The 49,255-nt window shown below is 55.3% G+C and carries 48 protein-coding genes and 3 pseudogenes; 24 read left to right on the forward strand and 27 right to left on the reverse strand.

Annotated elements, in window-relative coordinates; translation table 11 throughout:
* The 4 genes from BFQ01_RS18120 to BFQ01_RS18135 all read right to left on the reverse strand — a co-directional run.
* Positions 1-719 (reverse strand): ATP-binding cassette domain-containing protein (locus tag BFQ01_RS18120; RefSeq protein ID WP_141691294.1); only part of this gene is annotated, 719 nt, incomplete at its 3' end.
* Complete coding sequence (locus tag BFQ01_RS18125; protein WP_065926341.1) at positions 716-1,702, reverse strand: substrate-binding domain-containing protein; 987 nt, start codon at positions 1,700-1,702, stop codon at positions 716-718. The genes BFQ01_RS18125 and BFQ01_RS18120, both read right to left, overlap by 4 nt.
* Before the next feature lie 37 nt (positions 1,703-1,739).
* Positions 1,740-2,561 carry an SDR family oxidoreductase gene (locus BFQ01_RS18130; protein ID WP_065926342.1) on the reverse strand — a complete coding sequence of 274 codons (822 nt, stop codon included), beginning with the start codon at positions 2,559-2,561 and terminating at the stop codon, positions 1,740-1,742.
* A 238-nt stretch (positions 2,562-2,799) separates the two neighbouring features.
* On the reverse strand, positions 2,800-3,279 hold the full coding sequence (locus tag BFQ01_RS18135) for a GNAT family N-acetyltransferase (RefSeq protein WP_027607824.1): 480 nt from the start codon (positions 3,277-3,279) through the stop codon (positions 2,800-2,802).
* Between the two features lie 198 nt (positions 3,280-3,477).
* Here BFQ01_RS18135 and BFQ01_RS18140 point away from each other — a divergent pair, with 198 nt between their 5' ends.
* Both BFQ01_RS18140 and BFQ01_RS18145 read left to right on the forward strand, forming a co-directional pair.
* On the forward strand, positions 3,478-3,810 hold the full coding sequence (locus BFQ01_RS18140; protein ID WP_027607823.1) for a hypothetical protein: 333 nt from the start codon (positions 3,478-3,480) through the stop codon (positions 3,808-3,810).
* 49 nt (positions 3,811-3,859) lie between these two features.
* Positions 3,860-4,126, forward strand: a complete 267-nt coding sequence (locus tag BFQ01_RS18145) for a hypothetical protein (protein ID WP_027607822.1) — start codon at positions 3,860-3,862, stop codon at positions 4,124-4,126.
* Between the two features lie 61 nt (positions 4,127-4,187).
* Here BFQ01_RS18145 and BFQ01_RS18150 read toward each other — a convergent pair whose 3' ends face one another.
* The 11 genes and pseudogenes from BFQ01_RS18150 to BFQ01_RS18200 form a co-directional block, all read right to left on the reverse strand.
* Positions 4,188-5,105 (reverse strand): PfkB family carbohydrate kinase, encoded by a 918-nt coding sequence (locus BFQ01_RS18150; protein WP_065926343.1) that lies wholly within the window; start codon positions 5,103-5,105, stop codon positions 4,188-4,190.
* Positions 5,098-6,564, reverse strand: coding sequence for a purine-cytosine permease family protein (locus BFQ01_RS18155; RefSeq protein WP_065926344.1), 1,467 nt, complete (start codon positions 6,562-6,564; stop codon positions 5,098-5,100). The genes BFQ01_RS18150 and BFQ01_RS18155 overlap by 8 nt, the downstream gene beginning before the upstream one ends.
* A gap of 59 nt (positions 6,565-6,623) precedes the next feature.
* Positions 6,624-7,625, reverse strand: a complete 1,002-nt coding sequence (locus tag BFQ01_RS18160; protein WP_065926345.1) for an ADP-ribosylglycohydrolase family protein — start codon at positions 7,623-7,625, stop codon at positions 6,624-6,626.
* The gene (locus tag BFQ01_RS18165) at positions 7,622-8,335 is read right to left on the reverse strand and encodes a GntR family transcriptional regulator (protein ID WP_051429403.1); all 714 of its coding nucleotides are present in this window, start codon (positions 8,333-8,335) and stop codon (positions 7,622-7,624) included. The genes BFQ01_RS18160 and BFQ01_RS18165 overlap by 4 nt, the downstream gene beginning before the upstream one ends.
* Before the next feature lie 70 nt (positions 8,336-8,405).
* A complete protein-coding gene (locus BFQ01_RS18170; protein ID WP_065926346.1) occupies positions 8,406-8,966 on the reverse strand; it encodes a DUF1285 domain-containing protein in 561 nt (186 codons plus the stop codon).
* A gap of 16 nt (positions 8,967-8,982) precedes the next feature.
* Complete coding sequence (locus tag BFQ01_RS18175; RefSeq protein WP_027607816.1) at positions 8,983-9,588, reverse strand: DUF4823 domain-containing protein; 606 nt, start codon at positions 9,586-9,588, stop codon at positions 8,983-8,985.
* Positions 9,589-9,732: 144 nt separating this feature from the next.
* Positions 9,733-10,701 (reverse strand): GTP 3',8-cyclase MoaA, encoded by a 969-nt coding sequence (locus BFQ01_RS18180; protein ID WP_065926347.1) that lies wholly within the window; start codon positions 10,699-10,701, stop codon positions 9,733-9,735.
* A 114-nt stretch (positions 10,702-10,815) separates the two neighbouring features.
* Positions 10,816-11,484 (reverse strand): TetR/AcrR family transcriptional regulator, encoded by a 669-nt coding sequence (locus tag BFQ01_RS18185; RefSeq protein WP_027607814.1) that lies wholly within the window; start codon positions 11,482-11,484, stop codon positions 10,816-10,818.
* Between the two features lie 445 nt (positions 11,485-11,929).
* Positions 11,930-12,715, reverse strand: a complete 786-nt coding sequence (locus BFQ01_RS18190) for a TatD family hydrolase (protein WP_065926348.1) — start codon at positions 12,713-12,715, stop codon at positions 11,930-11,932.
* Positions 12,716-12,778: 63 nt separating this feature from the next.
* A complete protein-coding gene (locus BFQ01_RS18195; protein WP_065926349.1) occupies positions 12,779-13,768 on the reverse strand; it encodes a DNA polymerase III subunit delta' in 990 nt (329 codons plus the stop codon).
* A pseudogene (locus BFQ01_RS18200) lies at positions 13,761-14,099 on the reverse strand (dTMP kinase); the annotation flags it as partial. The gene BFQ01_RS18195 and the pseudogene BFQ01_RS18200, both read right to left, overlap by 8 nt.
* 114 nt (positions 14,100-14,213) lie before the next feature.
* Between BFQ01_RS18200 and BFQ01_RS18205 the strand changes: the two are divergent.
* The 5 genes from BFQ01_RS18205 to BFQ01_RS18225 all read left to right on the forward strand — a co-directional run bounded on the left by BFQ01_RS18205 (position 14,214) and on the right by BFQ01_RS18225 (position 22,041).
* Complete coding sequence (locus BFQ01_RS18205; RefSeq protein ID WP_065926350.1) at positions 14,214-15,110, forward strand: deoxynucleotide monophosphate kinase family protein; 897 nt, start codon at positions 14,214-14,216, stop codon at positions 15,108-15,110.
* 4 nt (positions 15,111-15,114) lie between these two features.
* On the forward strand, positions 15,115-17,352 hold the full coding sequence (locus BFQ01_RS18210) for a hypothetical protein (protein WP_083244903.1): 2,238 nt from the start codon (positions 15,115-15,117) through the stop codon (positions 17,350-17,352).
* Between the two features lie 83 nt (positions 17,353-17,435).
* Positions 17,436-19,661, forward strand: a complete 2,226-nt coding sequence (locus tag BFQ01_RS18215; protein ID WP_065926351.1) for a tyrosine-type recombinase/integrase — start codon at positions 17,436-17,438, stop codon at positions 19,659-19,661.
* The gene (locus BFQ01_RS18220; RefSeq protein WP_065926352.1) at positions 19,654-20,712 is read left to right on the forward strand and encodes a hypothetical protein; all 1,059 of its coding nucleotides are present in this window, start codon (positions 19,654-19,656) and stop codon (positions 20,710-20,712) included. The genes BFQ01_RS18215 and BFQ01_RS18220 overlap by 8 nt, the downstream gene beginning before the upstream one ends.
* Before the next feature lie 12 nt (positions 20,713-20,724).
* Complete coding sequence (locus tag BFQ01_RS18225) at positions 20,725-22,041, forward strand: hypothetical protein (protein ID WP_065926353.1); 1,317 nt, start codon at positions 20,725-20,727, stop codon at positions 22,039-22,041.
* Between the two features lie 119 nt (positions 22,042-22,160).
* Here BFQ01_RS18225 and BFQ01_RS18230 read toward each other — a convergent pair whose 3' ends face one another.
* The gene (locus BFQ01_RS18230) at positions 22,161-23,207 is read right to left on the reverse strand and encodes a DUF4238 domain-containing protein (protein WP_065926354.1); all 1,047 of its coding nucleotides are present in this window, start codon (positions 23,205-23,207) and stop codon (positions 22,161-22,163) included.
* Between the two features lie 570 nt (positions 23,208-23,777).
* Positions 23,778-24,632, reverse strand: a complete 855-nt coding sequence (locus BFQ01_RS18235; protein ID WP_065926355.1) for a toll/interleukin-1 receptor domain-containing protein — start codon at positions 24,630-24,632, stop codon at positions 23,778-23,780.
* 456 nt (positions 24,633-25,088) lie between these two features.
* Here BFQ01_RS18235 and BFQ01_RS18240 point away from each other — a divergent pair, with 456 nt between their 5' ends.
* Positions 25,089-26,102: a hypothetical protein gene (locus BFQ01_RS18240; RefSeq protein WP_141691292.1), complete on the forward strand. Its 1,014-nt coding sequence runs from the start codon at positions 25,089-25,091 to the stop codon at positions 26,100-26,102.
* Positions 26,103-27,054: 952 nt separating this feature from the next.
* On the opposite strand, the gene BFQ01_RS18250 is transcribed toward BFQ01_RS18240, so the two are convergent.
* Positions 27,055-27,540 carry a hypothetical protein gene (locus BFQ01_RS18250; protein WP_065926357.1) on the reverse strand — a complete coding sequence of 162 codons (486 nt, stop codon included), beginning with the start codon at positions 27,538-27,540 and terminating at the stop codon, positions 27,055-27,057.
* 384 nt (positions 27,541-27,924) lie between these two features.
* Here BFQ01_RS18250 and BFQ01_RS18255 point away from each other — a divergent pair, with 384 nt between their 5' ends.
* Both BFQ01_RS18255 and BFQ01_RS18260 read left to right on the forward strand, forming a co-directional pair.
* Positions 27,925-28,386 (forward strand): hypothetical protein, encoded by a 462-nt coding sequence (locus BFQ01_RS18255; protein ID WP_065926358.1) that lies wholly within the window; start codon positions 27,925-27,927, stop codon positions 28,384-28,386.
* A 211-nt stretch (positions 28,387-28,597) separates the two neighbouring features.
* Positions 28,598-28,972, forward strand: a complete 375-nt coding sequence (locus tag BFQ01_RS18260) for a hypothetical protein (protein WP_141691293.1) — start codon at positions 28,598-28,600, stop codon at positions 28,970-28,972.
* Positions 28,973-29,537: 565 nt separating this feature from the next.
* Here the strand turns inward: BFQ01_RS18260 and BFQ01_RS18265 are convergent.
* The 3 genes from BFQ01_RS18265 to BFQ01_RS18275 form a co-directional block, all read right to left on the reverse strand.
* Entirely contained in the window at positions 29,538-31,721 is a 2,184-nt protein-coding gene (locus BFQ01_RS18265; RefSeq protein WP_065926360.1) for an AAA family ATPase, read from the reverse strand.
* Positions 31,722-32,056: 335 nt separating this feature from the next.
* Complete coding sequence (locus BFQ01_RS18270) at positions 32,057-32,323, reverse strand: MbcA/ParS/Xre antitoxin family protein (protein WP_256097759.1); 267 nt, start codon at positions 32,321-32,323, stop codon at positions 32,057-32,059.
* Between the two features lie 255 nt (positions 32,324-32,578).
* Entirely contained in the window at positions 32,579-33,154 is a 576-nt protein-coding gene (locus BFQ01_RS18275; RefSeq protein ID WP_065926361.1) for a DUF6037 family protein, read from the reverse strand.
* A 225-nt stretch (positions 33,155-33,379) separates the two neighbouring features.
* On the opposite strand from BFQ01_RS18275, the gene BFQ01_RS18280 reads away from it, so the two are divergent.
* The 7 genes and pseudogenes from BFQ01_RS18280 to BFQ01_RS33395 form a co-directional block, all read left to right on the forward strand.
* Positions 33,380-33,919 carry an AAA family ATPase gene (locus BFQ01_RS18280; protein ID WP_083244905.1) on the forward strand — a complete coding sequence of 180 codons (540 nt, stop codon included), beginning with the start codon at positions 33,380-33,382 and terminating at the stop codon, positions 33,917-33,919.
* 3 nt (positions 33,920-33,922) lie between these two features.
* The gene (locus BFQ01_RS18285) at positions 33,923-35,596 is read left to right on the forward strand and encodes an adenylosuccinate synthetase (protein ID WP_065926363.1); all 1,674 of its coding nucleotides are present in this window, start codon (positions 33,923-33,925) and stop codon (positions 35,594-35,596) included.
* A 3-nt stretch (positions 35,597-35,599) separates the two neighbouring features.
* The gene (locus BFQ01_RS18290) at positions 35,600-36,250 is read left to right on the forward strand and encodes a DUF7002 family protein (protein WP_065926364.1); all 651 of its coding nucleotides are present in this window, start codon (positions 35,600-35,602) and stop codon (positions 36,248-36,250) included.
* 122 nt (positions 36,251-36,372) lie between these two features.
* Complete coding sequence (locus BFQ01_RS33390; RefSeq protein WP_083244906.1) at positions 36,373-36,531, forward strand: NUDIX domain-containing protein; 159 nt, start codon at positions 36,373-36,375, stop codon at positions 36,529-36,531.
* A 3-nt stretch (positions 36,532-36,534) separates the two neighbouring features.
* Positions 36,535-37,332: an NYN domain-containing protein gene (locus BFQ01_RS18295; RefSeq protein WP_065926365.1), complete on the forward strand. Its 798-nt coding sequence runs from the start codon at positions 36,535-36,537 to the stop codon at positions 37,330-37,332.
* A 282-nt stretch (positions 37,333-37,614) separates the two neighbouring features.
* Positions 37,615-37,824, forward strand: coding sequence for a hypothetical protein (locus tag BFQ01_RS18300; RefSeq protein ID WP_065926366.1), 210 nt, complete (start codon positions 37,615-37,617; stop codon positions 37,822-37,824).
* Between the two features lie 50 nt (positions 37,825-37,874).
* Positions 37,875-38,067 (forward strand): annotated as a pseudogene (locus tag BFQ01_RS33395) (hypothetical protein); the annotation flags it as partial.
* Positions 38,068-38,228: 161 nt separating this feature from the next.
* On the opposite strand, the gene BFQ01_RS33400 reads toward BFQ01_RS33395, so the two are convergent.
* Both BFQ01_RS33400 and BFQ01_RS33405 read right to left on the reverse strand, forming a co-directional pair.
* Positions 38,229-38,666 carry a methyl-accepting chemotaxis protein gene (locus tag BFQ01_RS33400; protein ID WP_370671267.1) on the reverse strand — a complete coding sequence of 146 codons (438 nt, stop codon included), beginning with the start codon at positions 38,664-38,666 and terminating at the stop codon, positions 38,229-38,231.
* Positions 38,667-38,771: 105 nt separating this feature from the next.
* A pseudogene (locus tag BFQ01_RS33405) lies at positions 38,772-39,542 on the reverse strand (PAS domain-containing protein); the annotation flags it as partial.
* 271 nt (positions 39,543-39,813) lie between these two features.
* On the opposite strand from BFQ01_RS33405, the gene BFQ01_RS31695 reads away from it, so the two are divergent.
* From BFQ01_RS31695 to BFQ01_RS31700, 3 genes are read left to right on the forward strand one after another with little or no spacing between them, the layout of a single operon-like run.
* The gene (locus BFQ01_RS31695; protein ID WP_083244907.1) at positions 39,814-40,281 is read left to right on the forward strand and encodes a thiol-disulfide oxidoreductase DCC family protein; all 468 of its coding nucleotides are present in this window, start codon (positions 39,814-39,816) and stop codon (positions 40,279-40,281) included.
* Complete coding sequence (locus BFQ01_RS18310; RefSeq protein WP_065926373.1) at positions 40,274-41,812, forward strand: cryptochrome/photolyase family protein; 1,539 nt, start codon at positions 40,274-40,276, stop codon at positions 41,810-41,812. The genes BFQ01_RS31695 and BFQ01_RS18310 overlap by 8 nt, the downstream gene beginning before the upstream one ends.
* Positions 41,809-41,997, forward strand: coding sequence for a DUF2256 domain-containing protein (locus BFQ01_RS31700; protein WP_083244908.1), 189 nt, complete (start codon positions 41,809-41,811; stop codon positions 41,995-41,997). The genes BFQ01_RS18310 and BFQ01_RS31700 overlap by 4 nt, the downstream gene beginning before the upstream one ends.
* Here BFQ01_RS31700 and BFQ01_RS18315 read toward each other — a convergent pair.
* The 3 genes from BFQ01_RS18315 to BFQ01_RS18325 form a co-directional block, all read right to left on the reverse strand.
* On the reverse strand, positions 41,986-42,348 hold the full coding sequence (locus BFQ01_RS18315; RefSeq protein ID WP_065926368.1) for a histone-like nucleoid-structuring protein, MvaT/MvaU family: 363 nt from the start codon (positions 42,346-42,348) through the stop codon (positions 41,986-41,988). The two genes, BFQ01_RS31700 and BFQ01_RS18315, sit on opposite strands and share 12 nt — an antisense overlap.
* Before the next feature lie 451 nt (positions 42,349-42,799).
* Entirely contained in the window at positions 42,800-44,017 is a 1,218-nt protein-coding gene (locus BFQ01_RS18320; RefSeq protein ID WP_065926369.1) for a DUF1444 family protein, read from the reverse strand.
* Positions 44,018-44,279: 262 nt separating this feature from the next.
* On the reverse strand, positions 44,280-44,789 hold the full coding sequence (locus BFQ01_RS18325) for a DUF4253 domain-containing protein (protein ID WP_256097760.1): 510 nt from the start codon (positions 44,787-44,789) through the stop codon (positions 44,280-44,282).
* Positions 44,790-45,143: 354 nt separating this feature from the next.
* Between BFQ01_RS18325 and BFQ01_RS32375 the strand changes: the two genes are divergently transcribed.
* The 3 genes from BFQ01_RS32375 (at position 45,144) to BFQ01_RS18340 (ending at position 47,419) form a co-directional block, all read left to right on the forward strand.
* Positions 45,144-45,476 carry an IS66-like element accessory protein TnpA gene (locus tag BFQ01_RS32375; RefSeq protein WP_003173944.1) on the forward strand — a complete coding sequence of 111 codons (333 nt, stop codon included), beginning with the start codon at positions 45,144-45,146 and terminating at the stop codon, positions 45,474-45,476.
* Entirely contained in the window at positions 45,473-45,808 is a 336-nt protein-coding gene (tnpB, locus tag BFQ01_RS32975) for an IS66 family insertion sequence element accessory protein TnpB (protein ID WP_003177794.1), read from the forward strand. Before BFQ01_RS32375 ends, tnpB begins: the two co-directional genes overlap by 4 nt.
* An 81-nt stretch (positions 45,809-45,889) precedes the next feature.
* On the forward strand, positions 45,890-47,419 hold the full coding sequence (locus tag BFQ01_RS18340) for an IS66 family transposase (protein WP_042944682.1): 1,530 nt from the start codon (positions 45,890-45,892) through the stop codon (positions 47,417-47,419).
* Positions 47,420-47,436: 17 nt separating this feature from the next.
* Here BFQ01_RS18340 and BFQ01_RS18345 read toward each other — a convergent pair whose 3' ends face one another.
* Complete coding sequence (locus BFQ01_RS18345; RefSeq protein ID WP_003429427.1) at positions 47,437-47,895, reverse strand: winged helix-turn-helix transcriptional regulator; 459 nt, start codon at positions 47,893-47,895, stop codon at positions 47,437-47,439.
* A gap of 96 nt (positions 47,896-47,991) precedes the next feature.
* Here BFQ01_RS18345 and BFQ01_RS18350 point away from each other — a divergent pair, with 96 nt between their 5' ends.
* On the forward strand, positions 47,992-48,939 hold the full coding sequence (locus BFQ01_RS18350; RefSeq protein WP_003173940.1) for an aromatic alcohol reductase: 948 nt from the start codon (positions 47,992-47,994) through the stop codon (positions 48,937-48,939).
* Positions 48,940-49,255 lie beyond the last annotated feature (316 nt).

Raw genomic sequence — 49,255 nt, forward strand, 5'->3', positions numbered from 1 at the left:
CCGACCATGCAGGTCACCAACTGGTCGTGGGTCAACGCGCTCATGTCGTCGAAGGTGCGCACGTAACGGCCGTCCTTGAACACCGTGACCGCGTTGCAGATGCGGAACACCTCTTCCATGCGGTGCGACACGTAGAGCACCACTTTGCCCTCGTCCCGCAGGCGCGTAATGATCGCCATCAAGCGGTCGATCTCCCGCGCCGACAGGCTGCTGGTCGGTTCGTCGAAGGCAATCACATGGGCGCCACGGGACAGCGCCTTGGCAATTTCCACCAGTTGGCGCTGGCCCAGGGACAGGCGCCCGAGTTTTTCCTCGGGGTCGATTTCATCCGCCAGGCCCTTGAGGCAAGCCAGGGCCTGCTTGCGCAACAGGCCCCGGTTGACCACGCCGAAGCGCGAGGGCAAATGCCCGAGGAACAGGTTTTCGGCGACGGTCATTTCCGGCACCAGGTGCAGCTCCTGGTGGATCACCGCTACGCCGCTGGCGATGCTGTCGGCGGCGCATTTGAACGCCATGGTCTGCGCGCCGATCTGCACCGTGCCGCTGCTGGGAATATAGGCGCCGCCGAGGATCTTCAGCAGCGTCGACTTGCCCGCACCGTTCTCGCCCATCAGGGCGTGCACCTGCCCCGGGTGGGCGGTGAAGCTGATGCCGTCCAGCGCCTTGACCCCGGGAAAGGTTTTGCCGATAGCGTCGAAACGCAGGGCCGCCGCCGTCATTTCCACAGCCCGATCTTGGTCAGTTCTTCCTGGAAGTTGGCGCGGGTGATCAGGGTCACTTCATCCATGGCCGTGTATTTAGGCGGCTCAGTGCCTTTGGTGACCCACTCGTACATCATCAGCGCAGTGTTGTAGCCTTCGATGTGCGGGCTTGGCAGCATCGAGCCGAAGAAGCCGCTGTTGGCTTTCTTCAATTCGCCGATGGCGTCGGTGCCATTGATGCCGATACCGATCACGTTGGCGGCGGCGAAACCGGCGCTTTCAGTGGCGCGCACGCCGCCGAGCACGGTGTTGTCGTTCATGCCGCCGATGATCAGGTTTTTCGCGCCGCTGGGCAGCTTGACCAGGGCCGAGTTGGTGGCGTCCATGCTGCCGGGGACGTCGAGGGTTTTCAGCGCGGCGGTGAGGATGTGGTCCTTGGGAATGCCGGCTTCTTCCAGGGATTTGATCGAGCCATCGGTGCGTTTTTTGCCGGTGTCGAGTTCATTGAAGGTGTTGATCACCGCGTAGGTGTCCTTCCAGTCCCAACCGCGTTTTTTCGCTTCGGCGGCCATGGCGGCACCTTGTTTCTGGCCCACTTCAAACGCGGCCATGCCCAGGTACGGCACGTCCTCCATGAAGTTGCCCTTGGCGTCGACAAAGCGATCATCCACGGCAATCACTTTCAGGCCATTGGCCTTGGCCTTGGCGACGATGGCCGGGCCCAGGGACACATCCGGCGGGCAGATCACAAAGCCCTTGGCGCCGTTGGCGGCCAGGCTGTCGATGGCCGAGAGGGTTTTCTCGCCATCGGGCACGGCGATCTTGATCACGGTAAAGCCATGTTCCTTGCCGGCTTTTTCGGCAAAGGCCCATTCGGTCTGGAACCACGGCTCCTCGGCCTGCTTGACCAGGAAGCCGATTTTCACTTCCTCGGCAAATGCGAAAGTACTGAGGCCGCTGAGCACGGCGGCAGCTGCCAGTACGCGTATTGCTTTTTTCATGAACGGCACCTCTTGTTGTTATTGGGAGTGGCAAGTTCTAGTCGTGGTACATCACCGACCGCCCGCCATCGATCATCAGGCAGGTGGCATTGATAAAGGGCGCCTCGTCGGTCGCCAGGAACAGCGCCGTCATCGCCACCTCGATGGGCTGGCCGATGCGCTTGGGCGGGTGCAGGTCGAACGCACGCTGGCGTTCGGCGTGGGGGTCGGGGAAACCGTTCCAGTAGTCGACGTTGAGCTGGGTCTCGATATAGCCCGGGGCGATGGCATTCACGCGGATGCCCTTGGGCGCGTATTCGATGCCAAGGGCGCGGGTAAGGCCGAGCAGGCCGTGCTTGGCCACGGGGTAAGGGAAGCAGCCGGGAATGATGTGGCTGGAATGGGTGGAGGCGATATTGATGATGTTGCCGATGCCCTGCTCGATCATGTGTGGCAGCACCGTGCGGCAGCCGTACCAGGCGCCGTCGAGGTCGATGGCGAAGCAACGGCGCCAGTCTTCGTCGCTCATCTCCAGCGGGTCGCGGAACACGTTGACCCCGGCGCAATTGACCAGCACATCCACCCGGCCGAAGCGCTCAATGGCCACATTGACCAACGCCAGCCATTGCGCTTTGGAGGTGATATCGACGGGTTGGGCGTAGATCTCGGCGCCGCGTTCGCGCCAGTGGGCAGCGACTTTCTCGACCTTTTCGCCCTGGATATCGGCGATCACCAGGCGCGCCTGCTGGGCCTGGAAACACGCGACGATCGCCTCACCAATGCCCTGAGCGGCGCCGGTGATGATCACCACCTTGTTCTTCAGGCGCTCGCCGTAGGTTGGCTCGGGCACAGCGGGTAATGACAACGGTTGGGCCTGCATCGCGTCACCTGTTTTATTTTTGGCAGTGAGTGCTGATGCAGACGACTATAAACCCATCATTTGAAACATCTCAATATATAAATTTGCATCCCACATAGTGAGCAAAATCAAAAAATAATGTGGGAGGAGGCTTGCTCCCGATAGCGGCACGTCAGCTACAGAAAGGCTGACTGATTCACCGCTATCGGGAGCAAGCCCCCTCCCACATTTGATCTACAGTGTGTTCAAGAAGGTGGCTTCAGCCGAGAGCAAAATCCCGCAGCGCATCACCTTCCATGCGATAGCGCACCCACTCCTCCTGCGGCTGGGCGCCGATGGATTTATAAAAGGCAATCGCCGGCTCGTTCCAGTCCAGCACGCTCCACTCGAAGCGCGCGCAACCGTTATCAAAGGCAATCTTCGCCAAATGACGCAACAGCTTCTTGCCCGCCCCGCCGCCACGCTGTTCCGGGTTGATGTACAGGTCTTCCAGGTACAGGCAGTTGCTGCCCAGCCACGTGGAATAGCTGAAAAAGAACACCGCAAACCCAATCGGCAAACCATCCCGCGAGCAGATCAGGCCATGGGCCGTGGCGCCCTCGCTGAACAGGCTGCGCTGGATGTCCACCACGCTGGCGATCACTTCATGCCGGGCTTTCTCGTACTCGGCGAGTTCGGTGATGAAAGTCAGGATCTGCGCAGCATCGCTGGGCACGGCGGGGCGAATCTCGATGGTCATGGGCGAGCCTTGGCAATTTCAAAGCACACATACTAAGGCGCTTTGATGACTGATTGCAGTGCAATTTATGGGGAACCCGGCAGCCGACACACAAAATCTTACAGGTGCCACGGCACCGTTCGTCGCCACCCAGGCACGATCATCAAGGCACAACTGACCAATAGAGGGTAAGGACATCAATCATATGGAGACACCCTCATGAAGCATTCCAAGTTTGCCGCCCTCGCATTTGCCGGCCTGTTGTCTTCGGTTTCGCTGAGTGGTTTCGCTGCCACGTCGTCCACCGGTCCTACCAACCCGGACGCCACCACCGAATCGCAGAAATCCATGGGCACCGGCCTGGACACCAACGGCGGCGCGGTCATCGATAACACCAATGGTGCCGACCCGCATACCCAGGGCCACGATACCCAACGCCAGGCTCCCGCTGCCGTCGGCAACGGCAAAATGGGCCCTTCGGTGAATGAGCCGAAGATCAATAAAGGCGATGACTCGAACCTGCCGGGCGCGCCGAAACAGCCTGCGCCTTAACGCTTCACACAATCGCAACACCCGATCATTCCCCAATGAAGAGGTACGCATGAACGTCGATAAAGACCTTGAAAAAGAAGTCCTCACCCGCCTGCTGCACGCTCATCCCCAGGGGCTGGGCAAGGAGGTGCTGGATAACTACCGCGGAGAGAAAGTGGTCGCCAGTGCGTTGGCATTTCTGCAGGACCGCGGGTTGATCAAGGATGGGCATGTGACCACCGACGACGCCGGTGAATACTCGCTGAATCTGCCGATCAAGTTGACGGCGTCGGGTGTGGACGAGGCGCGCAAACTCGAAGGTGAGACGCGCCAGTAGTCCTCATGTAAAACCCAATGTGAGAGGGAGTAAGCCTTCCTCTCACATGCTTGGCCTATGTTCAGTCAGTAAGTAATGCGTCGACTTCAGCGGTGCCTGGGGAAGTTGCCGGGCCCCAACGCGTCACCGCCAGGGCCGCCGCTGCGTTCGCCCGCTGTGCTGCCGCAGCAGGTTTCAACCCAGCCGCCAACCCCGCAATAAACACGCCCGCATGCGCATCGCCCGCGCCATTGCTATCCACCGCCTGCACCTTGAAGCCCGGCACATGCTCGATCTGACCCGCACGCCCCACCCAGCAGCCATTCGGCCCGTCCCGCACCACCAGCAGCGTCTCGGCGGGCAGGTGCTGACTGAGCGCGGGCAACGCGGCGGCGATGCTCGCCGCACCGGTGAACGCCAAGGCTTCAGGACCATTGCTGGTCCAGATATCGATACGTGGCAACAGCGCACCCATCAAGGCCGAATCCGGCGCTTTGACCAGCGGCCCCGGATCGAACACCACCACGACTTCCCGGGGCAGTGCCAGCAGCCAGTCGATCAGCGCCTGGGCCTTGCCTTCCAGGAGCAGGCTGTAGCCACTGACATAGACGTAGTCGTCGACACGCGGTACGACGGTGGTCAAATCCTCCTGGCTGAGTTCACCTTCGACGCCGATATGGGAAATGAACGTGCGCTCGGTAGTGGCTTCGGTCAGGGACACGCACAAGCCAGTGTCCTTTGCGCTGCTGGCCGCCAGGGCCATGTCAATGCCCTCGGCCTGCATCGCTGCGCGGGCCAGGTCGCCGAAGCGGCCAGTGCCGTGACGGCCCAGATAGACCACCGGCAAGCCATTGCGCCGCGCCGCCGCCATCACATTGAAGCCCCCGCCGGCTTCGAAGCTGGCGGACTTGGCCAGCACGTCGCCGCCGGTCGCAGGCAAGGTGTCGAGGGCCATGACCAGGTCGACGATGACCTGGCCGGTGTGCAGCAATCTAGACATTAGGGCTCTCTACCAACGCCGGACGACGGTCAGCCGCGCCGCCCAGTACCGCATAAATCCCACCGGCGACCAGGAAAGTGACGATCCAGCCCAGGCCATTGTGGCCCAGCCAGGAGTCGGACAACGGCCCGGCGAACCAGATGTTCTCGGCAGTGGTGCCAATGGTGGTGAAGCTGAAACCCAGCACGATGGCCACGGCCCAGGCGCCGAAGGCACGCCATTCCACACCGCCGCGATACCAGTAGGCGCTGCTTGGGCTCACGTCCAGCAGGTCCTTGGGGCTGTAGTAGTGACGATGGATCAGGTCGACCACAAAGATCCCCACCCACGCGGTGATCGGCACCGCCAGCAACGAGATGAAGGTGATGAACGGGCCGTAGAAACTGTCGGCGATCAGCATGAAGTAGATGGAACCGGCGAAGATCGCCACGATGTCGACGATCACCGCATGCACGCGCTTGACCTTCAGGCCAAGGGTCAAGGTGGTCAGGCCGGCCGAATACACCGACAGGTTGTTCGACAGCAGCAGCCCGCCAAACGCGGTGATCAGGTACGGCACCGCCATCCAGGTGGGCAGCATGTCGCGGATCGCGATGATCGGGTCAGTGGCCGCGGCCAGGTCGTTGTTGCCAACCGACAGCAGGCCGCCGAGGGTAATCAGCAACACCAACGGAATGCCCGCACCAAATGCCGCCGACGCCACCAGGCGCACGGCCGTGACGCTGCGGTGCTGGTAGCGCGACATGTCGGCACCGGCGTTGGCCCAGCCGATACCGGTACCGGCGGCCATGGTGCCGATGCCGATGATCATCGCGCTCAGGGGAGCCGGGGTGGCGTTGAACACCGCACTCCAGTCGATGGTGGCGCAGAGGAAACCGCCCACCAGGATATTCAACGCGCCGAACACGTAGGTGGCCCACTTCTGGATCACCAGCAAGGTGGCGTGGCCCAGGCCCGATACGGCCAAGGTCAGCAACACGAACATGCCGATGAAGATCAGGGTGAGGACCGGTGCGCTTTTCGCCTCCACCGCAGAGCCGAACAGAATCGAACACAACGACAGCAACACGAAGGCCGCCGTGGTGGTGTTGACGGTTTCCCAGCCCAGGCGCGACATCAACGACACCAGCGTCGGGCCGATATTGCCGCGCACGCCGAAGATGGCGCGGGACAAGGTCAGGCTGGGGGCACGGCCGCGACGGCCGGCGATGGAGATGATGCCCACCACGGCGAACGAGCCCGCGGCGCCGAGGATCGCGACGATGATCGCCTGCCAGATGGCCAGGCCGCGAAACGCCACGAGGGTGGCGCCGAGGGGCAGGCCGAGGATGCTGATATTGGCGGCGAACCACACCCAGAACAGTTGCAGTGGATGGCCGTTGCACTCGCCTTCAGGGACCGGTTCGATACCGCGGGTTTCCAATTGCCCGGCGCTTTGGCCGGAAGAAGTGCTGCTCATGAGTGGTGCTCCTGGTGCCTGTATTGTTGTGGTTGTGGCGGATACGCGGTCTTCCTGACTCAGCGCAATGCGAGCAAGCCTTGAACCAGCGGCTGCAGATCGAGGCCGTTGACCTGCTTGACCTGTTTGATCATCGATTCGGGCCAGCACTGCAGGCCGAGGCAGGCACCGAGCATCGCGCCGAGCATCGCGGCAATCGTGTCGGTATCGCCGCCCAGGCTGGCGGCCAGGCAAAGGGCTTCGAACGCGTTCATGGCCCCCACCGCCACTTGCTGGGCGAGGGCAAACGACACCACCACCGACTCCTGGGAGGCGACGGAGGTGCCAATCAATTCATACAGCAGGTCGGCGAACAGGGCTGTGTCGCCGCTGCCGACGCTCAGGGTGCGCGCCCAACTGATACGGGTGGAGATGCGCGCGCCGGCAATCCAATGGCCATGGCCTTCCGCCTGTTGAGCCACCTGGGTGCCGATATTCAAGGCTTCACCCAAGTCCACACCGTTGATGCCCGCGGACACCACCGCCGCCACTGCCGCGGCGCTGGAGATGCCCAGGTTGGTGTTGTGGGTGACCTGGCAGGCCTGGATCACCGCCTGGATAAATCGCGCCGGGTCGCTGACATCGGCGGCGATTCCCACTGGGGTGATGCGCATGGCGGCGCCATTGGTGGTGCCGTAGCGCCCGGATTCTTCCGGGGTATGGCCGTTGAGGATCATATCGATTGCACGCTTGGTCGACGGGCCGAGCAGATCCTGGGAGCCCTTGGCGCGCATCACCGCTTCCCAATCGATCAGGCGCCGGGCGAGCACGGCGGGGTCGATCTTGCCTCGGCCCTCGACCAGCAGCTCACCGACCAGGATCGCTTGCTCGGTGTCATCGGTGATGGAGCCCGCCGGCATATTGGGCGCGATGGGTTGGTCGGCGTCGGCATCTTCCAGGCCGGTAATGGCACCAAAGCGCTGTTGCACTTGCTCACGGCTCAGGGATTGGGTGGGCATGCCCAGGGCATCGCCCAACGCCAGGCCGTAGAAAGCGCCGAGGGCGCGGGTATTGGGGGTCATTTTGAAGATCCAAACTGCAGGTGCAGGCGAAAGTGCAGAGGGTCGAGCAGGCTTTCGACGTACTCCATGAAGCGCTCGCGGCGATCGTAGGTGGTGCGCGAGGCCTTGAGGAACACCGTGCCCACCGGGCGGCCAAGCAACTCGGCGTCTTCATCGCTGAGGGGCTCGGCGCCGATCCATTGGTCACCTTCGGCACCGACGTAACCGTAGGCTGCCAGGGTGATGGTCAGGGAATTATCGATCAGCCCAACGCGCGGCAGGCTTTCCAGGCCACCGGACGCGGGCATCAGCGAGCGCTCAAGGGAAACGGCCGTGCCATCAGTCGTGCGGCGACGGCGGTCGAGGGCGATAAATTGGTCGGTGCCGAAGCGACTGAACAGATCGGCGCGCGTCACCGCTTCCAGGCGCAGAATATCGGTGGTCACCAGGGCCCCGGTGTCCGCCAGGGCCTGGGCCCAACCGCTGGTTTGATCCAGCGCCATGCCATCAAATGTGACGATGGAGCCCACGCCGCTCTGGGTCGCGATGTAATTGCGCCTTTTGAGTTCGGCGAGGGCTTCACGCAGCGTGCCCCGGCTGACCGCAAACTCTTCAGCCAGTTGATGCTCGCCCGGCAACAGGAAACCGTCGGCCATCACCCCTCCCTCGATACGGCGGATGAGCTCGTCGACGACGCGTTTTTTCTTATCAAATCGGACATGTCTAATCATGTACAAATTGATAACCGAAAGCGGCCATTTGCAGCAAGCGAATTATTTCAGGGAGATGAAAAAACCGGTCTCACGGCTCCAGGCCAATACGGAAAAACTCGCCGCCGCTCCATACGCCAAGCCAGTTCTGACCCTTGATCGGGCGACTCACTGCCAACTCCACCAATTGGTAGAACACATTGCGATGCACCAGGGCTTCGAGGTTGGTACGCACGCGCAGATAGGGGGACGGTTCCTGGGTGACGGGATCGATCACCACCCGCAGTGGATGCTCAATATCGGCTGCAACCTGCTCGTCGACGTTGGTGGTGAAACGCAGCACCTGGCTTTCGCCCTGCCCTTCGACGTCGAGAGTAACCGCGACAAAGGGCGCATCATCGACGGTGATACCGACTTTTTCCACTGGGGTGATCAGGAAGTAATCATCGCCATCTCGGCGGATGATAGTAGAGAACAATTTGACCATCGGCTTACGCCCGATCGGCGTGCCCTGGTAGAACCAGGTGCCGTCACGGGCGATGCGCATGTCGATGTTGCCGCAGAAATCCGGGTTCCACAGATGCACCGGCGCCGGTCCCTTGCCCTTGGGCAACTGAGCCAACAGATCGTTGGCCTTGGCGGAATCGGTCATGGTGTTCTCCTTGGTGTTACTGATCGCCCATGCCCAACAGGCCTCGGGCGTACTGCGCCAAGGGGCGGGCAATCAGGTCTTCTGGCTTGTTGTCGTGGAACGTCAGTAAACCGCCACGACTGCGAATACGTGCAGTATCAATCAAATACTGGGTGCTGGTCTCGATCAACATGATCTGGATTACCCCGTTGTCCAGGCCAAGCCGGTCCAGCGCCTCTTGATCAGCCCATTCGTCGGCGTTGCCGATACGGTCATCGGCCTTGGCGAAACGGCAGTACAGCAGGTAGTGGGCACCCGCCGCACGGGCCTCGGCCATCGCCTGCTCCAGGCCTTCCGGCTGACGAGCACGACGCACCATGGGGAAGTATTCGACGAAACCGTTGAAGGCTTCCTCGGCCACCACATTCGGCCGCGGGTAGGCGCTGCCGGGCGGTACAAATGCACCCTGGGCGATAAAGACAAAGGAATCCGGCTGTATGCGCACCGAGGCGGTACGACGAGTGTCGCTGTGGTCCAGCAACCCGGCGTCGCTCATCTGATAACGGGTGCCTTCGGCCATATCGCTGACGGTCATGCAACCACTCAGCGTCAACGACGCCAGCAACAAAACCAGACTACGCATCCTAATCCTCCAGAAGCCGGTGACGGAAAACCGGCGAATGGACACGAGATGCAGAATCCGCGCCATTTGGAAACAACGCAGAACTAAATGTGGGAGGGGGCTTGCTCCCTCCCACATTGGATGATGTCTAATCTTGGGAAAGCATTATCCGCCAATGATCTTCATGATCGTCGCACCGCCGGAGAAGGCCACTTCCTGCTTATCGCCCAAGGCCTTCATCAGCAGGCCTTGCAGGGCCGGCAGCGCCTGGTGGCGAGGCTTGTCCAACAGGTCGCCGACATAGTGACGGTTGCTCGACGACAGGCAGCCATGCAGCCAGCCGGTCGACGACAAGCGCAGCCGTGAACAGGTGCGGCAGAACGGTACGCTTTCGTTGGCGATCACGCCGAAGAAGCCTTTGCCCGGCACTTCGTAGCGTACCGCCGTGGCGTCCACGGGAGCGTTGGCTTGCAGGTATTCGTGGTGTTCGCCGATCAGGCCGAGCAGTTGTTGCAGGCTGACGAACTGCTGCAGGAATGCATTGGAGTCCTTGGCCAGGTGGCCCATGCGCATCAACTCGATAAAACGCAGCTCGTAGCCACGCTCCAGACAGTAGTCGAGCAGCGGCATCACCTGGTCGAGGTTCTGGCCGCGCAACGGCACCATGTTGACCTTGATCTTGATCCCGGCAGCACGCGCCTGGTCCATGCCATCGAGCACGGTCGCCAGGTCGCCGCCACGGGCGATGCTGCGAAAGGCGCCGGCATCCAGGGTATCGAGGGAGACGTTGATACGCCGAATCCCCGCATCCACCAGCAGCGGCAGTTTGCGCGCCAGCAACTGGCCGTTGGTGGTCAGGCTGATGTCGCTGAGGCCCATGCCGCCCACGGCGCCCATGAAGGCTTCCAGCTTGGGGCTGACCAGCGGCTCGCCACCGGTGATGCGCAAGCGCTCGATGCCTGCCGCCTCGATCAGGTAGGCCACGCCACGGGCCATGGCCTCGGCCGAGAGTTCGTCCTGGGCAGCCACCAGCCGCTTGCCGTTCGGCACGCAGTAGGTACACGCGTAATTGCAGGCTGAGGTCAGGCTGATCCGCAAATTGCGAAAACGCCTGCCTTGACGATCAACGATCATGGATCACTCCGGCAGAGGATGATTCGGGCGTGCTAAAAACTGACTGATAAATCAGCTTTTAGCAATATCCTTGCCTGAGTATATTCCTGGGTTACTGCGCCTGGCAGCAAATCATTACGTGGCCGGGGTTTCGACGGGGGCCGCTTCAACCAGTGCCGGCTCGGAGCTGTGCTTGCGCTTGTTGCCCATGCGCACACCGATATCCATCAGGAACTGGAAGAAACCTTCCTGGTCTTCCAGCACATTGCTCCAGAACGGCGAGTGGTACAGTGCCACGGCGCCGTGCACCAAGGCCCAGGCGGCGCAGTAGTGGAAATACGGCGGTACGTCTTCAAGCTTGCCTTCGCTGATGCGGCCCTTGATCAGCAGGGTCAGGCGCTCGAAGTTCGAGGCGCGGATCTTGTGCAGCTCCTCGACCATCTCCGGCACTTGATGGCCCTTGACCACCTTCTCTTCCAGGCGGTCGAACAGGCGGTAGCGCTGCGGGTCGCGCATGCGGAACTCGAAGTAGGCGCGGGACAGCGCTTCCTTGTCCTTGTCGACATCGGCCGAATGCAGCAGCTCGTTCAAGTCGCGCTCGTAGTCGAGCATCAGGCGCAGGTAGATCTCGGCCTTGGACTTGAAGTGCTTGTAGATCGTGCCTTTGCCGATACCCACGGCATCCGCGATCATCTCGACGGTGACGCTGTCTTCGCCTTGTTCGAGGAACAACTTGAGTGCGGTGTCGAGAATTTCCTGCTCACGGCGGCGAAACTCACGGACCTTACGGGGTTCTTTGTGCATGAGGAAGAGGTCTGCAAAGGTCGGAATAGGGAGGGCTGCGCAGGGCCACGAATACATGGCGATACGATTTACCCAGTGCGAGGGATTATCCCGACTGAACGGTCGTTGGGCAACGTCTATGTGAACCCGCCCTGCACTTTACTTTCAAGGCGCCAACGTTTTCATGCCTATCAGTCAGAAATAATACGCAACAACTGCACCCGTGCATCTGCCCAATGAGAACTCAAGCGAAGCGCATGTATTCCAAATCTGTTTAAAAAACGATCAGTCGCGACTGGACTGAATCAGATACTGATCAATACTTGAACTGTCGGCGTGACATCTCCCCCAAGTGAAGCACCGACCTGGGTACCGACGGACTGTGTGCCCTTGTTTTACTCCTAATGGTCTTAACCCGGATTCACCCCCCAGAACCCGGGTTTTTTTTGCCTGCGATTCAGTCGTGTCATGCGGCGACGTGGGCCAGCGGGAACAGGCGCTTGAAGTTCTCGGTGGTCTGCTCGGCAAAGCGCTCATAGGACTCACCGCGCAGCATCGCCAGGTAGTCCGCCACATCCCGTACATATTCGGGCAGGTTCGGTTTGCCACGATGGGGAATCGGCGCCAGGTACGGCGAATCGGTTTCCACCAGCAGGCGGTCGGCTGGCACTTGGCGCGCCACGTCGCGCAGGGCATCGGCATTGCGGAAAGTGACAATGCCCGACAGGGAAATATAGAAGCCCAGGTCGAGCGCTGCCCTGGCCATGTCCCAATCCTCGGTAAAGCAATGCAACACGCCGGCCTGGGGCAACGCGGCTTCGCGCAACAGGGCCAGGGTGTCGGCACGGGCGCCGCGGGTGTGGACAATCACCGGTTTGCCGGTTTGCCGGGCGGCCTGCAAATGCAGGCGAAACGAGGCCTGCTGCAACTCGGCGGCTTCCGGCTCGTAATGGTAGTCCAGGCCGGTTTCGCCAATGGCCACCACGCGCGGGTGATTGAGTTCGCCCAGCAGCCAGTCGAGGGCCGGGGCTTCGCCGGGCTTGAGGTCCAGCGGGTGGATACCCACCGAGCAATCCACATCGGCATAACGCTCAGCCAAGGCTTTGACGTCGGCAGCATTTTCGGCGCTGACGCCAATGCACAGGAAATGCCCTACCCCACGCTGGCGTGCAGCGTCGAGGGCAGCATCCAGGGAGCCGCCATGCTGGGCAAGGTCGAGGCGATCAAGGTGGCAATGGGAATCTACAAGCATAGGAAATTACGACTTAGGTCACGGAAAGTGTCTGGCCAACGATACACCCGTCGGCCAAGGAAATTAACGGCGGCCGAGCAAGCCAACCCACTGCACCAGCAGCGCTTCAAGCAACAGCACGCGGTTGAGGTTGGCCTTGCCGAGCACCTTCTGGCGCTGGGCGAGGATCCAGTCCTGGATAGTCAGCACCTTGTCCTGGGCACTTTTCTGCGCGAGGTATTGCACCACCTTGCGCATGTCCGGCAGGCCCAGGCCGTTTTCATCCTGGGTCAACTGGTAGCGCAGGATCAGGCTCGACCAATCACAGAACCAGTCGAACAGCAGCAGCAAGGGAATGTCCTTCCAGGCGCTTTCAGCCAACTGGGTGGCGGACAGCTCTTGCTTGAGCAGTTTTTTCACCCCATCCACAACCAGGGCGCGTTGCTCACGTACGCCCTGGGCTTGCAGCTTGACGGCCGCCAGCGGGGAACCGGCCGCCAGGGTCAGCAACTCGATCCGCTCCTCTGCGGAGCAATCCGGCAGCGCCTTCGCCAGCCATTGCAGGCTCATGGCTTCGCTGGGCAACGGGCAGGCCTGCTGTACACAACGGCTGCGAATGGTCGGCAACAAGCGGCTGGACTGGTGGCTCACCAGCAACAGCACCGTGTCGCCGGAGGGTTCTTCCAGGCTCTTGAGCAAGGCATTGGCGGCGTTGATGTTCATCGCCTCCACCGGCTCGATCAGCACCACCTTGCGCCCGCCCATCTGCGCGGTCTGCACCACGAAACTGACGAGGTCACGCACCTGGTCGACCTTGATCGCCTTATCGGCCTCCTCGGGTTCGAGCAGGTAGTTGTCCGGGTGGCTGCCGGCCTTGAGCAACAGGCAGGATTTGCACGCGCCGCAGGCTTCAAGGTTGACCGGGCGCTGGCACAGCAGGCTGGCCATGAGTCGCTCAGCCAGATCGCGCTTACCAATCCCGATCGGCCCATGCAGCAGATAGGCGTGGGCGTGCTGGGCACGGCCGGCCAAATGCTGCCAGAGACTGTCCTGCCATGGGTAGGCTTCAGCCACGGGCGCGCTCCAACAGCTTGGGTAACAGGGCGTCGATGGCCTGCTGCACCTGCGTCAACGGCTGGGCCGCGTCCAGCAGGTGGTAGCGCGCCGGTTCAGCCTGGGCGCGCTTGAGAAACGCGCTGCGCACAGCATCGAAAAACCCCTGGCCTTCCAGTTCGAAACGGTCGAGACGCCCACGGGCGCTGGCGCGGGCCATGCCCACTGCCACCGGCAGGTCGAACAACAGGGTCAGGTCGGGACGTAGATCACCCTGCACAAAGGTTTCCAACGTGGCGATACGCGCCAGGGACAAACCCCGGCCACCGCCCTGGTAGGCATACGTGGAATCTTGTTTTCCCTTCATCAGAAACGTAAACAAGCTGTGATATATTCCCTTCATTTGAAATGTAAACCATATCTTAGCCCATAGCCCGAAGGCTCTGAGCAGGAAAAAGGAGAAGAAGTGAGAACAATCATTGGCCTTGCAGCCCTGGCAAGATCCGGAAAGGACACGGTGGCTTCCATGCTGCTATCCCATTCTAACGTTGCAGCTTTCGCTCTGGCCGATCCACTCAAAGTGGGTTGCCAGGCAATGTTTGGTCTATCAGATGCAGAGGCCTGGGATGACAATCTCAAGGAGCAGCCCATTGCGCTTTGGGGCCGGTCACCTCGGGAGTTCTTCCAGGCGGTTGGTACTGAATGGATGCGTCATCATAACCCAGACCACTGGCTGATGAGAGCGGAGCGGGAGATTAATCGACCCGCCAACAGCCCTACCCGCCCTGTAGATCCCGAAGCCCTGCTGCCTGAAGAAGCCCCCTTCATCCTTGCAGCACAAGCATTCTTTGACTTCTCATCCGCCCAGGTCACAACAGAGCTCGATACATTCGATGCGAAGTGGGGGCTAACCCCGCGCGAGGCCATCAGCCTGCTCAAGCGCCACGCCTTAGAGATGTACCCGGACTTCAATCAGCGCCGAAGCCAACGCTCCCATGAAGCTCTCAAGCCCCGACGCCAGGTTCCTGCAGATGCCCAGGTCATCATCATAAAAGACATTCGCTTCGAGAACGAAGCAGCCTTCCTACGCCGGCACAACGGAAAGATCTGGCACATCAAGCGCCCAGACTTGATGAAGGTGAATGCCCACTCCTCTGAGGACGGCATTGATCACCTGCCAGAGGACGTTTTGATCATGAACGATCAGGGCCTGGAAGAGCTCTGTGCGGCGGTGGACAGGGCATGGGCGGCTTGCGAGAACTCAACCGACTCAAAGGCATCAGGCGATTCGAACAAGCCGACCGCTCCGACTGATCGCCTTAGCGGAAATGTCATTTCCCCTAGCGGACAAGAGGAGGGTTGAGACGATGAGCGCAACGATCGATACCCAGCCCCCGACTTGCGACGTCGACTACCTGATGGGCACTGCTCCGGCTAACTATTCGGAGATCACATCGGTGCTAGTGGCTAACGACAAGTGGATCACATGCCGGTACCTGAAAAGTCCGTATTTCGATCCGAGCACCGACCTGTGCCAGTCGCTGCACATTCTCTTTGTGAGCTTTGCCTATGAGGCGAACGCTTCCGACGCGTACGGCTTGCGTAATGGTATCGAAACGCTTCTTGAGTACATCGACACACTGAACAAACGAAACCCTCCAGCCTTGCATATCACCAAGTACACCGACATCAACACCGAGGTGTACTTGGGCTATCAAGATTTCTTGACGAGGGAAGGGCACTCGCCGGTAAACATCATCAAGCTGAAAACAGCGACTGCCAAAGTGGGTGACCTTGGCATTCTGCCTCGCTTGGTGCTGCCTTTCATCACCATTGGTAGGGCCAAGAAAACAGAGCCTCTGTTTAAAGATGGTTTTGAGAGCCTGCAGACTGCCTGCTCGACGCATATCTTGACGCTCTATAAAAAGCTCGAATTCCGAGCGGAGGTTCATCAGGCGGAGCCATACCTTGCGCAAGAGGTCATGGAGGAAATCCGACCCACTCCAACTCGACAGCGATTATTTGAATGGCAGAAGCATGTCGAAGTTATGAATCGCGATGCCCATCGCGACTCTTATCGTTCCCGTTTTGCGAGGTCTCCTGATCCTGAAATTCGGGCGCTGGCAATCGATCCCAACGGCATCAAAAAATTTAAGGCGATTTATCGCAAAGAGCGCGACAACATTCAATTTGATGGACTGACCGATCCTTTCGAAAAAAGCGTCAGAAATTGGCCGATGGACAGCGCTCGGGCGCTCAAGACATTTTTGGTTCACAAGTTTCCCTTCAATCTAACTCTAGACGAGCTGATGGAGACGTATGACCAGCCGCGTTTGATAAAGCTGGAAGACGGATGTGATGACGTCATCAAAATCCTTCTTCATCGAATGTCGACAGCAAATCCAGTCAAGTCAAAAAACAGGACTTATAACATTGATGATCTTATGGCGCTGTATTATCCCACTATGGAGGATATGGCGGCCCTGATCACATTCATGATGTTCCAGTCCGGCTGGAACAAAGAAACCGTGCTGGCCGTTGACCAAGGTAACTACGAACATATTCTCACAGGTGCAATTGAGGAAGCGATACGGGTCGTCTACTCGGAGAAGAACAAATCTCAGAACATCGGGCAGAACTTCGAAAAACCCAAGAGGATCCATCTTCCTTCTCGAACGGACGATCCCTTGAGTTTCTACTGCTTGATTGGCCTTTGCCAACGCCTTAGCGAGCCACTGGCGCAGTTTCCCTTGGATCGCGTTCCCGCAGCAACCTATGAAGAAAGGATGAATCCACTCTTCTCTTGCGTCCGACTTAAGTCAGACTGGCGTAAAGGTGGGCGTTATACCTCCATCGCCTACATGCCGACATTCCTGGTCGGGATCCGTAACTTTCTAAAGATGTATGAGGTTATCGACAATGGGAAACGCCTGACTACTGCAAAGGAACTAACCAGGCGTCTTCGCCCAACCTGGCTATTGCATAAAAAGAAGAACAGCCCCTTATCTCTGCTGTCGTCAACCATGGGGCATGCTGATCGCGATACAACAGATATTTTCTATGACGACTCAGGCGCTGCACGCCAAGAACGTATGAAGCGGCTGCGATCTGAACTTGAAGCAATCATTGAGCTCCTTCGTGCCCGGCAGTTCAAAGGCTTGCTTGCGGCACATGCGCAAGCAGAAGCATCGGGCAAGTTAAAAGTATTTCACATTCCAGGGCATACAAAAGCGCTGTGGGCGTGCGCTGATCAGGACAACCCTGACTGGGTAGGATCAGAAATCATCTACTCCACGGGTAAAAAGTGCTTCGCAATTTCCGAGTGCATTTTCTGCAGTCAAGTCCGGATTTTCGAAGACTCACTGCCCTTCCTGATTGAGCGTGCGAGCCATCTTCAGGAATATCTCGAAGAGCGCGATGCCGATATTGGATTTGATAGTCGATTCCAGCGAGAGCTTGATGCCATCCAGTACATTTTGGAGGCATGGGGCGATGAAGACGACACGAAGGCTGCCTCTCGTTATCGCCGACGGAACACTCCAATGCTGCCCCGAGACCTGAAACTCTTAGAGATTATTTTTGAGAGTGAAGACTTCGGCGTCTAAGCCGGAATACAAGCCGCAAGCCCGAAGTATTAACCCGTGGCCCGGATACCTTACATCTAAATGCCACCCGGGAGATCAAGAGCATGACCAGCCATACTACTGCGCCCTCCTCCACTACCGATGCCTGTACTGAAGCTCATACCGATGCGCCCGAAGAAGCCCTGAACGAAGCCTCAGATGACGATCTGGTTGAGGCCCAGGACGAGGCCCCTCAAGCCGTCTCAGGCAGCCAGCACACACCCCCTAAGTCAAAAGCGGGAACGAATGAAGAGGATGATGAGGGTGGAGATGGCGACTTTGATGACCTGGCCTTGGAAAGTGCTGCGGAAGATGAAGACTGCAAAGATGAAATCGATGAAGATTTCGAGCAGACCTTCGGTAATATCCGAGAAACCCCGGCGTTTTCGCTAAAGAACAAGCTACTTGCCAGTGGGGGAAACTTCCCTGTATCGAATTATTCCCGCTATCTCGATGACATCTGGCATTTTCCACGCAGCGGATCCGGCGCGCCCAATAACGTGCACTTTACCAGGGAAGTACAGGGTTCAAATTCCCTTAAGCGTGCGATAATTTTCCACACCGTACGCGAGTATGCGCCACTGGGTAATATCCGCAGCTACGCTACGGCACGACACCAAGGTTTCATATACAGGATCTTAGAAGATTATATCTTCAGGGACTTTCACCTGACTGCAAAGCCTGAGCATATTCGACTGATTTCAATGGATTTGATTCGAGCCGCTATCGAGAAAGCCCGAAAGGCCCCAAAAAAATCCGACTTATTCGGACTTTACCAGATGCTACGCCTCTGGATCTTAATCTCTGACAACAAACTTATCCCAGAAGATCTTCGAATTGGTGTCAGCCTGACCGAATTTGATAACCCAGAACTCCGAAAAGACATTTACCAACGCTACTTCAGAGGCAACGTTAGCTCGTGGATACCTTATTCGGAAGAAGATCTGGAGTCCTTGACCGAATACTCTCTGTTTTGGATCGAAAAAGCTGTCCCTGAGCTGCTGAAGCTGCGCGATTACCTTGTGGGCCTTGAAAGTCTTAAGGATGGTGCATTGGTCAGAGCGTACCCTGTGCCTGATTTCGAGAAGCGAACAAGCATAGAGATTGATGGTAAACAGGTAATGATGTACAAGCTGCGGAAAAGCTTGAAGCACAACAAGCCTCTTTTCACCTATACCTGGCTGACAGAGTACAGCCGGGCTTTGGACAGCGTAAGAAACGCGATCTTCATTATGGTGGCGCTGATCACAGGTGCCCGAAAATCGGAACTATCCCCGATCAAATTCTCTGATCTGCGCCTTGACGACAACGGCGAATACTGGCTGAAGATCCACCGCTTTAAAACCGCGCACAATCCTACTTTCGGTGAAGAAGATGAACTACCTATTCCCAAGTTTGTTGGAGACGCGATTCGCGATTTCGAAAAGCTCCGAGACATAGCTAAATTCAAGAGGAGCGGCTGGCTCTTCCAGTCCAACCTTTCCTCAAAAGATGTGAAGACTTCAACGAGCGGAGTAATCCAAGGAGTGATTGTCTCTCTTCGAAATGCCGTGGACGTAGAACGCATTCATTGCCACAGGTTCAGGAAAACAATTGCTGAAATTTTGATAAATCGCGATGAGCGGAACATCGACATTATTAGAGCGCTTTTTGGGCACAAAAGCTACGCCATGACTCTTCAATATATTTCGCGAAACCCGTTGATGGTCAGAACAGTTGCCTTGGCTATTGAGAAAAATTACACGCGCGAATTCCATGAAATAGTGGCAGGCATTCGCTATGGGGCTTATTCAGGCGATGCCGCCACTAGGATTTATGATCAGATCTCCAAGCGCCCGGACGAGTTCTCAGGCAAACAACTGAAGGTCTCGCTAATGTCCTACATAAGCCACCTGCTCGCTGCGGGAGAGCAAATCTTCGTGCGCAGAACTGCAGTGGGAACCTTCTGTCTGTCCGGGGAGCAATACCATGCAGACAATGTCCCGCCTTGCCTGATGAACCGTAAAGCCCTGAACGACAACTACCAACCTGACGCTTCGAATTGCCAGCCAGACTGCAAGAAGATCGTCGTCCTGGAATCAGCCAAGACATCCCTTAGCGATAATATTGTCTTCTATACGACCCTACTGAATCGTGGCGGCGGACAGCTTTCCTCAGTAGCCGAGCACGAACTGACGCGAAGGATTAACGCCACCCAGCGTCATCTGGAGAACCTCGAAGCCACTGGCAGTATGGACAAAGCCCCGGATAACCGTCCCAAACAGCGTCTGATCGAGGTGAGCCATGTCTAACTATAAGCAAGGCACCTCGCTCGACCAGCAAGCCTACGAAGCCCCCCTGGAAGCCTCTCCAGAAGCGACTAGTACCCAGGGAAATGAGCGGCGCAAACTCATCATCGATCTTATCATCGAGCATTACATTTCTGGTACATCCAAGAAACTCAAGCTTAAAGATTTATCTGAACGCGCAGGCATTAGCCGCCAGGCCTTAGATCGCTATTATGATGACCTCAAACCCTACATCAATGGCAGCCGGAGCATTTCCGAGCTTACTGACAGCCACGATAAAAAGGTAGAGATACAAACTCAGAGCGCGATTAATAAGACAGAGTCACACTACAAAGACCTTATCGCGCGAAACCAAGCCAGACATGAAGCTGAATTACAGGAAGCCATCAATCGACACGTCACCACCTTAATGAACAGTGACTTGTCGTTACTCTATAGCCACACAATCTCCAACTCACTGGAAAGACAAACTCTGCTCAACAACGAATACAGAAATACTATTTCTGAGCTCGAACTTAAGCTTGCACTGGCAATTGACCAACAACCCATAAGAGCTAACGTAGCGCCGCCCAAGAACAACCTCACACTCAATATTGGGATTGAAGAAATTTGCGCCAAACTTGGCAAGACTCCGGACATTGACGCGTTTGACGATGCAAAGGACGAACAAATTCTACAAATAAGAGAAAAGCTAATCACCTTTGCCAATGTGCCGAACGTCCGCGCAGTCATATTCGCCGAGCGCTACATTTCTCGCTTTAACAAATTTGCCGAGGAATATTTCACCCGACCGAATGAAACCGCCCTGATCGTTCGACTCCCCCTTTTCACCAGAACAGAATTTTTAAACTTCACAAAACATCTACCGAAAACATTCAAAGTTACGGTTTGTGTACCGCACTGCATGTCCGATATTGAGAAGAAAGCTCAACGCGAATTCATGATCAGAAACATTCCGGGCGATGAGCTCAAAGCGGCAGACAAAGCAGACGCTCCAAATATCTCTTGGGGTTTCGATGAAGTAATAAACTTCAAGATTTCCCAAGGCGATTGAGCGAGCATAGCCATGATTACCATCAACAGAAAATTAATCACCTACATTTCAAGCGAAACCCGAACACAAAAAGTCTCGCATTATATTCTAACAGCTGAATTCGAGGGGAAAAGCGTACTTCTGTCCCACCCTAATCTATTTCTGTATAAAAAAACCCGTTCATCCCAACATACCTCTGCGCGATATGCGGGCATCTTGGTCAATTTTTATAAATTTTTGTCAACACAAGAGAAAATGATAGGCCAGGACATCTCAACCTATCATGTGCTTGCAGATAACAGGGACGTCATGCGATGGCAGGCGGATCGGCAGAGCCAAAGACTTGCCCTGCAGTCAGCAAAACCGTCCACTGAAAGCATCATTGATGAGGCTCATTTGTTGATGGTTTTTTTTGAGTGGTTGAGCAGCGAAAAATTTCCTACCAATGTGAACGTCGCTCTTAAAACCTGGAAAGCCAACTTCAGAAGCAGGCGTATGCTTAACTATCTTCAATCCCAATCGAAGGTGCGAATTGATGCGTCTAATATCTACGTCCTCGACAGACGAAACAGGCAAAGGAAATTCGATTTCTTGATTTCAGATTTTGAAATCAAAGCTCTTCTGGAAACCTATGTAGACCCTGTTTACTCGGTACTTTTCACTTTTGCTCTTGGGACAGCCATGCGCCCCATGGACATTGTGAGATTCCCTTACCTGGGAAATGCTGAAAACACCCATATCATGCCCTACTCGGAAATGACGAAACGGGGCGCAACCACCACTTACAAAGTGTACGACAGCAAAGGCCATAAAGATCGTACCATCGTGATTCACATGGAGGAACTACGGGCCTTACAAGAAAACTACATCACTCCTTATTATGCAGCACGCAAAAAACTCTACAAAGAACGTACGGGGCAAGAATGCCCACCCGACATACTTTTCCTCAACAAGAATGGCGCTCCTGTAACGCCCGATATGATTTCGGCCCGAACCAACCGCGCTAAAGTTAAGGCGATGGAAAAGTGGCCAGAGTTCAGACCTCACATCGATTTTTATCAGACTCGTCACTGGTGGCCGACGCAATATTTGCTTGCGACCTATGGCGACCTGCTTCTGACGGAGAGCACCGACGCATTGGTCGCAGCCGTCTCGCAAGTCATCATTAACCAACTGGGCCATGAGGACATTCTCACCACGTATCGCCACTACATCGACATGGCCCGGTTGATGTGGCGGGCTCACAAGGGGCTAGCAATGGATTTGGTGAGCGGCGAAGGCTGCCTAGCCATGAACTTCACGAAGCTCCTTAAGCGGCCTGGGATGTATGATGAGGATGATGCGGCCTAGCCGCTTTCCCTCTGTAGAGCCAGTAGATGGCTTCTTCGGAAGATGGCTCAGCGACCTTCGTTTTTGCTCGAATGCTGGCGTAAGGCGGCGGACGGAAAGCGACCATTTGTCGCTGCACCTCAGGGCTCTCCTAGCAAGAGGTTCTGGATGACCTCATCCATCATGCTATTCACCTCAGCCCCTGATACCCATTGAGCATTCGAACCGATCTGGTGCCTCAGGTCGGCTAGGTGCGGCTTGTCTTGACTCGCGATGAAGTAGTCCATGGAGCAGCGAGCAATCTCAAGCGGCATGTCATAGATGGGGGGGCCCTTATAATCAACAGCGGTACCCATGAGGTACAGATTGGATGCGAGAGGGAGAATGACGTGAATCAGCTCGTCGACTTTGTCGAGAAACGGGCGGAAAGCTCTCTCCCCCGTCACATGGAAAAGCACGATTGAATCGCCCAGAGGAAGATCTCCAGGTGCGTAGGTCTCCAGGCTATAGCTCAATGGCTTGAAGCGATCAGCTCGCTTTTCAGGGGACACCGAATCGGACATGACCCGGACATGACTCTGTTTCACTGCACGCGCGATCATGTCTTTGGTGCCAGGCAGCAGCGCCGTGATATGCGTTGCTGCTCCTCGAACCAGCACGTCAATAAACTCACCTGAAAGCAGATCTGGGCGCTGCGCCAGTAGCTGCTTGATCTGATCAGCGTTTGCCATTTCTCCGATGGCTTGAGCGAAAGCTGGAGAATCCAAGGTCAGATGGGGCCTTAGCAATTGGGCGAGCACCTCCGGATCAGCCATGCGCTGAAGGATGTACTCTACGCAGGCATCACTAGCGGACGCCATGTTCTGTCGAACGTGTCGGCTGCGGATCTCAAAGTGAGCTAGCAGATCCGGTAGCTCGCGGATGCCCACATCATCCAGCTCTCCTCGTCGAAGCCGGTCAATTAAAGGTGAAAACACCTTCTCTTCGACTAAGGTAATTTTGTCATCGAGATCCGGCTCGGTTTCTACCGCATAGAAATGCCCTTCCATCCCAATCGTTTTGTGATTGGTTGGTCTAGCCTCTCTTCGCCGGTCATACATCCAGCTGTGAACCTCTTTACCATTGCTTGGGATTCTGAAACCCTTTTGCAAAAAACGCGGTATGAAATGCTGTTTAACACCCGCCATGACCATTCCTTTAGATCCGCTTACGCACAGTCAAATAGCAGAACCCACTTCCTTTCGAACTCATATAGCGATAAAAACTCTGTTCATCAGGTGGCCTCTCCTACGCAAGTCATCAGGACGGGCTCAGAGGTTGTCTCCGGTCGAGCCTCATTATCTTCTGTGGGTGTCTTCTTGCTCACGAACCCACCGCACAGTGCCGATGGCCATGAACTGCTTGATTCCTGGCGAACCTCGATGGCGTCGTAGCCGGCTTGCCTCGGCGGATGAAGACGAAGATTCAGCTTCGTGGCGGCTTCGTATTCGGCCACTTCACCCGTGATACCCAAGGGTTTACCGGTGAGGTCATAGTATCTGCGGGCAAGCACCTTGGCCTCCCCCAGTACCTCAAGGATTTCTACCTGAGAAGGCTCGCTATCAGAGGCGGTGGGTGAAACGGTTGATGGCCTCACCGAGGCGCTCCCTGCGCTCGACAAACTACTGCCCCTCCTCCCGCCCTTCCCAAGTCTGAGGCGATAGCCTGGCCAGCCTCCTTCAACAAGACGCGTCTTGTAGCCGATAGTCGCAGCCTGATCAGGAGCCCAATAGCTCTGGCTTCTCCAGCGCCTTACGCAGCCTGAAGAAGTTCTCAGCAATATCTGAAGCGCTATACAAGCTATCGAGGGCACCGGTTCCGCGCTCGCGGGCACCTGCGAACCAGTTTCTCAATTCGCCACCATCAACCTTGGGCAAATGCTTGTTGAAAGCCTTGAAGGACAGCAATGCCTCACTACTCGCGATGGCTTTGAAATGACGCTGCTCTTCGATCGACACGGAGTCCATGGTGATCTGGTGTCGAAGAGGAACCCGGGTACGAGCAGTCGCGCTAAACTGGAGCTCGGAATAGATCCATGGGGAAAACGTCTGATCCACTCCCGCGAAGTTAGTCATGGGTACCGAGTTACTGGTGTTCAGGAACACAAAAAGCTCTGACCGATCGATCATCGCCTGAAGTGCGCCCGCGAGCATCATATGAACGCCGGCAGCCAGGTCAGTCGCTTTTCTATAGTCGTAGACGACCCCACCCGCGGGCTTTCTCTTAGGCTCAGCATACACCTCGTTGAGGGCGTCAAGCAGTTTAGGGAAATAGTCCCATACACAAGAGTCTACGAACACATTCAGCCCTTTGTCCTGCAGGGCAACAGCCAGCTCGATCGCCTGGTCAGCGTCCCGATGCGAATGTGACAGGAACACATGGGCCCTCTTAGTCGGGAACAGATGGTCAGCCAGCTGTCCGGCGTCAATGACATCCTTGCCCTGGAATTTGCCCACCATGTATTCCGATAGCCTGTCGAAGGTGCCTTTTGCCTGTTCTTCCAACGCATCGGTTTCATAGGAATGAACCTCGCGCAGGGGCTGGTAATCGTTCAGCTCGAAACCTATGTACATCGATCTTCCTTACTCGAATACCCAACGGTTTCCACCGGCGCGACACGGATTTTTTCCCCGTCCCTTGGAGGTGGCGTTTCCTGCGTGCAGGATTCTAGCACCCCATGGTATCAATTTGCCTTCCATGCTGAACACTCTCCGTGCTCCGTCCGAAGCGCGACGAGGCGAAAAGGACAAGCTTGAACGAAGTCAGTGGCGCTGCTCCCCTCTCTCGCCCAGGCTGCACCCGCTAAAAACGCAAAAATGGTTGTTTTTTAGGCTGCTCAAGCGCTGAAAGCCGACAGGTTGAGTCAGACCGAGACTGCTCTGGTGCTCAACCTGTGCACATCAACCGTTGCCCGCAACTGACATCGCTACGGAAAGTAGCCATCCTGCGAAGCGAGGATACACGCTTGCGTTGTAGCTCAACGCCGCCGGTAGTGGCATTATGAAATTGAGACCTCACAGAGGTATCCGATGGAGCGTTCTATCCCCGCGATCGATGCATGGAATTGCCAGGGTCAACGAATGGAATTGATCATGCTCATTAAAACACCATTTGATTTTGATGCACCGTTGATCTCAATTCGCGATAAGTTGCTTATCAAGGATGTAAGCCCCCAAATTTTCAATGCACAGGATCCTAGCCTTACATCAGAGGCGAAAGAAGCGTTACTCGAACTCCAATTCAGAAACATCACCTTCAGAGATGCAATTGCAAGTGGAAATGCCACTATAAATGGTAAGTACTGGCAATTATCCACGAGACGTCCTATTGAGTCGTTCAAGGGGTTGGTCATGGAGGCGGCGCTCTGTAGGGAATGTGGCGACAACCCATTTACGATAGGTCGCCGCACTTTTGCTTGGTGCACAGGACGGCTTATAGGGGAAGTAAGCAACAAACAGACCAGTGAGCACATCCCCTTCATCACCGCTAACAAAAAACTCCAGGACAATCCGTTAACAGCCAGATTCTACGATCCTGCAAGCCCCTATGACATGCACTTTTACAGAATCAATGACCAAGGTAACGCTGAGCTGGCCACAGAGGTTGGTGACTATAAAGGTGTAGTGGCTGGCATCCAAGTCAAGGCTATCCAGGGCAATGAAAAGTCGGAAATTATCCAGAAGCTAATTAAAGGTCGCTATACGCGAGTCGTGACCATGCTTCGCCACAAGAGCGGTGAGCATAGTTACGAGGTCTGTGTGCGCCTTCTTAATAAGATGCAAAAGGACGGTGAAATCACAGCGGAGCAGGCGCTGAACATTATTTCCAGATTGACTTACCCTGAGTTTCTAGGCCTAGAACAGCATAAATTTGACAGCTACAGTGAATGGATAAACCTGGCATATGGGAGGTTTGAGCGCTGGGAAGAAGACCTGTTTTCAGTCGAGGCTATTGGCCTCGAAGTGGCGATGATTAGATCCGGAGCTAGTGGAATTGTCATGCCAGACACACCCCAGCTTATACTTCCACCATCAGTCCACTAGACACTGTAAAAAGCCTTAGTACTTTTTCATGCTGTATTAAAAATGGCATCCACGCCGGCATCAGCGACCCTGCTGCACCTCCCGAGCAACATACACTGCTCAGAGCCGGCGTGAGCATCTATGAAGCCAGCCTTCATCCAAACATCGCACTCTGCTGGCAACCAAGCGTAAGCGTCCGGCCAACTCACCTTCCTGCCGGCGCAGCGTGCAAGTGAGATTGACCAACTGCTGCCGCATCAGTGGATGCGTGCCTGATGTGCGCAAGGTAAATTCCCTTTCAGTTTCGGCAGGCCGTGTACGTTCAAGATGGTTTAGAAGAAAGGATACTTATGGATATGGATAATGCTTTAGAGATAGAACTGGGCGATGAGAAAGTCATCGGACATTGCGACGGATGTGGTCACGAAACTAGAACCTTTCGCGGGTTCGTTAATGACCAAGAAGGTGCATACGCAGTTTACCTATGCACCTACACAGCGTCTCATCCCGAGTTCGGCGCTGACATGGCCGTAAGCATAGGAGGCTGGGGGACGGGCAATGATCCATCTCTCAAACAATGCGTTGCACTGGAGTGGCGTCAGAGTGAAACCGGGCCAGGCTGTCGAGTAATAGATGCTTCTAACTCCCGGTGGGGCGGTATTAACTTCCTTGGAAGTATGCTGAGTAGGGAGCAAGCCATTAACTCCTCTAAGGCGTTAGAGGCGTTTGCAATTACCGATGTGGTTTGGCACAGAGACAAGCGTTTGGCGGCAGCGCTGGCCTAGGGCGGGGCGAAAAGGTTTGATTTGGCTATACATCGTCGCGCTGAAAGCTCTACTCCAGCAGAGCTAGACACGTCTTCGCAAGCGCTCGGCGAGCGTGTTGACCAGACTATTAGTAGCAATCCGGGGGGAGGGCGAAGTATGTTATGCAACCGCCTTCACAAGAGTTGAAAGTCTTTTTCAGAGCGTCCTTAGGTCAAATAGAAAGCAAGTACACGCTCATACATTGCTGCGTCCTGAGTGATCAGTAAAAGGCTAGGACAGGCGCCAAGCAGAGCGTGCGTTGGTTGCAAATCTTCAATTTGTGACCAGAACTCGTAGACCTTATCGCTCTCTCCGAAAGGTTCAAATGCAATAGCGCTACTAAATTTGGCTAACCTCGCCCTATCAGGTAAGCGCTCAAAGACATACCACTCATCAAAGCCCGGCGTCGGCAACTGACCGACATCCGTAATCATAGGACTGATAGCCAAGTCACCTACTCGTTGCCACCCGCTAGCGATCTCAGCAGCGCTAAGGTCATAGCGCCCGCTATCCGACCACGCGATTGCCACATAACGGCCCAGTACGAGCTGAGGAAGCTGGTGAATGACGTCGCCCAGGTTAACGTCGCATCCATTGTTCCAGTCGAGAGCGCTGTAGCCGGCGCGCGCCCCCGTGTGCAGTTCGGCTGTCATATATAATCCTTTAAGTATCAGCGATGGAGTAGGTGCGACGGCCTGTCGTTTGGCATGATATATGGTCTTTAGCGATCCCCACACCGTAAGCTTACGGGGAAAACTCTTGCACAGGTCAGCACGGCATCCATTGAAAGGGCAAGGTGACTTCGCCAGACGCTTACTCTTGAGCAACCTCCGACACTGGTACTGAGGGCTGTCTCACAAAGAGGGAAATGTCGCTCTAACAACGTGTTGAGTGCGCCGCTTTTCTTGCAGGTGGATACCAAATGCACTAATGGACACCAAATGCATCCACTTGAGTTGCATCGAGCCCAGGCAAAACCGGAAGCTTGAGTGAGTTCAGGCCCCTCAGGCCAGGACAGCCCACGCACAGGAGTTGCCGTGACCCGCCTACGTTTGATCCCTATTCAACTGAACTACTATCCACACACGAATGAAGTGCTGTTCGCGATTGCCCTATGGCCAGTGTTGTTCGCGGTTGGCTGCTGGCAAACGCCACAAATCGCCCAGTTTCTGAACACTCAGGGGCTTGAGATCAGCACGCTGCAGGTCTTTCTGGCAGGCTTTGGGGCCTACCTGTTTTTGCTCAGCAAGCACTCGGTATTCAACCGCCGCTATTTCAAGCGTCACGCAGTCGATATTGCCTGGCATAACCGGCTGTGCGAGGTTGAGCAGGAGATGGTTGCCGCAGGCCAGCCCGGTACAGATATGCACAGGGCTGTGATGAGCGAGATAGCGCAGCTTCGCAAGCAACTGGGTTTCCTAGTCGACACGGACAACTTCTACCGCAGGCTGAAAATCTTGATCGATGTGATGAGTTGGCTCCGCAGCAAGCTCAAGTAAATCAGCCATCTCGTGCAAAACACAGTCCGGGTTCGCATCGCTGAACTCGGACTCTACCGTACCTGACCAAGAAGTTGGAATACGCACCATGACAACCGAGCTAAACACTCACAGCATCAGAGGACTCACCCGTCTCGCATTACCTGCTGACGATGGATACATCTACCGACTAGGCGTAGCGCTATATGGCTTTGCTTCGCTGAGCAGCTTCATGGCCGAAGTCGCCCACCATATGGATCCGCGTATCAATCGCACGGAGCTTCAGGCGAAAACAGGTGGAGATATCCTGAGCGGGTTCCGCAAAAGCGTTAAAAAAGCCAAGGATACGATGCCGGAGGTGGATCCTATTGGCCGGATCGCGGCTGACATGTTCCAAGCACTCAATACCAGGCGATCGGACATAGTGCATGCCTACCCCATCACCGACGAGGCCAACCAGCAAATACTGCACCGTCGGCTGGACAAGAAAAATCGATACTTCGACGTCACCAATGAACTGCTGGACGAGTTCATCAGCAAGCTTCATGAGGTGAGCCTCAAACTCTACGAAATCCGCGCTATCGTGAAGTCGGAGCTCGGCGACTGATCACCGAGAACAGGAAAACGAAGGCCGCTAGGGAATGCAACCAGCTGCCATAACCCGCCCCGACAACACCTACCGACTGCGGCGGTAGGTATGGGCTGATGTAACTGCAACATGGCAACGAAGAGACGAGAATCAAAACTGAGGGGAGGTGCAGCTACCACCTAGGTACGTTCAAATTAACGGCGCGGAAGGGATCGCATGTGCATGCACACGGTCTCCCACTGCCCGAACCGGAATCGGTTGTACTGGCGAACCAGGACAACTTTTCCATGATTGTTCATGGCGTATTCTCCATCTGATCTCAGCGGGCCGCTGATAGCCTTTACACCACGTGCAAAGCGAGCAGATGGATGACTGGCAGGAAGGAGAGTCCTTTGGTAGTAGCTGCAGGCGCAATGCTATCAGTGCAGCCAGAGCCTGGAAAGCCCAGCGGAAGGGTAAAAAACGATTCACTCCTGGCGCATTCTCAGCGAATTAGACTTTGGATTAGCCGTTGTTGTGAAAATTCCGCTGCAAGCGGCCACGCACGTCGTCCCCATCTCCCGGCTCAAGAAATAAGCGAGCGCTATCCCATCATCTTGTCGTAATGCTCCTGAAATTCTGTTCTGACAAACACTTGGCGGAAGCGCTCGACGTACACCGTCGGGTCGATCTCACCAAAATCGGTAATATTCACGGCATCAGCGTGGGATTCGCGGTTGATGTAGCGGTACAACGAGCGGAATTGTGGATCTTCATCGCTCAGATCTTCGAGCGCCTTGGCGAGCTTGTCTTGGCGGTGCACGAACGTGAAGTAGTACTCCAGGATATTTCTCATCATGTTCGGGATGACGGTGACCGATGTGCGGCCACTCAGGGCGTCCTTGATGGCCTGCCAGAAAGCCTGATAGTCGTTCTGGATCTCCTTGGGCTGCATAGCAACCACGGCGCTGTACTCGGACTTGGTGATCCGGAACAGCGCCAACTGGCCTTCCTGCTGACCACCGTTACCCCGGCCACGCCCTCCGTCTTCGTTCATGAGCTTGACCATCTCGTGAAAGAAAAACAGGTTGTGGGTCAGTATAATCACCTGCTGGAAGCGGGAGTTCGGGCTGATCACATGGCGCTTGATCAGGGAGGCAATGTCATACACGAAATTGTGGGACAAGCTTGAAATGGGATCATCAATTACGATGATGCGATCGCTGACCAACCTTTCCGCAGTCGCGTTCAGCTCACCGTTGCAGACTTCCAGAAAGTACAAAAACGAGATGAGCGTTTTCTCGCCCTCACTCAGCGTCTTGAACACACCCGCGCGTTGCTCGGGGCGCTGCAACCTGTATTGAGGAACATCTCCTTCCTCCTTGGTCAGCTCAAAACCTTTGAGTCCGAGGATGCGGAGCCAGTGGTTGATACTGTCAACCGACTGGTCGATATTCGTGATGGCGGCCCTAGACTGGGCGATGATTTCGCGCTCAGCCCTGGCCCTGACCCGCAGCGCCTCAATGTTGTCCCTGGCTTCTTGCTGAGCCAGGGCCAGCGTCTGATCCTCTTGAGCATAATGATCCAGCAACGCACTAGCTGAAGTCCTGAGCACGCCCCAGAATCGATCCTTGATCTGGGCGAGATGAGCCTGCTTGTTTTTGACCTTGAGGTTGAAGGCGTCGATTTTTTCCTGCTCGACTGCAATGCACTCATTAAACGCTTCAACCAACCCAGCGCTGGACTCTAGCTCAACTACAATCGACGGGCTTGCCATCTTTTTTTCGATAGCCTGAACGTTACGCTGAAGGGCTGCAGTTAGGTTAGCGATAGCCAGTTGAAACGAGGGTTTCTGGTAGATCGGGCTACTCAGGCGCTGCAGCGCTTGCTCGACAGCTCCGGCGTAACGGCGTTGCAGGTTCGTCAGGTCACGTATGCGCTGCTCGTAGGTTTTATCGAAGATCTTGGCAATCTCGCCATGAAAACCTTCCGGTAACGGCTGCTGACAGAAGGGGCATAAATCGCCATCGATGGGGGGTAATGAGAGCGCATGCTGAACCCAGTCGGAGTGGCCGAGCGCGTGGATGAGACCTGCCAAATAGGAGTTGTCTGTGCCCATGATGATCTCCCTGAAAATAGGGTTGGGCTCAAGCTCGGAGCTTGGGAAGCCGACAAACGAAATAGAGGGCAACTGCGCGTCCGTTGCCGCCTGAAGCTCAGTGGCCTCCGCCATCAATTCGGCAGTTGTGACGGCACCCGGTGCTTCAGGTGTAGTCTGGATCCTCTCTAGCAGACGATCCTTGGTGTTCACGCCTTGAAAGCAGTAGGCCAAGGGTGAGCCATCGAACGGTGTTTTGAGCTTCCACAGGCCGTCTTTCAATGCCTGCTTCTCAGTGTCTCGGGCCGCCTTACTCGCCTTGCCCTTGGCCATCTCCTCCTCTTGCAGGGTCGACAGCAACTTGATTTCGGCCTGCGCAGCATTCAGAGCATTCTCGGCCTCAATGTTGCCAGCGTTGAGTGTAAACACCCCAGGCTGCGCTACGTCTTCATGGAAGTTCATCTCCATGAAGGTGTGGTTGTAGACCAAAATTTCGCGTTCGGGGTCAGCAGGCGCCATGCTACAACTCTGGTAGCACGCCTCGCCTGGCGTTTGCAGGTAGTTGCCAATCGTGCTCTTACCGGTGCCATTTTGCCCGTAAAGCATGCTCACACGCTTTAGAGGGCCGATGAGGGTCGGGGCGTTAGGCGAATAGCTTGATACGCCGCGTATGAGCAGATTCTCAATCACAAGGGCTGTCCGTGGCACAGAGAGAATCCGAGATTAAGCCCTCTGCCAAAAATTGCAAAGTGCCACCACGCAACTCTTTCTGCCCCCAGAACGGCCAACACCTACCAGTCCGATACCGTTGGCGTATGCTAGGGCGCGCAAAGCGCTGCTTAGATGACTTTGCCGGACGCATACGTCGGCAGAGAACTGTCGGCCCGTGATCGCAAGCTTCAGGCCGGCCAGATCCTAGAGCCGAGGGCCAAGCGTCTAATTAGCTTGGCCTAATTGATGATTGCACCGAAAGCCAAATGCAGATGCTACAACGCTGTAGCACAGCCATTCATCTGGCGATTAAATCAGCATGCGAACCCATGATTGATTCGTTCTAGCTCTTCTATGACATGCTGATACGTTATGTCGCTCTGGGCATACTCCAGCGCACTAATGCCTTCAAATGCAGCTCTCGGATGCATCATCCACACCGCCGCCTTTACTTTGCACCCAAATACTCGCTCAGCGTGATGGCGAATCGGCTCCGCGAACTCCATGACGCTCTCCTCCTTTAAATCGGCCCAATCACCATCAGGCCACAGCGTTTGGCTGCTGTCGATGCTGGCAGTCATCCAAACAGGCTCCGCTCGATCCTATTTCACCAAGCTCTCAACAACACCAGAAAGCACTTCGAATGCTTGGGATGTGGAGCAGTGACATATCGCTGCAGAATAGTTGACCACGTCCCTCGCAGTATCATCATCTAGAACGATTGTCTCGGCGTTGATCCAACCCGTTGGCCATTAGTCGAAACGTTACTGGCACCGCAGCGAGTACAGCATCTTACTTCACAGAAAAACACGCGATAGAGGGAACATTGTGGCGCCTTAAGAGGCCTCCCAAGCCCCGCCAGTGTCGATAGCACTCCATCGCGATGACGCATTTCGCTCTCTACTGTGCTGCGCGGCCTCAGGCCCGAGTAGTAAAAGCGTCTTATGCTGGTTCTCCTCACTTGGGTGTCGACCGCTGTCCTCCTTCCAATAGATCCATGCATTGAAATACGGTTTCTCACGATCCTCTATGATATCGGGACGCAAGCGGACAATTTCTGAAGGTTTGGGGTTGGCTCGGACGGTCGCCTGAGTCGGAATGGCCTGGTTCAGTTGCTCTAGGAAATCCTTGGGTTTCAACCGCTCACCACTCGTCCCGTCCGACCTGAGTACCGCAACCAGGTCGCCATACATATCACCAAAGTAGTCCCTGATTCTGTAGCCGTTGAACACCTCGAAACGGAAGAAACCCCTAGTTTCGCCACGGGCGGTAAGCGTCAGTACGAAGGGGGTGTCACGGGTCGAGAATAGACAATCGAAGCTCACGGCGCCCGTGGTGACCAAGAACTGCTGCATGTCGCTGTCGATTGAAATCATGCTGCGGTGAAGCAGCCTGAGAGAAGTCATTTCCATCCAGCCTCATCCCTTAAAAATCTTGACTAGGCATCATGGCAAGGTCAAATAGGATGCACAATCAAAATGCCATCACGAGTCTTTTAGTTATCATCGGATCAGTTCCATTTATTGCGCACTCAGCAAACTTATGCCTGACTATGATCCACGAAATCCCGGCCAAATTTGCCAACTGAGCTACGCTTCATCGCTATATTGGTTTCGCTAGACAGGGATCGTCAAAACGTGAAGCGACTACTTCTCTTAAGTGGCCCAATGGCCAGTGGCAAGACGTCGGTTTCCTCTGCGCTCCAAGAGTTTTATGGTTTTGTTCCGATAAGCAGCGGCTCCTTTCTACGTGCGCACCTAGTTTCAAAGGGCGAGCCACTTGATCGTCATAACCTCCAAGAACTCGGCGATTCTTTCGACAAGGCCACCGATTTCTCCTGGCTCATAGAATCCGTGGCAAACCCAACCATTCAAACTCGGCCAGACGTCGAAAACTGGCTACTGGATGCCGTCCGCAAGCCCCGGCAGGTTGAATTGTTCAGACTCCGTTTCGGCGAGGCGGTAAAGCACGTGCACATCATCGCGCCCGAGTCTCTCCTGGAGCGGAGGTACGCTAAGCGTAGTGCAACAGCCCTGAACGAATATAGAAACGATGTGTTGCATCCAAACGAGCAGAGCGCCCGCTCGCTCTCAGGTTTTGCGGACAAAATTCTCGAAACGGACAGGTACACCCCGTCTCAAATTGCGGATGAAATAATGGGAATCTGGGAGATGTAGCGCATGGAAACTCGGCAGATCGTAGTGATCAGTGGCAAGACCTGTAGCGGCAAGAGTGGATTGGCCAGCTTGTTGGTGAAGGAGTTCGGCTTCGCCGTGGTTTACGATCGTCGAGACACTGATGATCCCGAGTGGCGCCTTGGCATGGCGCAACCCGACATGCTTGATCGTCGTGATGGAGCAAGAGACGTTGACCAATGGATGCTCCGGGAAACCCAGGCAGTATGCGGGCAGGAGAATGATGACCGACCGCTAGTCGTGGATCACCTGAATACGCTGGCGCAGGTACTACAGTTTCGACAGGTCTTCGGAGCAAACCTTGTGCATGTGCACCTCTACGCAAGCGACCCTACGCTCCAAGGACGCTATGCAGAGCGAATAGAGGGCCAAACCAATCCTTTGCCTTATGACGAGGTTAATCAGCTCAGGGATCAGGCAGAGATCCAGGCGCTGAAAGATGATGCCGACGTCCGTGTTTACACCGAACGCTCGGACTCAAATGACACACTCGTGCGGGTTGCCGCCCGTTTGCATCTGTATACACCGCCTGAAATCAGATGCGTAGATGTGCTAATCGGCGGGCAGTACGGCAGCGAGGGTAAGGGCAACATCGTCGCCTACCTTGCGCGCGAGTACGACGTAATGATTCGTGTCGGTGGGCCCAATGCCGGACACACAGTAGCCAGCTCTGCCGGCCCCTACACTTACCACCATCTGCCTTCTGGGTCGCGGGACGTAACGGCGCGACTACTTCTCGGCCCTGGCATGACGATTCATTTGTCAGGGCTTTTGAAGGAAATCGAGGAGTGCGGTATCGACGAAGATCGACTTTTCATTGATCCCCAGGCCACCATCATCGAGGAGGAAGATATCGGGACAGAGAGGAGTGGGCATCTGGTTTCAACCATTGCATCCACAGGAAGCGGAAGTGGAGCAGCCGCTGCTCGACGTATTTTGAGCAGGGGCAGAGATATTCGGCTCGCAAGAGATGTAGAAGAGCTCCGCCCGTACGTCGGCACTCCTGGCAACTATCACGGCTGCACTTCTGACCGCTTGGAAGAAGCCTACCGCAACGGTCATTCCATTTTGTTGGAGGGAACTCAGGGCAGCGGGCTGAGTATCTTTCACGGAGATTATCCTCACGTGACGTCCAGAGATACGAACGTTGCAGGATGCCTGGCTGAGGCAGGAATATCGCCGAGTAGGATCCGCAAAATTCTGATGGTCATTCGCCCGATGCCAATTCGTGTAGGCGACCCAGATGGTGAGGATGGGCATACTTCCGGGACGCTTAAACATGCGACGAGCTTTGATGACATCGCAGCTTTCGCAGGCCTTGAAGCCAAGGCTTTGAACGCCGCAGAGAAAACCTCCACCACCAAGCGCAGCCGGCGGGTAGGATGGTTCGAATGGGATCAGTTCCGAAGAGCATGCGCCCTCAACGCTCCGACAGACATAGTCCTGACGTTTGCCGATTACTTGAAGTCATCCAATAGCAAGGCGCGCAGGTTCGAGCAGCTTGATCCGGACACAATCAAATTTGTCGAGGAGCTGGAGCGCGTTTCTCAGGCGCCTGTCTCGCTTATCAATACCCGATTTTCCAGAGACCCCGGCGCTAGCGATCTACGCTCTCTGATCGATCGACGCAACTGGACTGCACGTTCGGACAGGAGATAACACATGGATCTGGAAAAGCTGATAGAGCTTTACCCTCGCATTTATCACATGGCCGAACGCGGAGCCTGGGACAGCATTCGCACACGCGGACTGATGAGTACCACGGCGGTTCTGGATCACTTGGCAGTGGCAGATGGTGAACGCGCTCGATATGAGAGTGAGCATCGCGGGCAGAAAATGGATGTGAAGTCAGGCGACCCCTCCAGTATTGTACTGCGTGATCAGAAACCCATGCCTGAAGGCCGGTTGATTACAGCACTCACGGGCGGTACGACACCACGTCAATGGTATGAGTTGATCAACGGCAAAGTCTTCTTCTGGGCCGAGGAGCAGCGCCTCCACGGCCTGCTTGGCGCTCGCGATTATCGCAAGCTCGAACATGATGTCCTTACCCTCGACTCGTCGACCTTCATCCCGGCCTATGCCGACGCCATCTGGCTGTGTCACATGAACTCGGGCAATACTTGGCCCATGCCGCACCGTCGCGGCACGGAGATCTTCTGTAAAATCGTGGACTATCCTGTTACGCGCACGGGCAAGCCTAAGAAGAAGGTTGTCGAGCTAGTTGTCGATTATGCCGTTCCTAACATTGCCGACTATGTACTGGAAGTTCGCAGGATGAAGGGAAACGAGGTATTGGACGTCATTGGTTAGTCGTCATCCCCGGAGCGGAGCAGGATAACGAAAAAGCGCTTAGCGGCGCGTTTATTGATAATCAGCCCAAACAATCGACTGCTGCTTTTTAAAATTCGGTTTCAGGCAGTGCTCTGACGGGCATGACCTATTGGTCGACGCCTGGCGGAAAGCTGAAGGATGAAGATTCTTTCGAGGCAGCGGCGGTACGCGAGCGTTGCGAGGACACAGGTATTGAGGTGCCCTTCATAAGTCGTTGCATAGCGCATACGTTGGTGTGCAGTGCTTTCACTCAAGGATGATCCATGGCCACACACATACCCGCCAATGCACAGAAGCATTTGGCAGTTCTAATCGATGCTGATAATGCCCCAGCAGCAATCGTCGAAGGTTTGTTCGAAGAGATAGCCAAATTCGGTGTTGCCAGCGTCAAGCGCATCTATGGCGACTGGACTGGCCCACAGCTAGCCGGTTGGAAGAAAGTGCTGCTGGATCACTCCATCCAGCCCATCCAGCAGTTCGCCTACACCAAAGGGAAGAACGCGACCGACAGCTCATTGATCATTGATGCGATGGATCTATTGTACACCCGACGCTTTGACGGTTTCTGCTTAGTCTCCAGTGACAGCGACTTCACCCGCCTCGCCTCTCGCCTGCGTGAAGAGGGACTGACGGTATATGGGTTCGGTGAAGAGAAAACACCGAAGCCGTTCGTGGCTGCCTGCGACAAGTTCGTTTACATCGAATTGCTACGTGAGGATGCCCTTCCCCTCCCCAAAAGTGAGCTATCCGAGACATCCGCTACCAGCGCCAGCGAGCCCAGTGTAGCCACGCAGGCTGAGCCGCTTAAAAAGCCCAAAGCCCCTGTGGGATTCATCGCCAAGATCCTCGACGACATTGCTGACGAGGATGGGTGGGCCCACCTAGGCGCGCTTGGCGCGAATATCACGAAGCTGCGGCCAGATTTCGATCCCAGGACTCATGGCTACAAAAAACTGAGTGACCTTATCAAAGGCTACCCGCACGCCTTCGAGCTTCAGGCTCGTAATGCTTCCGGTGGCAGCGCTGTGATGTATGTCCGGCACAAACAGCAGAGTAAGTAATGAGTCCTTCTCAATAACCGGGCTTGGTCACCGCCAAGGCACTTTCCGAATACATCGAATCGCTGGATGGAGATCAGAAGGTATTTCGAGGTATGCACAATAGTGCACTGCTGGCCTCTAACCTTCCCTAGGAAAAAACTCGGCCTGAGGCAATCTGCACAGAGTTAGGGGGACGCGATCAATGATTTGTTCAAGGTTGATGAGCCTCTGTATTTGTCCGCGAGGCACCTAACCATTTCGTATCTTGCGCTATGCTCAGCATCCCTGAAGGAGATCACATCAATGCCTAAGGAATACTCGTTGTCGGATGTGCTGGAAAGGATGCACCAAAATCAACTCGCCCTAGAGGCAGCCCTGATGGAATTGACGCTCCACGTAGAAGCCCACGGACATGTGCATGTAGGAAACAACGTCCGTGGTGCTCTGGAGACAATCGGCGAGAACGCCGGACACATCAAGCAGGGCCTAGCCCGGCTCAAAAAACTCCCATGAGGTAGCCGCTTTTTGATTTTGATCTCAAACGCGTCTCACGCGAACACTACATAACAGGCAAAGCTGCGATCAATTTTCCACACGTGGGGAGTACAACTGGCGGTTGGCATTTTCTATCGTACTTCGACCGCGAGACCTAGGTGTCGACGATGTCGCTGGCAGGTATTTACTATCCAGACACCACCGTTTATTTGGTGACGCGGGCGTCATGACGTAACTGAACAACTAGCCAAGCGTGGTTGGTTTGTCGGATATGACTACGACTGGTAACGAGGGCCGAAGCTCAACGACAACCCTAACAAGCCCGAACCGTCGATCTCGCCAAGCATGTGTTGTTCAGTCTCACTTTGCACACACTCGACAACTCCCTAGGGGCGAACTCCAACGCAGTACGATTGAGCGTGCTAAGCCACCTGAGTCGCAAACTTACCAACCGCTTCAACAACTTTCTTGGCTCCGTCCTGAATCTCAACAATAACCTGCCCTGCCTGCGTGGCTAGCCCAAGACCTTGCTCAGCTTGGGACTTACTGTTCGCCATCTCCGCTATGGTTTGATCCACCAGCTTTTGATTTTCCAAAACAACCGATGCGATTTCCTCAGTCGCCGTGCTGGTGCGCCCGGCCAATTGTCGAACCTCATCCGCGACGACTGCAAAACCTCGGCCTTGCTCACCTGCGCGTGCAGCCTCAATCGCAGCGTTTAATGCCAAAAGGTTCGTTTGCTGAGCAATACTACTGATCGTCTGAATGATCGAACTGATTAACAGCGACTGCTTTCCAAGCGCTTCGACGCCACCCGAGGCAGCCTGCATATCCCCAGCGACTTTGCGCATGGTGTGCATAGTGTCGTTAACCACTATCGCACCACGTTGAGCAGTAACGTCAGTCTGCTGGGATATTTCAAATGCCGTTTGTGCCGCATCACTGACTTGGTGTTCACGGGCAACCTGTTCGGTAACAACCGTTGCAAACTTAACGACCTTGCGCAGTGTTCCTTCGGTGTCGTAGACCGGGTTATAGCTCGCCTCCAGCCATACCGTCTGACCCCGACTATCAACACGTTGGAATCGGCCAGCGACAAACTCACCCTTGTTCAACGTCAACCAAAAATCCCTGTATTGCTGGGAAGAAGCCTCCTCTGGCCGACAGAAAATACGATGGTGACTTCCTTGCGCTTGTCCCAGGCTGTAACCCATCGCTTTTAAAAACTGCTCATTCGCCATGAGCACATGCCCGGATAGATCGAACTCAATGACCGCCGTCGAGCGCAGTAGCGCGTCAATGAACGAGGCGTTTTCCGATGCCTTTTCCACTCTGGACGTAATGTTCGTCGCATAGCCTGCGATATGACTCAACCGGCCAGTCGCATCGGTTACGGGTTGCCAATGAGCATGAATCCAAACCAATGAGCCATCAGCATGCAGGTACCTGTATTCATCAGAGATCGATTTCCCGGCGGCGACGGCTGCCCGAAAATTGTGAAAACAGGGGAGCTTGGAAACGTACTGCGGAACAATGTCGGCCATGGCACGACCTATAAGCTGATTCTGGGTGTACCCCAAAGCCTGTGCAAAATTGTCGTTGCAGGCGGTAATTGCAAAATTAGTATCGATACTCAGCGTCAGCATTTCACGGTGTAGGCCATCACGCAGTTGGCGCAACTCCGAAAGCTCAGCTGTTTGAGCCTGGAGCTGGTTCTTGATTTTTGTATTGAACATGGGAAACCGCCTGTTGGGTGTTAAAAGGTCTATCGGCGTGATCAGCAACACGTTTAGCTATCAGACGAACGAAAAGCAGTGAGGCGACGAACGTCACCGTCAGGTTGGCAAGCTGCCGTGACCACACGTCTTAGCTCCAGCGCCAGAAGCAAACCTGAAATCCCCGATCAGGCGCCGCTTGGAACCTGATGTCGTTTCGAGGATTAGGCCCGGTTGTCATCGAAGTTTTTTGAGCATATCTTGTCTAAAAACTTATACAAGGTATCAGCAGTTGTACAAGAATGAGCGGTGGCCACTGACGCTGTATTTCGACGGCGAGTGCCCTCTTTGCGCCCGGGAGATCAATATCCTGAATGCGCGAGCAGCACCGGATCGTCTCCTGTTTGTGGACATCAGCGATCCTACCTTCGACGCAAAATCACTAGGGTTCTCGTTCGTTGAAATGCAGTCGATACTGCACGCTAGGTTGGGCGATGGAACCTGGGTCACTGGCTTAGACGCTACGCTTTGGAGCTGGCGAGCAGCGGGCCTTGGTATCTGGGCCGTGCCGTTATCATGGCGGTCGACTAGGCCACTTCTAAACCTTGGCTATCGCCTATTTTGTCGCTTGCGTCCGCATCTAACATGGCTGCCCCATCCTGATGGCAGCGTTCGGTGTCGCGATGAGGGCTGCGTAGTGCCTGTTACCAAGCGCGACCCAGGCAGCAAGACGTCGCCTGCCAGAGGTAATGATGAATAGCGCTAGCAGCCTGCGACTGATCCTAGGTGATCAGTTGTCGTTCGATCTCGCCTCACTGCAGACGGTTGATATCGGATGCGATACCGTGCTCATGGTCGAGGTGATGGAAGAAGCCAGCCATGTTCCTCATCATCCGCAAAAGATCACCCTTATTTTCAGTGCTATGCGCCACTTCGCCGAGTCTTTGCAGCACCGGGGTGTCAAGGTGCAGTACGTAAAACTCGATGACCCAAAAAACACTGGATCGGTGCCTCGCGAGTTAGAGCGGTGGCACGCACTCTTGCGACCGGATGAAATCCACATCACCGAGTGCGGCGACTGGCGCTTGGAGCAATCGATAAAGGACTGTGGTTTAGCGATAAAATGGCATTCGGATTCTCGCTTTCTCTGCTCCCGTGCCGAGTTCTCTACCTGGGCGAATGGCAAAAAGCAGCTGCGCATGGAGTTCTTCTATCGCCAGATGCGCCTTAAGAGCCGGCTATTACTCAATGGGGACGGCAGCCCGGTCGGAGGCGCATGGAACTTTGATGCGGAAAACAGAAAGGCTTTACCCAAGGGCGCAAGGTCTCCATCACCCGCGCGTTTTATTCCTGACGCAATTACTCGCGATGTACTGGCGTTGGTGGCCAAAAGATTCGCAAGCCACTACGGCACGCTCGACAAATTCGACTACCCGGTAACCCATGCCGAAGCTCAGGCCCTCTGGGATTACTTCCTCGACTGGGGCCTGGCAGCCTTCGGCGACTACCAAGACGCGATGGCCAGTAACGAGCCGTTCCTGTTTCATGCCCGAATAAGCGCCGCGCTGAATATTGGACTGCTGGATCTTCGTCAGCTGTGCAGCGATGTTGAATCGGCGTACCTGTCGGGCAGCATTGCGCTGAACGCTGCCGAAGGTTTTATTCGACAACTGATCGGCTGGCGGGAGTATGTCCGAGGCGTCTACTGGCTGAGGATGCCTGACTATGCCGACGGCAACGCATTCGGTAATTCGCGGTCGCTCCCAGAGTTCTACTGGACGGGCGACACGCAGATGAATTGCATGCGCCAAGCCATCAACCAGAGCCTTGAGCATGCCTACGCTCACCACATTCAACGTCTCATGGTGACTGGCAATTTCGCCCTGCTGGCAGGTATTGCACCGCGTCAGATATGTGAGTGGTATCTGGCGATCTACATGGACGCTTTCGATTGGGTGGAGCTGCCCAATACACTCGGTATGGTTATGCACGCAGACGGCGGATATCTAGGCTCGAAACCCTACTGCGCGAGCGGGCAGTACATCAAGCGTATGTCTGACTATTGCCGTGGCTGCGCGTACAAAGTAAGCGAAAGTACGACTGACGACGCTTGCCCTTTCAACTCGCTGTATTGGCACTTTCTGATGCGCCACGGCGACCGCCTTCGCGGCAATCAGCGCATGGCCATGATTTATAAAAACCTCGACCACATGGATGAATCCAAACAGCAGGCGCTGTGGCAACGTGGACAGTGGTTGCTCGCAGAAATGGATGAAGGCAGGGGATTTTGAAAAAGAGTGAGCTTCCAGTCAAAACCTGTACGACCTGTGGCCTACCATTTACTTGGAGAGAGAAATGGGCGCGCTGCTGGGAGGAGGTGCTCTACTGCTCAGAGCGCTGCAGGCGCACCAAAACTTTAGGCAAAAAAAGGGCCATCACTGGCCCTTATTTGCCCAATCCAAGATCACTTGCTTAACCAGGACTCGACAGTCGCTGCGCCGTGCTCAGTTTTCCATTCCTTAAGGCCGCGATGGTTCCCGCCTTTCGTTTCGATGACTTCACCGGTGTGTGGGTTCTTATAAACCTTAACCTGGCGGGCTTTACGTGTGGCCTTAGGCTCAGATACCGGAGTGCGACGACCAGCCTGTGGATCAAGTAGGTTGATCACATCTTTCAAGCTGTAGCTATATTTTGCGAGCAAATCACGCAGCTTAGTTTCGAATTCAATTTCTTTCTTGAGACCGACGTCATCCTTCAAGGCTTCAAGCGCTTGGAGCTGTTCGGCAAGATGTTTTTCAAGCTGGCGGAATTCTGCGAGTTTGGACATGGGAGCTTCCTAAGCAATTGGTACTGTCAAGTCACAATAGAATAGACACTTGAATGAAGCAGAAGTATCAATGTTTAGATTCTATAAACTGCTCGGGTACAGAACGTCGGAAAGCGCTGAGTTACCGGCGCAAGCGGAGCGCGCAGGCTGGCACAGCCGAAGGCGTGAAGGATGGACGCCCGCAGGGCCGAGATACGGCGGGACGCGGGAGCTCGGTTCGCCACAGCCTGCCCGCGCACAGCGGCTCGCCAACTGAAGTAAGTCAGTCAGATCTTGCGGCCCGACTCAGTAGCGCTAGAGAAGCCACCAACCCCACATCGGTAAACTCCCAAATTTTCCCACCAGGATAAGCAATCAAAATGGGGAGTGTATCGTAATGATAAATTGCGACTGCTGCTTTGCCAGCTCAGCGATACCTCCATTGCAGTGCGCCAGAGTAGTAGAGCACTGATCACAAGGTAGTCAGGCGATTAAGCTGCTCAACCGAAGGAAATCCCAGTGTCCGATAGCGACGTGGATAGCCCGCTTCTGTAGCCAGCAGATCGCCAAGCTCGGATTCAAGTTCACTCCAGGAGACGGTTTTGACTGTCGCTTCCCCACCCTCAACAGGATCAACCAACGCGACGCGATCTGTCTTGGGCAACAGCGTCAGCACACCTTTTGTCCAGGCGCTCATCGATACCGTCTGGTTTGGTTGGTCAGCCATTTGGAAGAGGTTGTAGGAGGCGACGAAGATGTCGATGCCCTTTTCCAGATTGAGCTTGTCGAGCAACTCTTTCTGATTGGCATAATTACTCTGCAGCAGCAAATGCTCCAGTGTAACCAACCGACTGCTGACCCCTTCATCATCACAGTTAAACGGTATGATATCGCGACCTTCGTAGGTGTAAATATCGGTAGAGACAGCACGCCCCCTTTCAAGAGCCTGGAAAGCAAGCTCTACCATCTGACGAATTCCCTGTTCGTCCTTGTCTCCAGTGACCATCAGGACGTCTCGACTGGGCACCATGAACACTGGCCGACCTTTAACTGGCACGCGCTGAAGGACATCTGGCAACAACACCCTGCTGGTGTCGTACCCATCCGCCCACTCCCCAGCGTATAGGCCTGGAATAATCTCCCCGAAGGCTTCGTTTGTCGTATCACGCAGGTTCTCGATGGAGATCTTTACCGCCTCTTCCATCGTCACACCCCAATGTGCTTCGGGGCCATTGGTAAGGGTGGCAGTGGACTCGGGCGAATCGACAGCAAGCAGAATAACGCAGTCTCGGCCCAAAGGCTGTGAAACATAATCGTACTGCTTGTCGCCATTTTTACGGGCGTGTTCCAATCGAATTTCTTCAAGCATGGCAAGGTTGCGAATCACCGGACGCAGCTGTGCTTTGACATTATCAAACACAGTCTCGGTTTTTCTACCCGCCTCTAACAGCGTCGATACGTATCCGGTCAGAACGGCGGATTTCTGTGCTTTGTCTGCATTTTGATAGTCGCGAAAGGCATTATGGAGATTGAAGTACGATCCATCCCCATGGCGGATGCGGAACTCGTTCTTCTCAAAATTCAGATTCTCGCTGAAGCCAGCTTTACGAGTCGAATCCATAAATTTTTTGGCAAATGCTTCATCAGTTAGCGGTCGATTGAAGAATTTGTCGAGCAGGGAAAAAAGCATGTACAGAATCCTTTTTGTCAGCAGGCAGTTGTAAACAGCGGGAATTGGGCAGGCTTAAAATTGTTCAGAGCTTGGGACGGCTGCTCTCCATATCGACAGCTATCAGACGAAATTGAGGTTACGTAGCGGAAAACGAGCAGCGCCAATCATGTGCCTGATTTTAGTGGATGTGTGGATACTGCCCTCCTACGAGGCGGCAAAAAGCTCCAGACCTCTCACAAGCTTTGTTAACTATTCAGCCGGACTTTGGATGCGACGAAGCTCACTCCACGTAACGGAGCCAAAGATGCGTCCGACCGGAGATCGCCTGCGCAACTTTGGAAACACGTCCGGGTAGGTTTTCATCGCTAGTGTTATAGAGCGCACAGAAGTCTTTGGCTACGACGTTAGCAAGTGATGTATCAGGCGGTTCAGCACGAATGAAGCCGATGTAAGAAGCACCTACGCCCATCAACTCATAGCCATGCGCTTCTGAAAAATGACGCGCAACGGCAAAGTTTTTCGCGGGATCCAGATCCGAAGTGAAATAGCCATTCGGAAAAGCCGCGAGTGCCTGGCAGGACTGCTGAACGGGTACCAGGAGCGCTGAAAGAGGCTGCTCTAGAAGAGAGATAGGGTTGTTCTGGTAACCGATCCACTCCTGGAGGGCCTGCTGATCTAGCGTCAAACCATGAGTACAAGCATCTTCGAAAGACGTGGCTGCAACCAGGGTCATGAAATTGCGAAGACAGATTGCGAACTCCTCTTTCGTAGTCGGATAGCCATCTTGCATGACACGATCTCAGTTGTTGATGATTCGTCAAAATCGTACCTGACTAAAAGTGGATGAGCAGCTTGTCAGGAAAAACCGACGGGAAAAGATGGTTACATTCCGACCTCATCGTTGTGCCAAGGTTGCAAGCTGCCAATACGTCCCGGTGAACTAGGCTGCCCCCCCAGCGTCGAGAGTAGCGATCTGAAACGCAGGGTGATATCACTGGAGTATCATCATTCTCTATGACCCAGCCGCACCGCACTAAAGGAGTAACCGTCCGAGCAACACATCTTCCTGATGCCATCGGTTAAGGCGATGGTGTCCACCTAAATTTAAGTGGACACCATTTTTAGCCTTTTTAAGCGGACGCCCATGCCACAAGAACGCCGTTCCTATTCCAAGTCCTTCAAGGCCCAGGTCATTACTGAGTGCGCCCATCCTGACACTTCAATTGCCAATGTCGCCTTGACCCACAACCTCAATGCAAACCTCGTCCATAAATGGATTCGGGTGCATGCGCAGAAAAACCTGGCACTGCAAACTGCCTTCATCCCGGTCAAGACTTCGCCGCCGGTGCCGATGCATCAGGCCCTTCCTGCCACGATCCGAATCGAAGTGCCGCATCCAAAAGGTGTAGTCGTGGTGAGTTGGCCAGCAGAAAATGCAGCGGCGTGTTCTGCTTTCCTACGAGACCTGCTGCGATGATCCGCGTCGATTCCATCTGGCTCGCCACCGAGCCCATGGACATGCGCGCCGGCACTGAAACCGCGCTCGCACGAGTCGTGGCGGTGTTCGGTGCGGCGAAGCCGCACTGTGCCTATCTGTTCGCCAACCGCCGCGCCAATCGAATGAAAGTGCTGGTGCATGACGGCGTGGGGATTTGGCTTGCCGCCCGGCGTTTGAATCAAGGACGCTTCTTCTGGCCGGGTGTGCGACACGGCTCCGAAGTTGAGTTGGATGCCGAGCAACTTCAGGCCCTGGTGCTCGGTTTACCTTGGCAGCGCGTCGGTGCAGGCGGAATCATCTCGATGCTTTAACATCTGCCATGGCGTGCTTGCCAGCGCAATTGGCCCATCAGTCTATCGTCGCCATCAGCCCTCTCTGGCAAAATCGGCGGCATGACTTTGCATCCAAATCTCGATCAATTAAACCCTGAACAACTGCGTGCCCTGGCGGCGCAGTTGATCCAGCGCGTCGAGACAATGGACAAGCAAATCACTCATCACAAGTCGGTCAACGAGAAACTGGCCCACGAGATCGCGCTGCTCAAACGCTTCAAGTTTGCCAAGCGCAGCGAGCAGTTGAGCCCGGATCAAGCCAGCCTGCTCGACGACTTGATCGATACGGATATCGCCGCTATCGAAGCCGAACTTGAGGCGCTGCAACCGGCACCTGTCGAAGCCAAAGTGCGCCAGCAACCCAAGCGCGCACCGCTGCCACCGCAGTTTCCTCGCACACTGATCCATCACGAACCGGACAACAGCCACTGCCAGTGCGGCTGCGCCCTCAAGCGCATCGGCGAAGACGCCAGCGAAAAGCTCGACTACACGCCCGGCGTATTCACCGTCGAGCGTCACATCCGTGGAAAGTGGGCCTGCGAGCAGTGTGAAACGCTAATCCAGGCGCCGGTACCGGCGCACGTCATCGACAAAGGCGTCCCGACCGCAGGCCTGCTGGCCCACATCATGGTGGCCAAGTTCGCCGACCATCTGCCGCTGTATCGCCAAGAGAAAATCTTCGGCCGCGCCGGGCTGCCCATCGCCCGTTCGACACTGGCGCAGTGGGTGGGTCAAACCGGCGTACAACTGCAACCGCTCGTGGAAGCACTGCGCGAGGCAGTGCTGGCCCAGCGAGTCGTCCATGCCGATGAAACACCCGTGCAGATGCTGGCACCGGGTGAAAAGAAAACGCACCGAGCGTATGTCTGGGCCTACTGCACGACACCATTCTCGGCACTGAAGGCGGTAGTCTACGACTTCAGCCCGAGCCGTGCTGGCGAACATGCGCGCAACTTCCTGGGCACTTGGAACGGCAAGCTGGTCTGCGATGGCTTCGCAGGCTACAAGGCCGGCTTCGAAGGGGGCATCACCGAAATCGGCTGCATGGCCCATGCTCGCCGCAAGTTCTTCGACCTGCATGTGGCGAACAAAAGCCAACTGGCCGAACAGGCGCTGCACTCAATCGGCGGCCTATACGAGGTTGAACGAAAGGCCAAAGAGATGAGCGATGAAGATCGCTGGCGATTACGTCAAGAAATGGCGATTCCTATCGCGGAGAAGTTGCATGAGTGGATGCTGGCTCAGCGCGAACTTGTGCCCGAGGGCTCGGCCACAGCCAAGGCTCTGGATTACAGCCTGAAACGCTGGGTAGCGCTGACGCGCTACCTCAATGATGGTGCTGTGCCCATCGACAACAATCGGGTCGAAAATACGATCCGGCCTTGGGCCCTTGGCCGTTCGAATTGGCTCTTCGCCGGATCACTGCGCAGCGGTAAACGAGCGGCGGCAATTATGAGCTTGATTCAATCGGCACGCATGAATGGGCATGATCCGTTCGCGTATCTCAAGGATGTACTGACGCGGTTGCCGACACAGAGGGCCAGTGCAATTGACCAATTACTACCGCATCAATGGGCACAGGGCTCCTAACACGCTATGAGCTACATTCAGTCCGACGCGTCTGAATCTAATGGTGTCGATGGAGGTATTTGCCATGCGGGTTTTTTGTCATCCTGACTGTCGAAAATACGCCGCGCCTTGCGGAAATCCTCAACGTTCTCGACAACCCAAGTCCAGATAGGTGACATGCGGATCAACAGTCCCATACCCAGCGGCGTCAGCTCATACTCGACACGTGGCGGAATCTCACCGAACTCCCGCCGAACCACTAGCCCATCCCGCTCCATGGAGCGTAGCGTCTTGGTTAACATCCGCTGAGTCACCCCAGTCATCTGCCTTTTTATTTCGGCATGGCGCATCGTGCCGTAAACCCCCAGGGCATGCAGAATACCTAACGACCAGCGGCTACCTGCGTGAGCAAGCACTTCTCGTCTGACGCCATCATCGTCTTCTCTAAGCGTTCGGCAAATTGTTTCTGCCTGGCTGAGAGCCTCCTGATCGGTCATTTCATTCTCTGGTATCACAGGTGTGCCTTCTTACGAACGTTGCCTAATCGTGCAAGCATTTGTTCATCTTACAGGCAACAGGTCTCAGGAGAAATCATGACCGAAGTGACCCAGCTTTCCCCCCAATCCATTCTCGTTCTAGGCGCCGGTGAGCTTGGGCTGCCGGTTCTGCGCAATCTTGCGCGAGTAGCAAAGCGCGCGCCCGGCTCCACAATCAGCGTCCTGCTCAGGGATTCGACCATCAACACTCAGGTGCCCGAGAAAAAGGTCGAAATCGATGAGCTTCGAGATCTTGGCATCCAGATGGTGGCCGCAGATCTCGTGAATAATTCAATCGATCAGTTGGCTGAAGTGTTCGCACGGTTCGATACCGTAATAGGCTGCGCAGGCATGGTTGCAGGCCGGGAAACCCCGATGAAGCTGGCTACAGCAGCTCTCAAGTCCGGTGTGAAGCGCTACTTTCCTTGGCAGTTTGGTGTCGACTTCGAGGTAATCGGTCGGGGCAGTCCTCAAGATCTGTTCGATGCTCAGCTTGATGTACGCGAATTGCTTCGCGCCCAGGATAAAACTGAATGGGTAATCATCTCGACGGGTATGTTCACCAGCTTTCTATTCGAGCCAGTATTCGAGGTGGTTGACTTCGAAAACGATACCGTGAACGCGCTAGGCAGTCTTGAGACCAGCGTGACGCTCACGACTCCAGAAGACATTGGTGCGTTGACAGCGGAAATTGTTTTCTTCGAACCTCGCTTCCGCGATCAGATTGTGTACCTCTCGGGAGATACAGTGACGTACGGAGAGGTTGCGAGCCTCCTCGAACGTGTACTGGGTCGCCCGTTCAAACGTAACGTGTGGACTGTTCCGTACTTGCTCCAAGAATTGGAGAGAGACCCAACGCATCACATCAAGAAGTACCGCGCTGTGTTCGCCCAGGGCAGAGGCGTGGCCTGGCCTAAAGCAGGCACTTTCAACGCGCAGCAGTCGACTCAAGTCACGACCGCTGAGGAGTGGGCCCGTGCAAATCTGGCAACCTCATCAGCATAAGGGCAGTAGCTGAACGAACGTTCTCGCGCTCGGAGTTGACCTGCTAAAAAGCTCCTCAGTCTGATAATGGGCGCTGATAACCGAAGCTAAGGCGCGGAGAATGGGTCTGGTAATCCAAGACGACCGAATCTTTATCTTATCCGCACCATCTGCCGAGGTCTGAGGCGTCCCACTTCACTATCTATTGAGTTTTCTAAGCGCGAATTCCGAACCACGGTGACTTAACCAAGCGCTTACTAAAGCCTTGCAAATGAGCGTGGTTTTGAGGAGCACGGGGGAGAATGGTGTGGTCAAGGTGTGTCTGCCGGACGCTTAC

Source organism: Pseudomonas sp. 8 R 14, from assembly GCF_900005955.1.
Classification (GTDB): Bacteria; Pseudomonadota; Gammaproteobacteria; order Pseudomonadales; family Pseudomonadaceae; genus Aquipseudomonas; species Aquipseudomonas marginalis.

Excerpts from the sequence above, each read along its gene's own strand:
- BFQ01_RS18125 (WP_065926341.1), bottom strand. The coding sequence starts at position 1,702 with ATGAAAAAAGCAATACGCGTACTGGCAGCTGCCGCCGTGCTCAGCGGC.
- BFQ01_RS18130 (WP_065926342.1), bottom strand. The coding sequence starts at position 2,561 with ATGCAGGCCCAACCGTTGTCATTACCCGCTGTGCCCGAGCCAACCTAC.
- BFQ01_RS18135 (WP_027607824.1), bottom strand. The coding sequence starts at position 3,279 with ATGACCATCGAGATTCGCCCCGCCGTGCCCAGCGATGCTGCGCAGATC.
- BFQ01_RS18140 (WP_027607823.1), top strand. The coding sequence starts at position 3,478 with ATGAAGCATTCCAAGTTTGCCGCCCTCGCATTTGCCGGCCTGTTGTCT.
- BFQ01_RS18145 (WP_027607822.1), top strand. The coding sequence starts at position 3,860 with ATGAACGTCGATAAAGACCTTGAAAAAGAAGTCCTCACCCGCCTGCTG.
- BFQ01_RS18150 (WP_065926343.1), bottom strand. The coding sequence starts at position 5,105 with ATGTCTAGATTGCTGCACACCGGCCAGGTCATCGTCGACCTGGTCATG.
- BFQ01_RS18155 (WP_065926344.1), bottom strand. The coding sequence starts at position 6,564 with ATGAGCAGCACTTCTTCCGGCCAAAGCGCCGGGCAATTGGAAACCCGC.
- BFQ01_RS18160 (WP_065926345.1), bottom strand. The coding sequence starts at position 7,625 with ATGACCCCCAATACCCGCGCCCTCGGCGCTTTCTACGGCCTGGCGTTG.
- BFQ01_RS18165 (WP_051429403.1), bottom strand. The coding sequence starts at position 8,335 with ATGATTAGACATGTCCGATTTGATAAGAAAAAACGCGTCGTCGACGAG.
- BFQ01_RS18170 (WP_065926346.1), bottom strand. The coding sequence starts at position 8,966 with ATGACCGATTCCGCCAAGGCCAACGATCTGTTGGCTCAGTTGCCCAAG.
- BFQ01_RS18175 (WP_027607816.1), bottom strand. The coding sequence starts at position 9,588 with ATGCGTAGTCTGGTTTTGTTGCTGGCGTCGTTGACGCTGAGTGGTTGC.
- BFQ01_RS18180 (WP_065926347.1), bottom strand. The coding sequence starts at position 10,701 with ATGATCGTTGATCGTCAAGGCAGGCGTTTTCGCAATTTGCGGATCAGC.
- BFQ01_RS18185 (WP_027607814.1), bottom strand. The coding sequence starts at position 11,484 with ATGCACAAAGAACCCCGTAAGGTCCGTGAGTTTCGCCGCCGTGAGCAG.
- BFQ01_RS18190 (WP_065926348.1), bottom strand. The coding sequence starts at position 12,715 with ATGCTTGTAGATTCCCATTGCCACCTTGATCGCCTCGACCTTGCCCAG.
- BFQ01_RS18210 (WP_083244903.1), top strand. The coding sequence starts at position 15,115 with ATGAGCGCAACGATCGATACCCAGCCCCCGACTTGCGACGTCGACTAC.
- BFQ01_RS18215 (WP_065926351.1), top strand. The coding sequence starts at position 17,436 with ATGACCAGCCATACTACTGCGCCCTCCTCCACTACCGATGCCTGTACT.
- BFQ01_RS18220 (WP_065926352.1), top strand. The coding sequence starts at position 19,654 with ATGTCTAACTATAAGCAAGGCACCTCGCTCGACCAGCAAGCCTACGAA.
- BFQ01_RS18225 (WP_065926353.1), top strand. The coding sequence starts at position 20,725 with ATGATTACCATCAACAGAAAATTAATCACCTACATTTCAAGCGAAACC.
- BFQ01_RS18230 (WP_065926354.1), bottom strand. The coding sequence starts at position 23,207 with ATGGCGGGTGTTAAACAGCATTTCATACCGCGTTTTTTGCAAAAGGGT.
- BFQ01_RS18235 (WP_065926355.1), bottom strand. The coding sequence starts at position 24,632 with ATGTACATAGGTTTCGAGCTGAACGATTACCAGCCCCTGCGCGAGGTT.
- BFQ01_RS18240 (WP_141691292.1), top strand. The coding sequence starts at position 25,089 with ATGGAGCGTTCTATCCCCGCGATCGATGCATGGAATTGCCAGGGTCAA.
- BFQ01_RS18250 (WP_065926357.1), bottom strand. The coding sequence starts at position 27,540 with ATGACAGCCGAACTGCACACGGGGGCGCGCGCCGGCTACAGCGCTCTC.
- BFQ01_RS18260 (WP_141691293.1), top strand. The coding sequence starts at position 28,598 with ATGGCCGAAGTCGCCCACCATATGGATCCGCGTATCAATCGCACGGAG.
- BFQ01_RS18270 (WP_256097759.1), bottom strand. The coding sequence starts at position 32,323 with ATGACTGCCAGCATCGACAGCAGCCAAACGCTGTGGCCTGATGGTGAT.
- BFQ01_RS18275 (WP_065926361.1), bottom strand. The coding sequence starts at position 33,154 with ATGGAAATGACTTCTCTCAGGCTGCTTCACCGCAGCATGATTTCAATC.
- BFQ01_RS18285 (WP_065926363.1), top strand. The coding sequence starts at position 33,923 with ATGGAAACTCGGCAGATCGTAGTGATCAGTGGCAAGACCTGTAGCGGC.
- BFQ01_RS18290 (WP_065926364.1), top strand. The coding sequence starts at position 35,600 with ATGGATCTGGAAAAGCTGATAGAGCTTTACCCTCGCATTTATCACATG.
- BFQ01_RS33390 (WP_083244906.1), top strand. The coding sequence starts at position 36,373 with ATGACCTATTGGTCGACGCCTGGCGGAAAGCTGAAGGATGAAGATTCT.
- BFQ01_RS18295 (WP_065926365.1), top strand. The coding sequence starts at position 36,535 with ATGGCCACACACATACCCGCCAATGCACAGAAGCATTTGGCAGTTCTA.
- BFQ01_RS18300 (WP_065926366.1), top strand. The coding sequence starts at position 37,615 with ATGCCTAAGGAATACTCGTTGTCGGATGTGCTGGAAAGGATGCACCAA.
- BFQ01_RS33400 (WP_370671267.1), bottom strand. The coding sequence starts at position 38,666 with ATGCACACCATGCGCAAAGTCGCTGGGGATATGCAGGCTGCCTCGGGT.
- BFQ01_RS18310 (WP_065926373.1), top strand. The coding sequence starts at position 40,274 with ATGAATAGCGCTAGCAGCCTGCGACTGATCCTAGGTGATCAGTTGTCG.
- BFQ01_RS18315 (WP_065926368.1), bottom strand. The coding sequence starts at position 42,348 with ATGTCCAAACTCGCAGAATTCCGCCAGCTTGAAAAACATCTTGCCGAA.
- BFQ01_RS18320 (WP_065926369.1), bottom strand. The coding sequence starts at position 44,017 with ATGCTTTTTTCCCTGCTCGACAAATTCTTCAATCGACCGCTAACTGAT.
- BFQ01_RS18325 (WP_256097760.1), bottom strand. The coding sequence starts at position 44,789 with ATGCAAGATGGCTATCCGACTACGAAAGAGGAGTTCGCAATCTGTCTT.
- BFQ01_RS32375 (WP_003173944.1), top strand. The coding sequence starts at position 45,144 with ATGCCACAAGAACGCCGTTCCTATTCCAAGTCCTTCAAGGCCCAGGTC.
- tnpB (WP_003177794.1), top strand. The coding sequence starts at position 45,473 with ATGATCCGCGTCGATTCCATCTGGCTCGCCACCGAGCCCATGGACATG.
- BFQ01_RS18340 (WP_042944682.1), top strand. The coding sequence starts at position 45,890 with ATGACTTTGCATCCAAATCTCGATCAATTAAACCCTGAACAACTGCGT.
- BFQ01_RS18345 (WP_003429427.1), bottom strand. The coding sequence starts at position 47,895 with ATGACCGATCAGGAGGCTCTCAGCCAGGCAGAAACAATTTGCCGAACG.
- BFQ01_RS18350 (WP_003173940.1), top strand. The coding sequence starts at position 47,992 with ATGACCGAAGTGACCCAGCTTTCCCCCCAATCCATTCTCGTTCTAGGC.